The 56922-nt window shown below is 72.2% G+C and carries 50 protein-coding genes, 1 tRNA gene and 1 pseudogene (1 of these 52 running past the window's edge); 15 read left to right on the top strand and 37 right to left on the bottom strand.

The annotated features are described in order from the left end of the window. The 19 genes and pseudogenes from ACGFZP_RS17920 to arc form a co-directional block, all read right to left on the bottom strand. Window positions 1-495, bottom strand: partial view of an NAD(P)/FAD-dependent oxidoreductase gene (locus tag ACGFZP_RS17920; RefSeq protein ID WP_392933662.1) — the start only. The gene continues 921 nt to the left of window position 1, outside the view; the window shows 495 of its 1416 coding nt (coding positions 1-495); its start codon is at window positions 493-495; its stop codon lies off the left edge, out of view. Next, window positions 476-790 (bottom strand): (2Fe-2S)-binding protein, encoded by a 315-nt coding sequence (locus tag ACGFZP_RS17915; RefSeq protein WP_392933659.1) that lies wholly within the window; start codon window positions 788-790, stop codon window positions 476-478. The genes ACGFZP_RS17920 and ACGFZP_RS17915 overlap by 20 nt, the downstream gene beginning before the upstream one ends. A gap of 198 nt (window positions 791-988) precedes the next feature. Beyond that, window positions 989-2149 (bottom strand): NAD(P)/FAD-dependent oxidoreductase, encoded by a 1161-nt coding sequence (locus ACGFZP_RS17910; protein ID WP_392933656.1) that lies wholly within the window; start codon window positions 2147-2149, stop codon window positions 989-991. Window positions 2150-2278: 129 nt separating this feature from the next. Next, window positions 2279-3169 carry a twin-arginine translocase subunit TatC gene (gene tatC / locus ACGFZP_RS17905; protein ID WP_392934646.1) on the bottom strand — a complete coding sequence of 297 codons (891 nt, stop codon included), beginning with the start codon at window positions 3167-3169 and terminating at the stop codon, window positions 2279-2281. A gap of 161 nt (window positions 3170-3330) precedes the next feature. Further along, window positions 3331-3651 (bottom strand): Sec-independent protein translocase subunit TatA, encoded by a 321-nt coding sequence (tatA, locus tag ACGFZP_RS17900; protein ID WP_392933653.1) that lies wholly within the window; start codon window positions 3649-3651, stop codon window positions 3331-3333. A 211-nt stretch (window positions 3652-3862) separates the two neighbouring features. After that, a complete protein-coding gene (locus tag ACGFZP_RS17895) occupies window positions 3863-4039 on the bottom strand; it encodes a hypothetical protein (RefSeq protein ID WP_387949486.1) in 177 nt (58 codons plus the stop codon). A gap of 36 nt (window positions 4040-4075) precedes the next feature. Beyond that, window positions 4076-4459 carry a hypothetical protein gene (locus tag ACGFZP_RS17890; RefSeq protein ID WP_392933650.1) on the bottom strand — a complete coding sequence of 128 codons (384 nt, stop codon included), beginning with the start codon at window positions 4457-4459 and terminating at the stop codon, window positions 4076-4078. Between the two features lie 3 nt (window positions 4460-4462). Then, window positions 4463-5419: a helix-turn-helix transcriptional regulator gene (locus ACGFZP_RS17885; protein ID WP_392933647.1), complete on the bottom strand. Its 957-nt coding sequence runs from the start codon at window positions 5417-5419 to the stop codon at window positions 4463-4465. Beyond that, window positions 5416-6429 (bottom strand): helix-turn-helix transcriptional regulator, encoded by a 1014-nt coding sequence (locus ACGFZP_RS17880; RefSeq protein WP_392933644.1) that lies wholly within the window; start codon window positions 6427-6429, stop codon window positions 5416-5418. The genes ACGFZP_RS17885 and ACGFZP_RS17880 overlap by 4 nt, the downstream gene beginning before the upstream one ends. Before the next feature lie 178 nt (window positions 6430-6607). Continuing rightward, window positions 6608-6982, bottom strand: a complete 375-nt coding sequence (locus ACGFZP_RS17875; protein ID WP_392933641.1) for an FKBP-type peptidyl-prolyl cis-trans isomerase — start codon at window positions 6980-6982, stop codon at window positions 6608-6610. Between the two features lie 162 nt (window positions 6983-7144). Beyond that, the gene (locus ACGFZP_RS17870; protein WP_392933638.1) at window positions 7145-8458 is read right to left on the bottom strand and encodes an FKBP-type peptidyl-prolyl cis-trans isomerase; all 1314 of its coding nucleotides are present in this window, start codon (window positions 8456-8458) and stop codon (window positions 7145-7147) included. 314 nt (window positions 8459-8772) lie between these two features. Next, entirely contained in the window at window positions 8773-9759 is a 987-nt protein-coding gene (locus tag ACGFZP_RS17865; RefSeq protein ID WP_392933636.1) for an FKBP-type peptidyl-prolyl cis-trans isomerase, read from the bottom strand. Between the two features lie 128 nt (window positions 9760-9887). After that, window positions 9888-11249, bottom strand: coding sequence for a Pup--protein ligase (pafA, locus tag ACGFZP_RS17860; RefSeq protein WP_392933633.1), 1362 nt, complete (start codon window positions 11247-11249; stop codon window positions 9888-9890). A 269-nt stretch (window positions 11250-11518) separates the two neighbouring features. Beyond that, window positions 11519-12283: a proteasome subunit alpha gene (gene prcA / locus ACGFZP_RS17855; protein WP_392933631.1), complete on the bottom strand. Its 765-nt coding sequence runs from the start codon at window positions 12281-12283 to the stop codon at window positions 11519-11521. Window positions 12284-12314: 31 nt separating this feature from the next. After that, window positions 12315-13112: a proteasome subunit beta gene (gene prcB, locus ACGFZP_RS17850; RefSeq protein WP_392934644.1), complete on the bottom strand. Its 798-nt coding sequence runs from the start codon at window positions 13110-13112 to the stop codon at window positions 12315-12317. Continuing rightward, window positions 13109-13186: pseudogene (locus ACGFZP_RS17845) on the bottom strand (recombination endonuclease VII); the annotation flags it as partial. The gene prcB and the pseudogene ACGFZP_RS17845, both read right to left, overlap by 4 nt. A 134-nt stretch (window positions 13187-13320) precedes the next feature. After that, window positions 13321-13539: a ubiquitin-like protein Pup gene (locus ACGFZP_RS17840; protein WP_387949497.1), complete on the bottom strand. Its 219-nt coding sequence runs from the start codon at window positions 13537-13539 to the stop codon at window positions 13321-13323. Between the two features lie 174 nt (window positions 13540-13713). After that, complete coding sequence (dop, locus tag ACGFZP_RS17835; protein WP_392933627.1) at window positions 13714-15225, bottom strand: depupylase/deamidase Dop; 1512 nt, start codon at window positions 15223-15225, stop codon at window positions 13714-13716. 254 nt (window positions 15226-15479) lie between these two features. Further along, window positions 15480-17246, bottom strand: a complete 1767-nt coding sequence (gene arc, locus ACGFZP_RS17830; RefSeq protein WP_392933624.1) for a proteasome ATPase — start codon at window positions 17244-17246, stop codon at window positions 15480-15482. A 284-nt stretch (window positions 17247-17530) separates the two neighbouring features. Between arc and ACGFZP_RS17825 the strand changes: the two genes are divergently transcribed. Continuing rightward, on the top strand, window positions 17531-17833 hold the full coding sequence (locus ACGFZP_RS17825; RefSeq protein WP_392933621.1) for a ferredoxin: 303 nt from the start codon (window positions 17531-17533) through the stop codon (window positions 17831-17833). Window positions 17834-17990: 157 nt separating this feature from the next. On the opposite strand, the gene ACGFZP_RS17820 is transcribed toward ACGFZP_RS17825, so the two are convergent. From ACGFZP_RS17820 to ACGFZP_RS17810, 3 genes are all read right to left on the bottom strand, one after another. After that, the gene (locus ACGFZP_RS17820) at window positions 17991-18575 is read right to left on the bottom strand and encodes a hypothetical protein (RefSeq protein ID WP_392933620.1); all 585 of its coding nucleotides are present in this window, start codon (window positions 18573-18575) and stop codon (window positions 17991-17993) included. Window positions 18576-18739: 164 nt separating this feature from the next. Beyond that, complete coding sequence (locus tag ACGFZP_RS17815) at window positions 18740-19699, bottom strand: tRNA (adenine-N1)-methyltransferase (RefSeq protein WP_392933617.1); 960 nt, start codon at window positions 19697-19699, stop codon at window positions 18740-18742. Between the two features lie 99 nt (window positions 19700-19798). Continuing rightward, a complete protein-coding gene (locus ACGFZP_RS17810) occupies window positions 19799-21025 on the bottom strand; it encodes a site-2 protease family protein (RefSeq protein WP_392933615.1) in 1227 nt (408 codons plus the stop codon). A 175-nt stretch (window positions 21026-21200) separates the two neighbouring features. Here ACGFZP_RS17810 and ACGFZP_RS17805 point away from each other — a divergent pair, with 175 nt between their 5' ends. Next, the gene (locus ACGFZP_RS17805; protein WP_392933612.1) at window positions 21201-22109 is read left to right on the top strand and encodes a RecB family exonuclease; all 909 of its coding nucleotides are present in this window, start codon (window positions 21201-21203) and stop codon (window positions 22107-22109) included. Then, window positions 22110-22781 carry a response regulator gene (locus ACGFZP_RS17800; protein WP_392933609.1) on the top strand — a complete coding sequence of 224 codons (672 nt, stop codon included), beginning with the start codon at window positions 22110-22112 and terminating at the stop codon, window positions 22779-22781. It begins immediately after the preceding gene. A 138-nt stretch (window positions 22782-22919) separates the two neighbouring features. Here the strand turns inward: ACGFZP_RS17800 and ACGFZP_RS17795 are convergent, their stop codons facing one another. The 3 genes from ACGFZP_RS17795 to metH all read right to left on the bottom strand — a co-directional run bounded on the left by ACGFZP_RS17795 (window position 22920) and on the right by metH (window position 29249). Further along, complete coding sequence (locus ACGFZP_RS17795; RefSeq protein ID WP_392933607.1) at window positions 22920-24533, bottom strand: ABC transporter substrate-binding protein; 1614 nt, start codon at window positions 24531-24533, stop codon at window positions 22920-22922. Between the two features lie 358 nt (window positions 24534-24891). Then, window positions 24892-25596 carry an HAD family hydrolase gene (locus ACGFZP_RS17790; protein ID WP_392933604.1) on the bottom strand — a complete coding sequence of 235 codons (705 nt, stop codon included), beginning with the start codon at window positions 25594-25596 and terminating at the stop codon, window positions 24892-24894. A 146-nt stretch (window positions 25597-25742) separates the two neighbouring features. Beyond that, complete coding sequence (gene metH / locus ACGFZP_RS17785) at window positions 25743-29249, bottom strand: methionine synthase (protein ID WP_392933601.1); 3507 nt, start codon at window positions 29247-29249, stop codon at window positions 25743-25745. A gap of 255 nt (window positions 29250-29504) precedes the next feature. Between metH and ACGFZP_RS17780 the strand changes: the two genes are divergently transcribed. Further along, window positions 29505-30482: a hypothetical protein gene (locus tag ACGFZP_RS17780; protein ID WP_392933599.1), complete on the top strand. Its 978-nt coding sequence runs from the start codon at window positions 29505-29507 to the stop codon at window positions 30480-30482. Window positions 30483-30515: 33 nt separating this feature from the next. Here ACGFZP_RS17780 and ACGFZP_RS17775 read toward each other — a convergent pair whose 3' ends face one another. Continuing rightward, a complete protein-coding gene (locus tag ACGFZP_RS17775; protein ID WP_392933597.1) occupies window positions 30516-31028 on the bottom strand; it encodes an SRPBCC domain-containing protein in 513 nt (170 codons plus the stop codon). A 161-nt stretch (window positions 31029-31189) separates the two neighbouring features. Here ACGFZP_RS17775 and ACGFZP_RS17770 point away from each other — a divergent pair, with 161 nt between their 5' ends. After that, window positions 31190-32017, top strand: a complete 828-nt coding sequence (locus ACGFZP_RS17770; protein ID WP_392933595.1) for an SGNH/GDSL hydrolase family protein — start codon at window positions 31190-31192, stop codon at window positions 32015-32017. 283 nt (window positions 32018-32300) lie between these two features. Beyond that, window positions 32301-33251, top strand: a complete 951-nt coding sequence (locus ACGFZP_RS17765) for a PAC2 family protein (RefSeq protein ID WP_392933593.1) — start codon at window positions 32301-32303, stop codon at window positions 33249-33251. Window positions 33252-33418: 167 nt separating this feature from the next. Here ACGFZP_RS17765 and mshC read toward each other — a convergent pair whose 3' ends face one another. From mshC to ACGFZP_RS17735, 6 genes are all read right to left on the bottom strand, one after another. Further along, a complete protein-coding gene (mshC, locus tag ACGFZP_RS17760) occupies window positions 33419-34648 on the bottom strand; it encodes a cysteine--1-D-myo-inosityl 2-amino-2-deoxy-alpha-D-glucopyranoside ligase (RefSeq protein WP_392933591.1) in 1230 nt (409 codons plus the stop codon). Between the two features lie 219 nt (window positions 34649-34867). Beyond that, window positions 34868-35749: a carbohydrate-binding protein gene (locus ACGFZP_RS17755; RefSeq protein WP_392933588.1), complete on the bottom strand. Its 882-nt coding sequence runs from the start codon at window positions 35747-35749 to the stop codon at window positions 34868-34870. A gap of 130 nt (window positions 35750-35879) precedes the next feature. Then, on the bottom strand, window positions 35880-36788 hold the full coding sequence (locus tag ACGFZP_RS17750) for a helix-turn-helix domain-containing protein (protein WP_392933586.1): 909 nt from the start codon (window positions 36786-36788) through the stop codon (window positions 35880-35882). Window positions 36789-36969: 181 nt separating this feature from the next. Further along, on the bottom strand, window positions 36970-37842 hold the full coding sequence (locus ACGFZP_RS17745) for an SCO1664 family protein (protein WP_392933583.1): 873 nt from the start codon (window positions 37840-37842) through the stop codon (window positions 36970-36972). Beyond that, window positions 37812-38384: a DUF3090 family protein gene (locus tag ACGFZP_RS17740; protein ID WP_392933581.1), complete on the bottom strand. Its 573-nt coding sequence runs from the start codon at window positions 38382-38384 to the stop codon at window positions 37812-37814. The genes ACGFZP_RS17745 and ACGFZP_RS17740 overlap by 31 nt, the downstream gene beginning before the upstream one ends. Window positions 38385-38711: 327 nt before the next feature. Continuing rightward, window positions 38712-39410, bottom strand: coding sequence for a histidine phosphatase family protein (locus tag ACGFZP_RS17735; protein ID WP_392933579.1), 699 nt, complete (start codon window positions 39408-39410; stop codon window positions 38712-38714). Between the two features lie 180 nt (window positions 39411-39590). On the opposite strand from ACGFZP_RS17735, the gene ACGFZP_RS17730 reads away from it, so the two are divergent. After that, the gene (locus tag ACGFZP_RS17730; protein ID WP_392933576.1) at window positions 39591-40583 is read left to right on the top strand and encodes a magnesium and cobalt transport protein CorA; all 993 of its coding nucleotides are present in this window, start codon (window positions 39591-39593) and stop codon (window positions 40581-40583) included. Window positions 40584-40630: 47 nt separating this feature from the next. Here ACGFZP_RS17730 and ACGFZP_RS17725 read toward each other — a convergent pair whose 3' ends face one another. Next, window positions 40631-41677: an LLM class F420-dependent oxidoreductase gene (locus ACGFZP_RS17725; protein WP_392933574.1), complete on the bottom strand. Its 1047-nt coding sequence runs from the start codon at window positions 41675-41677 to the stop codon at window positions 40631-40633. A 292-nt stretch (window positions 41678-41969) separates the two neighbouring features. On the opposite strand from ACGFZP_RS17725, the gene ACGFZP_RS17720 reads away from it, so the two are divergent. From ACGFZP_RS17720 to ACGFZP_RS17705, 4 genes are all read left to right on the top strand, one after another. Continuing rightward, the gene (locus ACGFZP_RS17720) at window positions 41970-42950 is read left to right on the top strand and encodes an aldo/keto reductase (protein WP_392933572.1); all 981 of its coding nucleotides are present in this window, start codon (window positions 41970-41972) and stop codon (window positions 42948-42950) included. 120 nt (window positions 42951-43070) lie between these two features. Next, entirely contained in the window at window positions 43071-45257 is a 2187-nt protein-coding gene (locus ACGFZP_RS17715; protein ID WP_392933569.1) for a helix-hairpin-helix domain-containing protein, read from the top strand. 267 nt (window positions 45258-45524) lie between these two features. Further along, complete coding sequence (locus ACGFZP_RS17710; protein ID WP_392933566.1) at window positions 45525-46307, top strand: SDR family NAD(P)-dependent oxidoreductase; 783 nt, start codon at window positions 45525-45527, stop codon at window positions 46305-46307. A gap of 65 nt (window positions 46308-46372) precedes the next feature. Beyond that, window positions 46373-46981, top strand: coding sequence for an ester cyclase (locus ACGFZP_RS17705; protein WP_392933563.1), 609 nt, complete (start codon window positions 46373-46375; stop codon window positions 46979-46981). Window positions 46982-47138: 157 nt separating this feature from the next. Here the strand turns inward: ACGFZP_RS17705 and ACGFZP_RS17700 are convergent, their stop codons facing one another. After that, window positions 47139-47744 (bottom strand): hypothetical protein, encoded by a 606-nt coding sequence (locus tag ACGFZP_RS17700; RefSeq protein WP_392933560.1) that lies wholly within the window; start codon window positions 47742-47744, stop codon window positions 47139-47141. Window positions 47745-48075: 331 nt separating this feature from the next. Between ACGFZP_RS17700 and ACGFZP_RS17695 the strand changes: the two genes are divergently transcribed. Then, entirely contained in the window at window positions 48076-48285 is a 210-nt protein-coding gene (locus ACGFZP_RS17695; protein WP_392933558.1) for a DUF5703 family protein, read from the top strand. A gap of 302 nt (window positions 48286-48587) precedes the next feature. Here ACGFZP_RS17695 and ACGFZP_RS17690 read toward each other — a convergent pair whose 3' ends face one another. From ACGFZP_RS17690 to ACGFZP_RS17680, 3 genes are all read right to left on the bottom strand, one after another. Continuing rightward, window positions 48588-49484 carry a chaplin family protein gene (locus tag ACGFZP_RS17690; protein WP_392933556.1) on the bottom strand — a complete coding sequence of 299 codons (897 nt, stop codon included), beginning with the start codon at window positions 49482-49484 and terminating at the stop codon, window positions 48588-48590. Window positions 49485-49783: 299 nt separating this feature from the next. Further along, a complete protein-coding gene (locus ACGFZP_RS17685; protein WP_387949580.1) occupies window positions 49784-50026 on the bottom strand; it encodes a chaplin in 243 nt (80 codons plus the stop codon). Window positions 50027-50308: 282 nt separating this feature from the next. Continuing rightward, on the bottom strand, window positions 50309-51634 hold the full coding sequence (locus ACGFZP_RS17680) for a M20/M25/M40 family metallo-hydrolase (RefSeq protein ID WP_392933554.1): 1326 nt from the start codon (window positions 51632-51634) through the stop codon (window positions 50309-50311). Between the two features lie 247 nt (window positions 51635-51881). Between ACGFZP_RS17680 and ACGFZP_RS17675 the strand changes: the two genes are divergently transcribed. The 3 genes from ACGFZP_RS17675 to ACGFZP_RS17665 all read left to right on the top strand — a co-directional run bounded on the left by ACGFZP_RS17675 (window position 51882) and on the right by ACGFZP_RS17665 (window position 56795). Then, window positions 51882-51966, top strand: a tRNA-Leu gene (locus tag ACGFZP_RS17675). A 251-nt stretch (window positions 51967-52217) separates the two neighbouring features. Continuing rightward, on the top strand, window positions 52218-53756 hold the full coding sequence (locus ACGFZP_RS17670; protein WP_392933552.1) for an ATP-binding protein: 1539 nt from the start codon (window positions 52218-52220) through the stop codon (window positions 53754-53756). 108 nt (window positions 53757-53864) lie between these two features. Next, on the top strand, window positions 53865-56795 hold the full coding sequence (locus tag ACGFZP_RS17665) for a Z1 domain-containing protein (RefSeq protein ID WP_392934641.1): 2931 nt from the start codon (window positions 53865-53867) through the stop codon (window positions 56793-56795). Window positions 56796-56922 lie beyond the last annotated feature (127 nt).

Here is a 56922-nt window from a genome sequence, read left to right as displayed (position 1 = left end):
CGCCTTGAGCATCGCCTGCGCTCCGCCGGCGGTGACCACGCCGGGCAGCGTCCAGCCGGGGAACGGCAGCTGCCGCTCGTAGGCCCCGGTGGCCAGCAGGACGGCGCGGGCCCGGACGGTGGCCCGCTCCTCGGCCTGCGCGCCGAGCGTGACGTGCACCGCCCAGGCGTCGGCCGCCTCGCCGGTGCGCTCCAGCGCCCAGACCTGGTGTCCGCCCAGGAAGTCGACCAGGCCGATCTCCTGGTGTGCGGCGAGCCGGTCGGCCAGGTCGGTGTAGACGGACCAGCCGTGGTGCAGCCGGTCCGGCCGGGCGGCGCCGAGACCGGGCGCGGGGTGGCGGTAGTACTGGCCGCCGGTGCGCGGGCCCGCGTCGAGCAGGGCGCAGCGCAGCCCGAGGTCGGCGGCGGTGACGGCGGCGGCGAGGCCGGCCGGGCCGGCTCCGATCACCGCGAGGTCGTACCCGGGGTGGCGGGCGTCAGACGGCGAGGTCGGCACGGCCGTTGCCCTCCTGGGTGGTGACGGTGGTGCCGGGCTCGGCGGGGATCAGACAGGTCCGCTGGTTGGGGCGGCCGTCGACGACCGCCAGGCAGTCGAAGCAGGCGCCGATTCCGCAGAACGCCCCGCGCGGCCTGCCGCCGACCCGGGTGGTGCGCCAGGCCAGCACGCCGTCCGCCCACAGGGCGGCGGCGATCGACTGCCCGGGCAGTGCGGTCACCGGTCGCCCGTCGAACTCGATGGTGTGGGCGGTGCCGGGTACCGCCCTGACCAGGGCGGCGGGGGTTCGGCGCATCGGCGGCGTCTCCGTTCCGATCGGGAGGCTGAGCGGGTGCTGAGCGAGGTGCTGGGCAACGGTGCCGAGCAGGACAGGGGGCGGGGCATGGGGCAGGCCGTGAGCCGGGAGCCGGTCCCGGATCGGCCGTCGGTGCACTTTGCAAAGTGGCAATCCACTTTGCAAAGTCATCAGGCTCTTTGCAAAGTGCACCGACGGTCAAGCATCGACCGGAAACCGGTCCGCCCTGAAGGGCGTGAGGTCCAGCGAGGGCGCCTTCCCGACCAGCTGCTCGCTGATCAGCAGCCCGGTGGCCGGGGCCAGCCCGATGCCCGCGCCCTCGTGGCCGCAGGCGTGGTAGAGCCCGGGCACCCGCGGGTCGGCGCCGATCGCGGGCAGGTGGTCGGGCAGGTACGGCCGGAAGCCCCGGTAGGCGCGCAGCACGTTCACGTCCGCCAGGACGGGGAACAGCGCGGCGGCCTGCGCCGCGAGCCGGTTCAGCACCTCCACCGAGAGCGTCCGGTCGAAGCCGACCCGCTCCCGGCTGGCGCCGATCAGCACCGGTCCGCCGGGCGTTCCCTCGACGACCGCCGAGGTCTGCAGCGCCGCCGACCCGCTGGCGACGTCCGCGACGTAGTCGGCGGCGTAGACCTTGCGCCGGACGATCCGCGGCAGCGGCTCGGTCACCAGGACGAACCCGCGCCGGGGCAGCACCGGCAGGTGCACCCCGGCCAGGGCGGCCAGCTCGCCGCCCCAGGTGCCGGCCGCGTTGACCACGGCGGGCGCGTCCAGCCTGCGCCGGTCGGTGTCGACGCCGAGCACGGCGCCGTCCGGCCCGGTCCGCACCGCCCCGACCGTCTCGCCGGTGTACAGCAGCGCACCGTCGCGGCGGGCGGCGCGCAGCAGGTGGGCGGCGGCCAGGGCGGGCTGGACCTGGGCGTCCTGCGGGTAGAGGAAGCCGCCGGCCAGGCCGGATGCGAGGTGCGGTTCGAGCTCCTGCAGCCGTTCGCCGGGGATCTCCTCGGCGACGACGCCGACCGCGGCCTGCTCGGCGGCGAAGGCGCGCAGGGCGTCCTGCCGGGCCGGGGTCGCCGCGACCACCAGGCCGCCCTTCGGCTCGTACTCGACGTGTTCGCCGAGGCTCTCGGCGAGCTCGGTCCAGAGCCCGGTACTGAACAGCGCGAGGTCCAGCTCGGGGCCGGGCTCCTTGTCCGAGACCAGGAGGTTGCCCTCACCGGCCCCGGTGGTGCCGCCGGCGACCGGGCCGCGGTCGACGACGGCGACGGAGAGTCCGGCGCGGGCGGCGTAGTAGGCGCAGGCGGCACCGACCACGCCGGCACCGACCACGACGACATCCAGGGAGGTCTTGGACTTGGGCACGTCAGTAATATGTCACATGCCATCCCGCCTGCCAAGACCACCCCGCCAAACGGCCAAACCGGCGCAAAGAAGCCCCGGCCAGCCGACACTCGGCGGACCGGGGCTCCTGGCCGGACGATCACCGGACGATCAGGTGATGTCGTCCATCTGCTCGTGACGGGCGGCCGGCACGGGTGCGCTCGCCACCGGCGCGGTGGAGGCCTCCACCGCCTCGGCCCCGGAGACCGGCTGGACGCTGAGGTCCAGCTGCGAGGCCTCCTCGTCGTCCAGCGCGAGGTCCGGATTGCGCCTGGCCTTGCGCTTGTCGTTCACGATGGCGATCCCGACCGCGACGAAGTACAGCGCCCAGATCGGCGCGGCGAGCACCAGCATGCTGACCGGATCGGCGCTCGGCGTCGCGAAGGCGGCGAACACGGTGATGGCCATCACGATGCCGCGCCACCAGCCGAGCAGCCGCCTGCCGGTGACCATGCCGACGATGTTCAGCATCACCAGGAGCAGCGGGAACTCGAAGGCGAGGCCGAAGACCAGCACCATCCGGGTGGCGATGTCGAGGTAGTCCTCGGGCGGCAGGATCGGCGTGGTGTTGTTCGGCGTGAACGAGATCAGCACGTCCACCGTGGTCGGCAGCACCAGGATGGCGCAGCTCACGCCGGCCAGGAACAGCGGCGCCCCGCAGGCCATGAAGATGACCGTGTACTTCTTCTCGTGCTTGTGCAGGCCGGGCGCGATGAAGGCCCACACCTGGTAGAGCCAGATCGGCACGGCCGCGACCACACCGGCCGTCAGCGACACCTTGAGCATCCAGGTGAAACCGGCGGTCAGACCGATGTTGGAGACCTGGGCGCACTTGCCGTGGAACTGGGAGGAGGTCTCCGGCGTGCAGTGCGGCAGGGGCTTCAGCAGGAAGTCCTCGATCTGCTTGTGGTAGATCGCCGCAACGATCGTGACGATCACGATCGCCAGGACCGACTTGACCACGCGGTTCCGCAGTTCCCGCAGGTGGTCGGCGAGCGCCATCCGCCCGTCAGGATCCTTGGGCGCCTTCGACGCCTTGGAGAGCTTGCTCAACCCCGGTCCTCAACTCGTGCGTCGAGGCCCGCCGGTCGGCGGGCCTCCATGGTCACGTGCGGCGCGTCCCGTACGTGGATCGCCCGCCTCACCTGCGGCGGGCGTGCCGCTCACCGCGGCTGTCCGCCGTCCGGGGCGGGGTGCGCGGACTGCCCGGAGGCCGGCTCGGCCACCGGCCGGGCCGTCGCGGACGCGCCGGGGGCGGCCTGGATGGTCCTGGCCGCCCCGGACTCGGCGCCCACCGCGGACGCGGGCGGCTGAGCCGGCGCGTCGGCGTCCTGCGCGCCGTCGGAGCGCATCGCCTTGGTCTCGCTCTTCAGGATCCGCAGCGACTGGCCGAGCGAGCGCGCCAGGTCGGGCAGCCGCTTGGCGCCGAAAAGCAGAATGGCAAGGACCACGACCACCAGGATCGCGGTCGGCGAGATCCGCATGCTCGACCACCTTCAGTCATGGCGGCACCGACAGGCCGCTCGCTGCGGGGATGGTAACCGCTGCGGGTGACACCTGGACGACGGCCGCCCGAACGGGACAGCGGCCCCCGTCGCACCTCAGGAGCCTGCTGAGAGGGTAACCCGACGCCCCCCGCGCGCATCAGCCCCCGTACCGCTCACGACCGGGCCGTGGTACGGCTCACCCGGCGCCTCAGCGCCCGGGCACCGCCGCCGCGAGGTCGCCGGCCGCCTCGGCCAGCGCCCGGGAGGCGGCGTCCACTCCCTTGGCCAGGGCCCGTACGTCCAGCCAGAGCCGGACCGCGAGGACCCCGAGGACCAGCAGCCCGGCGGTGGCGAGCAGTACGGCGGCGACGAGCATCCAGGACATGGGCACCACCCTATCCGCCGGGCCCGGTGGCCCTGCTCAGCCCTCGGCCGGGACGAGTCCCCCGCCCGGGAACAGTCCCCCGGCCTGGACGACGCTCCCGCCCTGGACAGTGCCCTGGCCCGCGCCCCTGGCCTGGCCGCCGCCCGACTGCGGGCCGCCCGCGGCCGGCCCGGGTCCGCCCGCCGTCGCGGCGCCCTCCACCGGGACGAGCCGCATGGTGCGCACCCCGGCGCCGGTCAGCGCCGCGACGATCTTCTCCCCGGCGGCCTTGCGCACCGCCGCCCCGCAGAGCGGGCAGCCGAAGCTGTAGTGGGCCTGGTCCGGAGTCCGACCGAAGGTCAGGCGGAACTCCTCCGTCGGCAGCTCCACCTTCTCGCGGCACTCCGAGCAGTACACCTTGAATCTGGTACCCGGCTCCACGGCTCAGTCCCGTCCGTCCCCGTACCCGGCCAGCGCCTCCAGCGCCGCCGACCGCGCCTGCTCGACGAGCTCGGGCGGGGAGACGATCCGGCCGTCCCGGCCCAGCCGCAGCGCCAGCGGGCGCAGCTGGGAGGGGTCGGCGCTGCGCAGGGTGATCCGCAGGCCGCCGTCGGGCAGTTCCTCGGCGCGGTCGTGGGTGTAGTACTCGGCGACCCAGCGGCCGCCGGAGGTCACCTCGACGACCACCTCGGGGTCGTCGGCGGACGGGTTGACCAGTCCGCCGGAGAGGTCGCGGGGCTCCCGGCGCGGCGGGTCGGCGGGGGCGTCGAGCACCTTGATCTCGGCGACCCGGTCGAGCCGGAACATCCGGTGGTCCTCGGAGGTCCGGCACCAGGCCTCGAGGTAGGTGTGGCCCTCGGTGAGCAGTCGGATCGGGTCGACCTCGCGCTCGGTCATCCCGCCGCGCCCGTGCGAGTAGTAGCGCAGCCAGAGCCGGCGGCCCTCGCTGAGCGCGCGGTCGATGTCGGCGAAGACGTGGCTCTCGGCCTCGAAGGTGACGCCGACCCGGGCGCTGCCCTCGGCGCTGTCCCCGGCGGCGTTCTCGATCTTGGCGACGGCCCGGGTGAGCGCCTCGCGGTCGCCCGCCCGCAGTCCGGGCAGGCCGGCCACCGCGCGGGCGGCGACCAGCAGCGCGGTCGCCTCGTCGGCGGCCAGCCGCAGCGGCTGGGCGACATCGTCGACGTTGTGCCACCAGATCCGCTCGCCGTCGGTGTCGATGTCGAGCAGGTCGCCGCCGCGGAAGCTGGTGCCGCACATGGGCAGCACGTTGAGGTCGCCGATCAGCTCGCGTTCGGTGATGCCGAAGGCGCGGGCCACCTCGGCCACCTCGGCGCCCGGCCGCTCGCGCAGGTAGGTGACCAGCGAGAGCATCCGGCGGGTCTGGTCGATGGCGTTGCTCATGCCTGTGCTCCCTCTCCAACGGCGGTGACCGGCTCCACGGCGGTGACCGGTTCCACGGCGGCCACCGCGCGCAGCCGCTCGATCACGTCGGCGCGCAGCTCCTCCGGTCCGAGGACCAGGACGTCCGGTCCGAACTCGGCGAGGTCGGCGCCCAGCCCGTTGCCGTACGGGATCTCCAGCTCGTCCCAGGCCTCGTCGATCCGGCGGGTGCTGAGCGCCTTGGTGCGCAGCGGGAACCCGGCGCCGCGGCGGACCTTGACGGCGGCGGTCGCGGTGGCGCCCTCGCCCGCGAACTTGGCGACGGTGGCGCGGACGTCCACGTGCTCGGGTACGGCGCCGAGGAAGGCGCCGGTGCGGGCGCGGACCTTGGCGGTGATCCGGCTGAGCCGGAACACCCGGGCGTCGCCGCGGTCGCGGTCCCAGCCGGCCAGGTACCAGTGGCCGCGCCAGCACTCCAGGGCCCAGGGCTCGACGCTGCGCTGCTCGGCGGTGGCGGCGCCGGCCTTGCGGTACTCGAAGGTGACCGGGCGGCGGTCGCGGGCGGCGGTGAGCAGCGGTTCGAAGGCGGCCTCGCGGGCGGGGATGCGCGGCTCCAGGGCGGTGCGGCCCTCGGTCTCGGTGAAGGGGACGCCGGCCGCGCGCAGCTTCTGCAGGGCTCCGCTGGCGGCGCCGGACATCTTGGCCTGCTGCCAGACGCGGGCGGCCAGGGTGAGGGCCGCGGCCTCCTCGGCGTCGAGGGCGATCTCCGGCAGGCGGTTGCGGTCGGCGCGGGCGAGGTAGCCGAGTTCGCCGTCGAGGGCGTTCTCGTCGACGTCGATCACCAGACCGAGTTCGCGCAGGTCGTCCTTGTCCCGCTCGAACATCCGGTTGAAGGCGTCCTCGCTGCTGTTCTGCCAGGCCTCGCGGTACGCCTCGATGGATTCCCGCAGCTCCTTCTTGGAGAGCGGCCGTCTGGTGTTCATCAGGCACAGGGCGAGATTCATCAGCCGCTCTGCCTTGGCGATCGCCATCGCTGACCCTTCCGGTGTGCCGCGCCGCGCGCGGGGTGCGCCCGCCGGGCAATTGTCGACCCGGCGGGACCGACCGTACCGGTAGCGGTACGCAGTGCAAAAGCCGCGTCCGGAAATGCCGCGGGCCGCACCCCGGAGGAGGGGTGCGGCCCGGTGGAGCGGCCGGTGTCGGACGGTGTCAGACGCCGAGCAGGTCGACCACGAAGATCAGGGTCGAGCCGGCCGGGATGAGCGGGCTCGGCGACTGGTTGCCGTAGGCCAGGTGGGGCGGGATGGTCAGCTCGCGGCGGCCGCCGACCTTCATGCCGGCGACGCCCTGGTCCCAGCCCTTGATGACGCGACCGCCGCCGAGCGGGAACTTGAAGCTGCTGCCGCGGTTCCAGCTGGCGTCGAACTCCTCGCCGGTCGCGAAGGTGACACCGACATAGTGCACCTCGACGACCTGGCCGGGCTTGGCCTCCTCGCCGGTGCCGACCTCGATGTCGCGGATCTTCAGCTCGACCGGCGGCTCACCGATCGGGAAGTCGATCTCCGGCTTCGTCTTGTTGCTCACTACTGCCTCTTCTCGCGGTTGGTTCCATTCATGACCAAGCGGCGGGCGCCCGCACCCCGGTCCGTTTCCCGGACCACGGTACGGGCGCCCGCCGCCCGTCCGGGCCCGGCCACGCGGCCGGGCCCGAAGGTCACACGCACACCATTGTCACCCGAAAGTGGATCAGCCGACGCCCGCATCCAGGATGTCGACCACGAACACCAGGGTGGAGTTGGCCGGGATGTCGCCCTGCGCCTGGTCCTTGTAGCCGAGCGAGGCGGGGATCACCAGCTCGACCCGGCTGCCCACGGTCTGGCCCTCCAGGCCCTGGTCCCAGCCGGCGATGACCTGGCCGCCGCCGAGCGGGAAGGAGAACGCCTGGCCCTTGCTCAGCGAGGAGTCGAAGACCTTGCCGTCCTTGAACAGCGCGCCGGTGTACTGGACGACGATCTTCTCGCCCTTCTCCACCTTGGGACCGGTGCCCTTGATCAGGACGTGGGACTTCAGCTCGGTCGGGTCGGCGGCGCCGGCGATCGGGGTGATGTCGGCCGGCTTCTTGCCGTTGTCCTTGACCTGCGGGAAGTCCGCGGGCGGCGGGGTGACGGTGCCGCTGACCACGGCGTCCGGGGCGTTGCTGTTGCGGATGTCGATGACGAACACCAGGTTGTCCTTGGCGCCGATCGACATGCTCGGGTTGCCCTGCGAGCCGAACGCGGCGGCCGGCGGGGCCACCACGAGCAGCCGGCTGCCGGCCTTCTTGCCGAGCACGGCCTGGTCCAGCGCCGGGATCAGCGCGTCCATGCCGGCCTGGAAGATCTGCTGCTTGCCCTTGTCGTCGTACGAGCTGGGGATGTCCTTGCCGGTCGTCCAGTCCTTGGCGGTGTAGTCGACCGAGGTCCAGGAGTTCTTCTCGACCTTGGCGCCGGTGCCCTCGGAGAGGACCTTCACCACGAAGCTGCCGTCGGACTGCTCGGCGGGCACCTCGATGCCGGCCTTGGTGCCGAACGCACCGGTGATCGTCGGCATCACCTTGGCGCTGTCCTTGATCGGCGGCACCGGGTCGGCGGTCGGCGTGGCCGGGGCGCTCTTGGCGGCGTCCGGCTTGGCGGCGGTGTCGGCCTTGTCGCCGCCGTCGCGGTTGACCACGTACAGCGTGATGCCGCTGCCGACCAGCAGCACGGCGAGCACGGTGCCGAGGATCACGCCGAGTCGGCCGACCCCGGGCGGGTTCTCGTCGTAGCCGGCCTCGGAGCTGTCCTGGCGGCGCACGTTCGACGCGAAGATCTGCGGGGTGTCCTCGGTCTTCGTCCCACCGGCCGGCCGCGGGGCCTGGCCGGGCTGGGCCCAGCCCGCCTGCTGCTTCAGGATCGACGGCGGTACGACGATCGACTCGCCGTCACCCGGAAGCGGACCGCCGGGCCGCGAGTCTGCCGGGTCCCCGGCGGAGTTTCCGTTCGCGGTGCCGGCCCCGCCCGGGCTCGACGCTTTCTCAGACATGACTCCCCATCCATCTCGCCACGAGGTCTTCGAGGTCTACGGCCGGCGTCGTGATCGCCGGGGTGCGGTCGCACTGCCGCCCGGACCCCGCACATCGGCGGCGCCTACCACAGTGCGAGGGCAGTATGACAGGTCAGGATGAGGGCGGACGCTTCCTTGTGCGAGCGCCCGCCCAAGCGTACGGAATCCACCCCGTCGCTTCCTAGGGCGCATCGGAACAATTCCCGCCAGGTGCATGGCGAGAACCGCCGGACCGCCCCGGACACGGCCGGACGGGGCCTGAGCTGCCTGGCCCTGTCCGGACAGGATCCGCGCTACACCGCCTCAAGGATGTCGATCACGAACACCAGGGTCGAGTTCGGCGGCACCGAGCCCTGGGCGCTGTCCTTGTAACCGAGGGCCGGCGGCACCACCAGCTCGACCCTGCTGCCCACGGTCTGCCCGACCAGGCCCTTGTCCCAGCCCTCGATCACGCTGCCGGTGCCGATCTGCAGCGCCTGTGCACCGCCGTGGCTCCAGGACGAGTCGAACTGCTGGCCATTGCTCCAGAGCACCCCGGTGTACTGCACCACCAGGGTCTGCCCGCTCTTGACCTGCTTGCCCTCGCCCTTGATCAGCACCGCCTGCTGGAGCTCGGTGGGCGCGGGCTGGCCGGGCGGAATGGTGATCGTCACCGCGGCCTTGCCGTTGTCCTTCACCTGCGGCAGCGTCGCCGGCGGCTGCGTCATCGCACCCGAGAGCGTGGAGTCCTGCGGCAGGCTCTCCATGATGTCCAGCACGAACACCACGGTGTCCCCGCCGGACACCCCGAGCTGACCGCTGCCCTGGTTACCGAACGCGGCGGCCGGCGGCGCCACCACCAGCAGCCGGCTGCCGACCTTCTTGCCGAGCACGCTCTGGTCGAAGGCGGGCACCAGCTGCCCGCTGCCGGCCTGGTACAGCTGCGGTTTGCCGCCCTCGTCGTAGGAGCTCGGCAGGTCCTTGCCGGTCGTCCAGTCCTTCGCCGTGTAGTTGACCGTCACCCAGTCGCCCTTGTTGACCGTGGAGCGGTCGCCCTCGCTGACGGTGTTCACCACGAACTGGCCGCTGGGCTGGCCCTCGGGGAGGGTGATGGTGGCCTTGCTTCCGAACCCGCCACCGGACAGCGTCGGCATCGGCGAGGCCTCGCTCACCGGCGACGGCACGGTGGGGGCCGCGCTGGACGCCGTGGGCGAGGCCGGGCTGGCCGCCTTGGTGGAGCTGCTGCAGGCGACCGCCAGCAGCAGCGGCAGGGTGAGAAGCAAACCGGCGGTGCGACGCACGGTGTTCCTAACTGTCGGTCAAAGTCGGTCTCCGGACTCGACGGACAGCGTATGCCCAGGCGGTGTCCGGCCCCGGTAGACAACGCCGGGGCCGGACACCGCAAAGATCACATCGGGGCCGGGGCCGCTCACATCCCCGCGATCAGCTTCTCCACCCGCTCGTCCACCGAGCGGAACGGGTCCTTGCAGAGCACCGTCCGCTGTGCCTGGTCGTTCAGCTTCAGGTGCACCCAGTCCACCGTGAAGTCCCGGCGCTGCTCCTGCGCCCGGCGGATGAAGTCCCCGCGCAGCCGGGCCCGGGTGGTCTGCGGCGGGATCGACTTGGCCTCGAAGGTCTTGAGGTCCGTGGAGACCCGCTTCGCCTGGCCCTTGCCCTGGAGCAGGTAGAACAGCCCGCGCCGGCGGTGGATGTCGTGGTACGCGAGGTCGATCTGGGCCACCCGCGGGTTGGACATGCTCATCTCGTGCTTGGCCCGGTAGCGCTCGATGAGCTTGTACTTCATGATCCAGTCGATCTCGGTGGCCACCGAGTCGAGGTTCTCGGTGCGGACGGCCTCCAGGGTGCGGCCCCAGAGCTCCAGCACCGTGGCGATGGTGCCGGTGTTGATGCCCTTGCGGTCCGCGAACTCCAGCGCCTTGGTGAAGTACTCCTCCTGGATGTCCAGGGCGGAGGCCTCCCGGCCGTTGGCGAGCCGCACCTGGTGGGTGCCGGTGAGGTCGTGGCTGACCTCGCGGATCGCCCGGATCGGGTTCTCCAGGGTGAGGTCGCGCATCACCACGCCAGCCTCGATCAGCCGCAGCACCAGGTCGGTGGCGCCGACCTTGAGCAGGGTGGTGGTCTCGGACATGTTGGAGTCGCCGACGATCACGTGCAGCCGGCGGTACCGCTCGGCGTCGGCGTGCGGCTCGTCACGGGTGTTGATGATCGGGCGGGAGCGGGTGGTCGCGGAGCTGACCCCCTCCCAGATGTGCTCGGCCCGCTGGCTGACGCAGTACACCGCGCCCCTCGGGGTCTGCAGCACCTTGCCGGCCCCGCAGATCAGCTGCCTGGTCACCAGGAAGGGGATCAGCACGTCCGCCAGCCGGGAGAACTCGCCGTGCCGGGCCACCAGGTAGTTCTCGTGGCAGCCGTAGGAGTTGCCGGCCGAGTCGGTGTTGTTCTTGAACAGGTAGACGTCGCCCGCGATGCCCTCCTCGTGCAGCCGCCGCTCGGCGTCCACCAGGAGCCCTTCGAGGATGCGCTCGCCCGCCTTGTCGTGCGTCACCAGCTCCACGACGTCGTCGCACTCGGGGGTGGCGTACTCGGGGTGGGAGCCGACGTCGAGGTAGAGCCGGGCGCCGTTGCGCAGGAAGACGTTGCTGCTGCGGCCCCAGGAGACAACGCGGCGGAAGAGGTACCGGGCCACCTCGTCCGGCGACAGCCGTCGCTGCCCCCGGAATGTGCAGGTGACTCCGTACTCGTTCTCGAGCCCGAAAATTCGGCGGTCCATGGCACCTTCTTTCGAAGGAATCACCGGTTGTGGCCGGTGAGCGGATCGGGATCCTGAACTCTGCGGCGCCAGGCCGCAGCAGGCCTTGAAGGCTGATCCCCTGCTTCGGCAGCGGGCAGGGCTTGTCCGGGGCCGGCCGTCAGGCGGGCTCGAAGTCCCGCGGTCTCGACCGTCGGTGAGGAGTCACGAGGCATCCGTTCTCTGAGAGGGCCTCCGGGGTGGTCCCGTACGACGGCGGACAGCCGCCGTACGGGACCGCTCCCGTCCTGCTAGTCCGAGTCCGCCGACGGGGCGGCCGCCGGCTTCTCCTCGTCGTCCGTCTCGGCGGACTCGTCCCCGTCGAGCAGCCGGGCGAGCTGGCCGCCCAGGATGCGCTTGAACTTGCGCTGCTGGAAGCGCTGGCGGTCGAGCACCGCCACCTCCAGCTGCTCGGGGGTCAGGGTGCGCGGGCTGCCGCCGTTGGGATCCCGGGCGAGGGAGTCCACGGCGACCTTGACCGCCTCGGTGAGGGACAGCCCGCTGCGGTGGCGCTGGCCCAGGTAGTTGCCGATCGAGTCGGCGTTGCCGCCGACCACCACGTAGCTCTTCTCGTCGACGACCGAGCCGTCCGGGGTGAGCCGGTAGATCTGGTCCTCGTCCGGGGTGCGGCCGACCTCGGCCACGATCAGCTCGACCTCGTACGGCTTCTCGCCGACCGAGGAGAAGATGGTGCCGAGCGTCTGGGCGTAGACGTTGGCCAGGCCCCGCGCGGTGACATCGGCCCGGTCGTAGGAGTAGCCGCGCAGGTCGGCGTAGCGGACGCCGCCGATGCGCAGGTTCTCGAACTCGTTGTAGCGGCCGACCGCCGCGAAGGCGATCTTGTCGTAGATCTCGGAGACCTTGTGCAGCGCCCGGGAGGTGTTCTCCGCGACGAAGACGATGCCCTCGGTGTAGGTGAGCACGACCACGCTGCGACCGCGCGCGATGCCCTTGCGGGCGTATTCCGCGCGGTCCGCCATGGCCTGCTGGGGCGAGACGTAGAACGGTGTCGACACCGGCGGTCGTCCCTTCCTTGGTAGGTGATGGCTAGAGCAGCGGAGCCTGCGGGCCGTTGGGGTGGATCAGGCGCTCGTCGGTGATCGAGACGGCGATCTCGGAGACCTCGGCCTCGGTGAGCCGGCGGAAGCCGTCCTCGGTGATCAGCGAGACGATCGGGAAGATCTTGCGGGCGAGGTCCGGACCGCCGGTCGCGGAGTCGTCGTCGGCCGCGTCGTAGAGGGCCTGGACGACCAGGGTGGCGGCCTGCCGGGCCGTCAGGTCCTTGTGGTAGAGCTTCTTCAGCGAGCCCCGGGCGAAGACCGAGCCGGAGCCGGTGGCGGCGAACCCGCGCTCCTCGGAGCGGCCGCCGGTGACGTCGTAGTTGAAGATCCGGCCGCGGCCGAGGTCGAGGTCGTAGCCGGCGAACAGCGGGACGACCGCGAGGCCCTGCATCGCCATGCCGAGGTTCCCGCGGATCATGGTGGTCAGGCGGTTGGCCTTGCCCTCCAGGGAGAGCACGGTGCCCTCGATCTTCTCGTAGTGCTCCAGCTCCAGCTGGAACAGCCGGACCATCTCGACCGCGAGGCCTGCGGTGCCGGCGATGCCGACCGCGCTGTACTCGTCGGCCGGGAAGACCTTCTCGATGTCCCGCTGGGCGATCACGTTGCCCATGGTGGCCCGGCGGTCACCGGCGATGACCACGCCCTTGTCGAACACCGCGGCGACGATCGTCGTCCCGTGCGGGGCCTCGATGGCCACCCCCTCGGGCAGGCCGCGGCGGCCCGGGATCAGCTCCGGCTGGTGGTCCGCCAGGAACTCGAGGAACGACGAGGATCCCGGGGTCAGGAAGGCAGCCGGTAGACGCCCGGTGCCACGAGTGTTGGCTTCCACACGATTCCTTCCAGGTAGCTTGAAGCGCGCGCTGCCCGCACCCTACCCGCCCGGCGATCACTATCCACCCGTGGCTGGGGCCGGACCCGGGCGGACGAACGGCCTTCGCCGCCCGCCCGCCGTGACGGTCGCAACCGAGAATTCCCTGAATGCCCGGACGGGGTTACTGGCCGCCCTTTTGCACGAACTGCCGCACGAAATCCTCGGCATTGGACTCGAGGACCTCGTCGATTTCGTCCAGAACCGCGTCGACGTCGTCGCTGAGCTTTTCCTGGCGTTCCTTGAGGTCGTCGGAATTCTGCGCTTCCGCGGTCTGCTCCTCGACCTCCTCGGAGGAGCGGTTCGCCCGCTGCTGGCCGCCGTCGGTGTCCTTGCTCGCCATTTCCCTCACCCCGCTCGATTCGTCTGGCACGGTTTGGTCGCTGCTTGCTGCACCGACCCTATACACAAGGTGCGACAACCGCTCCCGGTTTGCCGGTGGCGCTTCCTGTCCAACACCCGCTGCCACCCCGGATGATTCCCATTCGACGGCCGTTCACCCGTGGTGATCGAAAAGTTACCCGCCGGAGAGGACCCGGAGCAGGTCCTCGGCCGTGCGACAGCGGTCCAGCAGTTCCTTGACGTGGTTGCGGGTCCCCCGCAGCGGCTCCAGCGTGGGCACCCGCTGCAGCGAGTCCCGGCCGGGCAGGTCGAAGATCACCGAGTCCCAGGAGGCCGCCGCGACGTGCTCCGCGTACTGCTCGAGGCAGCGGCCGCGGAAGTACGCCCTGGTGTCCTCCGGGGGCTTGGAGACGGCCCGCTCGACCTCCGCCTCGGTGAGCAGCCGCTCGAACCTGCCGCGGGCCACCAGGCGGTTGTAGAGGCCCTTCTCGGGGCGTACGTCGCTGTACTGGAGGTCCACCAGGTGCAGCCGCGAGTTGTCCCACTCCACGGCGTCCCGGCTGCGGTAGCCCTCCAGGATCTCCCGCTTGGCGACCCAGTCCAGCTGCCGCGAGAGCGACATCGGGTCGCGCTCCAGGCGCCCCAGCACGTCCTCCCAGCGGGCCAGCACGTCGATGGTCTGCTCGTCCGCGTCGGTCCCGAAGCGGTCCTCGACGTACTTGCGGGCCAGTTCGAAGTACTCCAGCTGAAGCTGGACCGCGGTGAGCTTGCGCCCGTTGCGCAGGGTGATCAGATGCTTGAGGGTCGGGTCGTGGGAGACCCGGTGCAGGGTGCGCACCGGCTGGTCGACGGCGAGGTCCGAGGCGATGAAGGAGTCCTCGATCATCGACAGCACCAGGGCGGTGGTGCCCAGCTTGAGGTAGGTGGAGATCTCCGAGAGGTTGGCGTCCCCGATGATCACGTGCAGCCGGCGGTACTTCTCGGCGTCGGCGTGCGGTTCGTCCCGGGTGTTGATGATCGGCCGCTTGAGGGTGGTCTCCAGACCCACCTCGACCTCGAAGTAGTCGGCGCGCTGGCTGATCTGGAAGCCGTGGGCGGAGCCGTCCTGGCCGATGCCGACCCGGCCGGCGCCGGTGACCACCTGGCGGGAGACGAAGAACGGGGTGAGGTGGCGGACGATGTCGGCGAACGGCGTCGCCCGCTTCATCAGGTAGTTCTCGTGGGTGCCGTAGGAGGCGCCCTTGTTGTCGGTGTTGTTCTTGTAGAGGTGGATGGTCTGCCCGTTGGGCAGTTCCAGGGCGCGCTGGGCGGCGGCCGCCATGATCCGCTCGCCGGCCTTGTCCCAGAGCACGGCGTCGCGCGGGTTGGTCACCTCGGGCGAGCTGTACTCGGGGTGCGCGTGGTCCACGTAGAAACGCGCGCCGTTGGTGAGGATGACATTGGCGAGGCCGATGTCCTCGTCGGTCAACTGGCTGGCGTCCGCGACGTCGCGCGCGAGGTCGAAGCCCCGGGCGTCGCGCAGTGGATTCTCCTCCTCGAAGTCCCAGCGGGCCCGCCGTGCCCGGTGCATCGCCGCCGCGTACGCGTTGACGATCTGGGACGAGGTGAGCATGGCGTTGGCGTTGGGGTGCCCGGGCACGGAGATCCCGTACTCGGTCTCGATGCCCATCACGCGCCGTACGGTCATGCGGCCCTCCTTGCCCGGTGTGCCGCCCCCCACGGGCGGGACACGCTGACGTACCGCTGAACAACACCGACGCCGGCGAGGTGCCGCGAGCGGTGGGTCGAGCCTAGAACGCCGCACCGACGGGCGGCCCCCGAGACGCGCCGTCCGGCTGCGGGGCCGCGAGGCGCCACAGCCGGACGGGGTGCGTGCTGCTCCGGGGACCGCTGGCGGCCCGGGGTACTGCGGGTAGTGCTCCTGCGGGGTACTGCGCGCGCTTACAGGTACTGCCCCGTGTTGGCGACGGTGTCGATCGAGCGGCCGGACTCGGCGCCCTGCTTCCCGGTGACCAGCGTGCGGATGAAGACGATCCGCTCGCCCTTCTTGCCGGAGATCCGGGCCCAGTCGTCCGGGTTGGTGGTGTTCGGCAGGTCCTCGTTCTCCTTGAACTCGTCCACGCAGGCGGCGAGCAGGTGGGAGACGCGCAGACCGCGCTGACCGTGGTCGAGGAAGTCCTTGATGGCCATCTTCTTCGCCCGGTCGACGATGTTCTGGATCATCGCACCGGAGTTGAAGTCCTTGAAGTACAGGACCTCCTTGTCACCGTTGGCGTAGGTGACCTCCAGGAAGCGGTTCTCCTCGGTCTCGGTGTACATCCGCTCGACGACGGCCTGGATCATCGCGTCCACCGTCGCCTCGACGGAGCTGCCGTGCTCCTTGAGGTCGTCCGGGTGGAAGGGCAGGCTGCCCTTGAGGTACTTGGAGAAGATGTCCTTCGCGGCCTCGGCGTCCGGACGCTCGATCTTGATCTTGACGTCCAGCCGGCCGGGCCGCAGGATCGCCGGGTCGATCATGTCCTCGCGGTTCGAGGCGCCGATGACGATGACGTTCTCCAGGCCCTCCACACCGTCGATCTCGGCCAGCAGCTGCGGGACGATGGTGTTCTCCACGTCCGAGCTGACACCCGAGCCGCGGGTGCGGAACAGCGACTCCATCTCGTCGAAGAAGACGATGACGGGCGTGCCCTCGCTGGCCTTCTCCCGAGCCCGTTGGAAGACCAGGCGGATCTGCCGCTCGGTCTCGCCGACGTACTTGTTGAGCAGCTCGGGGCCCTTGATGTTGAGGAAGTAGCTCTTGCCCTGCGGGCGGCCGGTGACCTCGGCGACCTTCTTGGCCAGCGAGTTCGCCACCGCCTTGGCGATCAGCGTCTTGCCGCAGCCGGGCGGGCCGTAGAGCAGCACGCCCTTGGGCGGGCGCAGCTCGTACTCCTTGAAGAGGTCGGCGTGCAGGTACGGCAGCTCGACCGCGTCCCGGATCAGCTCGATCTGGTTGGCCAGACCACCGATCTGGCGGTAGTCGATGTCCGGGACCTCCTCGAGGACCAGCTCCTCGACCTCGGACTTCGGCACCACCTCGTACACGTAGCCGGAGCGGGGTTCGAGCAGCAGGGCGTCCCCCGCCCGGATGGTGATCTCGCGGAGCGGTTCGGCGAGCCGGACCACCCGCTCCTCGTCGGTGTGCCCGACGACCAGGGCGCGTTCGCCGTCCTCGAGGATCTCCTTGAGGGTGACGATGTCGCCGATGCTCTCGAAGGCCATCGCGTCCACGATGTTGAGGGCCTCGTTGAGCATCACCTCCTGGCCGCGCCGCAGCTCGTCGAGGTCGACGTTGGGGCTGACGTTCACGCGGAGCTTGCGCCCGCCGGTGAAGATGTCGGCGGTGCCGTCCTCGTTCTGGCTGAGGAAGGTGCCGAATCCGGCCGGGGGCTGTGCCAGCCGGTCCACTTCCTCCTTGAGGGCCACGATCTGGTCGCGGGCCTCTCGCAGGGTGGAGGCGAGCCGTTCGTTCTGGGCGGTCACGCCGGCCAGGTTGGTCTGGAGCTCGACGATCCGCTCTTCGAGGATTCTCGAATTGCGCGGCGAGTCGGCGAGCTTGCGGCGCAACACGGCGATTTCCTGCTCAAGGTACGAGACCTGAGCGGTCTCGTCGGAACCACGAGCGGGCCTGCCGGTGCTGCGGTTGTAGTCGTCATCGTGGGCTGCCACGGTCCTCACCTCCTCCGGGGAGCTGGACGCTTCCAGACCCTACCTGGGACCAGGGGTCCGTAAACCCCTAGATCAAGAAAGATGGAACGGGCGTGTCCGATCTTCGCCCTCGCGTGCTTCCCCTCTGCTAAGGGGATACCCAGCGCGCACCGCCCAAAGCCGACCAGATGTATCGTCGAGCGAGTCGATATCCGATCGCGACCGAGGCCTTCGGTCCGATCGTTGTACGAATGGCGGGAATGCCCTCAATCAGGGGCGACCCGGGACAGAAACGGCAGGGGACCATGTCGGTGAGCGGTGAGGCGACGGCGAGCGAGCCGCTGGAGGTGTGGATCGACCAGGATCTGTGCACCGGTGACGGCATCTGCGTGCAGTACGCGCCCGAGGTCTTCGAGCTCGACATCGACGGCCTGGCGTATGTGAAGGGCCCGGACGACGAGTTGCGCCAGGAGCCCGGCCAGAGCGCCCCGGTGCCGCTGACGCTGCTTCAGGACGTGGTGGACTCCGCGAAGGAGTGCCCCGGCGACTGCATCCACGTGCGCCGGACCACCGACCTCGTCGAGGTCTACGGCCCGGACGCGGACTGACCCACGCCGCGGGCTCGCGGGCGGGTATCACTCCCGCCCCGAGCCGAAGGGGCGCGCCGGTGCCGAAAGTGACGAGCGACAAGCGAGGGACGAGCGCCGGAGCGAGGAGCGTCGGCACCGGGTCCGAGCGCCCCGGAGGCGAGCGGGCGAGTAGCAGTCAGGACTGCGCGAGCGGAGCGGCGGTCTGGGACCGGTCCCAGCCGCCGCCCTTGCGCGTCCAGGTGAGGTCCAGTGAGATGTCCGGGCTGAAGCGCGGCACGTCGTCGCTGGAATACCCCTGCCCGTGGCCGGTGATGACGCCGTCGCTGCGCAGCCCGAGCCGGCTGACGGTGAGGTTCTCGCGCTCGGAGAGCAGGGTGGCCAGTACCGCGGGGCGGCCGCCGGGGCCGGGGCCGAGCAGGTAGACGGCGTCGGGCGGGGTCCCGTTCTCGGCCGCGCAGTGCGCGGCGGCGATGGTGCCGGGCCGTCCGTCGCCGAGGTCGGCGGCGAAGCTGACCGATATCTTCACCGGGAACGGCCCGCAGTCCAGCGGGAGTTCCGCCTTCGCCGGGTCGGGCGCGGCGGCGGCAGGTATCGCCTTCGCGGTGGGGCGGATCGGGCCGGGGGTGCCGGTGGCCGAGTTCGCGGCGAGCGCGGTGGCCACCACGGCGGCGCAGCCGGCGGTCGCGAGGGCCCAGTGCCAGGGGGCGGAACGGGCGTGTGCGGGGCCGTTGCGGCCCTGCGGTGTCTGCTGCTCAGCCATCGTCCCGACCGCGCTCTCCACCAGGCGTTCCCCTCCTGTGGGCTGTGTGAGCGAGCATCGTCCCACACCTCGGCGACGGCGAAATGCGCCGGGGTGCGGAGGTAGCACGAAGGGGTGGCACGGTGGGCGGAAGCCCCTCGTGCCACCCCCTGTCGGGCGTACGGTCAGCCGAGGTCGGTCTGCTCGTCGCCGGAGGTGCGGGCGGCGGCCCGGGCCGCGGCGCGCTCCTGGAGGCTGGGCTCGGCCGTCGCGTTGTCGTAGTCCTCGCCGTACGCGCCCTTGGCGGGGCGGCGGCGGCGCAGCGGCGGCTCGACGCCGTCGGCGAGCCGGCGGGCGGTGAGCAGGAAGCCGGTGTGGCCGATCATCCGGTGGTCCGGGCGGACGGCCAGGCCCTCCAGGTGCCAGGTGCGGACCATGGTCTCCCAGGCCTGCGGCTCGGTGTAGGTGCCGTGCTCGCGCAGTGCCTCGACGGTCTTGGACATCTGCGTGGTGGTGGCCACGTAGCAGCAGATGAGGCCGCCGGGGACGAGCGCCTTGGAGGCGACGTCCAGGCACTCCCAGGGGGCCAGCATGTCGAGGATGACGCGGTCGACGTCGCCCTCGACCAGGTTGTCCTGGAGGTCGCCGACGGTGAGCTTCCACGCCGGGTGCGGCCCGCCGAAGTAGCGCTCGACGTTGCTCTTGGCGATGTCGGCGAAGTCCTGGCGGCGCTCGTAGGAGGCGAGCATGCCGGTGTCGCCGACGGCGCGCAGCAGGTAGGTGGAGAGCGCGCCGGAGCCGACGCCGGCCTCGACCACGCGGGCGCCGGCGAAGATGTCGGCCATGGCGAGGATCTGCCCGGCGTCCTTCGGGTAGATCACGGCGGCGCCGCGCGGCATGGACAGGACGTAGTCGGGGAGCAGGGGGCGCAGCGCGAGGTACGGGACGTTACCCGTGGTGCGCACGACCGTGCCCTCGGGGGCGCCGATCAGCTCGTCGTGGGGGAACGCACCCTTGTGGGTGTGGAACTGGTTCCCGGCCTGGAGCGTGAACGTGTAGTGGCGGCCCTTCGGGTCGGTCAGCTGGACCTGGTCCCCGACCTGGAAGGGCCCGCGTCGGCGGGTGGCACCGGTCGGTTCGGACATGCGGACAATCCTAAGGGAAGCAGCCGCTCCGCCCGACCACAGTGATCACCGGCCGGTCGCGGCCGCGCCGATCGCCGACCGGGGGCACGGGCCGGGGGGTCAGCGCCCGGTGACGGCCGCGGTCAGGCGCTGCTCGATGTCGGTGAGCGCGGCGACGCCGTAGAGCCGGCCGTCCTCCTCGACGACCAGGTACTCGCCGGCCGGGGTGGCGCGGACGGCGCGCAGCAGGTCCTCGCCGGTGAGCTCGGCGGACAGCCGCAGGCCGGGTTCGAGGTCGCGGGCGAGCGCGCCGACGGCGACCCAGGGGCGGCGGTGCTCGGGTACCGCCCGGACGGCGGACTCGCGGACCAGGCCGACCGGTTCGCCGCGGCCGTCGACGACCACCAGGGCGCCGGCGCCGCCTTCGCGGGCGCGCCGCAGCGCCTCGCCGAGGGGGGTGTCGGCGGTGACCTCGACGGCCCGGCGGGCGAGCTCGCGCAGCCGCAGGCCGGGCAGGGCCTCCTTGAGGCGGGCGTTACGCAGGCTGCCGCCGGCGCCGTTCCAGATGATCGCGGCGAGGACGGCGGCGAGGACGGCGTCGACCAGGGTGTCGGTGGTGCTGCGCTCGACGCCGCGGGCGGCGCTGAGCAGCGGCAGGCCGATCAGGACGGCGACGGCCAGGGCGCGGCCGACCCAGGCGGCGGCGACGGTGCCGCTCATCGGTCTGCCGGTGACGGCCCAGACGACGGCGCGCAGCATCCGGCCGCCGTCCAGCGGCAGGCCGGGCAGCAGGTTGAAGGCGGCGACGACGAGGTTGGAGACCATCAGGCCGGTGAGCAGGACCCCGGGCACGGTGGAGAGCTCGACGGCCTGGACGGCGAGGTAGAAGGCGCCGCCGAGGGCCAGGGAGAGCAGCGGGCCGACGAAGGCCAGCCAGAACTCGCGCCAGGGGGTCTCGGCCTCGTTCTCGATCTCGGAGACGCCGCCGAAGAACTGCAGCTGGATCCGGCGCACGCCGAGCCGGTAGCGCAGGGCGACCAGGGTGTGGGCGAGTTCGTGGACGAGGACGGAGCCGTAGAAGGCGACGGCGAAGGAGAAGGCGACCAGGTAGCGGGTGCCGCCGAGCTCGGGCAGCACGCGGTCGAGCTGGCCGCCGAAGACCCAGGTGATCAGGGCGGCGATGACGAACCAGGAGGGGGTGACGTAGATCGGCACGCCGAAGGGGCGGCCCATCAGGATGCCGCCGCGCCGCTCGGGCTCCTCGGGCGGCGGCGGGGGCCCGGGGCGGGCGCCGTGGTCGTCGTGCGGTGGCTGGTCGGAGGTCTGCCGACCCCTGCTGTCGCTCACCGTGATCCCTTTCAGGTCGAGTCCCCCGTCGTGCACCGCGCGTCGGTGCGCCCACGCTACGTGATCTGGGCCGCAACGCTCCGCGCGCCCCTCCTGGTGGCTTCATACCCACTGGGCGGGCGTTGTGGCAGCACCGTGGCAGCGGGATGACAGCGCAGGGCAATAGGGTCGGGGTATGCAGCAGACCGACCACAGCAGTGCCGCCGCGGCTCCGGCGCGCCCGGCGTCGCCTCCGAGCGGCCTGTCCCCGTCGCGTGCGGGGGATTTCCTGACCTGCCCGCTGCTGTACCGGTTGCGGGTGATCGACCGGCTGCCGGAGCCGCCGAGCCAGGCGGCGACCCGCGGCACCCTGGTGCACGCGGTGCTGGAGCGGCTGTTCGACAGCCCGGCGGCGGACCGGACGCCGGACCGGGCGCTGGGCCTGCTGCGCCCGCAGTGGGAGCGGCTGCTGGGCGAGCGCCCGGAGCTGGTCTCGCTGTTCCCGGACGATCCGGACGGCGGGGCGCTGACGCGCTGGCTGGCGGACGCCGAGAAGCTGGTCGAGCGGTGGTTCCGGTTGGAGGACCCGACCCGGCTGCACCCGGTGGAGCGGGAGCTGTACGTGGAGACGGCCCTGGAGTCGGGGCTGCTGCTGCGCGGGTACATCGACCGGGTGGACGTCGCGCCGACCGGTGAGGTCCGGCTGGTGGACTACAAGACCGGCCGGGCGCCCTCGCGGGACTTCGAGGGCAAGGCGATGTTCCAGATGAAGTTCTACGCCCTGGTGGTGTGGCGCTGGAAGGGCGTGATCCCGAAGCGGCTGCAGCTGGTCTACCTGGGCGGCGGAGGGGACGTGGTCAGCTACGACCCGGACGAGGCGGATCTGCTGGCGGTGGAGCGCAAACTCCAGGCGCTGTGGGAGCGGATCTCGCTCGCGGTGGCCACCGGGGACTTCCCCGCCACCCGCAACCGGCTCTGCGACTGGTGCGACCACCAGGCCAGCTGCCCGGAGTTCGGCGGCACTCCGCCGCCGTACCCGTTGCCGCTGGCCCGAACGTCTGACGAAGACGATCCCACGGGGGATCCGATGAGCAAGGAGTCCTAGGTGACGATCCGAGTGCTGCTGGTCGACGACCAGCCGCTGCTGCGCACCGGTTTCCGGATGATCCTGGAGGCCGAGTCCGACCTGGTGGTGGTCGGCGAGGCCGGCGACGGTCAGCAGGCGCTGGACCAGGTCCGGGCGCTGCAGCCCGATGTGGTGCTGATGGACATCCGGATGCCCAGGATGGACGGCGTGGAGGCGACCCGCCGGATCGCCGGCCCGGGGCGGGACGGCCCGGCCAAGGTGCTGGTGCTGACCACCTTCGACCTGGACGAGTACGTGGTGGAGGCGCTGCGCGCGGGCGCCAGCGGCTTCCTCCTGAAGGACGTGCCGGCCGAGGAGCTGGTGCAGGCGATCCGGGTGGTGGCGGACGGCGCGGCGATGCTGGCGCCGAGCATCACCCGGCGGCTGCTGGACATGTACGCCACCAAGCTGCCCTCGGGCGAGGAGGCGCCGCCGCAGGCGCTGAACTCGCTGACGGAGCGTGAGTTGGAGGTGTTGAAGCTGGTGGCGCGCGGGCTGTCGAACGCGGAGATCGCGGCGGAGCTGTTCGTCAGCGAGACGACGGTGAAGACGCACGTCGGCCATGTGCTGACCAAGCTCCAGCTGCGCGACCGGGTGCAGGCGGCGGTGTACGCGTACGAGAGCGGGCTGGTGCGTCCCGGCGCGCTCTGAGCCCGTGCGGTGCCGGCCGGGCCCGGTCCGGATGTGACGGTGGCCCGTCCGTTCCCCTTGCACCCTGGGGGATCGGACGGGCCACCGTGCTGAGGGTGGCCCGGTGCACTGAACCGCTCAGTGCACCGGGCTGCCTGCCTACTTGCCGACCCGGCTGATCTCCCAGAAGCGGAAGACGCCGGTGGTGTCGACGGTCGACTCCACACCGGTGATGTTGGAGCGGGAGACGAAGAAGGCCTTGTTCTGGAACAGCGGGATCAGCGGCGCGTTCTCGGCGACGATGGTCTGGATCTGGTTGAAGGTCGCGGCGGCGGCGCCTCGGTCGGCCTGCTTGAGGCTTTCCGGCACGAGCTTCTGGCTGATCCGGGGGTCGTCCCAGCCGTGGTGGTACGAGCCGCCTTCGACGATCAGCGGCGCCACGTAGTTGTCGGCGTCGGGGTAGTCGGCGAACCAGCCGATGATGTACGCCTGGTACTTGCCGTCGATCCAGCCCTTCTTGAAGGTGTCCCAGTCGGCCTCCTGCTGGACCGTCACCTGGAACAGGCCGCCGGCCTCCAGCTGCTTCTTCAGGGCGTCGGACTCGGCGCCCTCGGCGCGCGAGCGGGACCAGGTGAGGTTCAGCTTGACCGGCAGCGGGACCTTGGCGGCGGTCAGGATCGCCTTGGCCTTGTTGACGTCCTGGTCGCCGTACTTGTCGAAGAAGGCGGTGTTGTGGCCGATGACGCCGGCCGGGACCATCGAGTACAGCGGCTGGACGGTGCGCGCGAAGACGTCGCGGGCGAGCGCCTTGCGGTCGATCAGCTGGGCCGCGGCCTGCCGGACGGCGACGTTGCCGCCGGTCGCGTCCTTGGTGTTGAAGACCAGGGAGCGGGTGTCGTTGCTGTCGCCCTCGACGACCTGCAGGTCGGTCTTGCCGCCCTGCTGGTCGGAGCGGATCTGGGCGGCGGTGTTGGGCTCCAGGCTGTTGTCGGTGAGGTCGATGTCGCCCTTGTCGAGCGCGGCCTTCAGTTCGGCGGCCTTGTCGAAGTAGCGGAGCGTGAACTTCTTGTTCCGCAGCTTGGCGTCGCCGGTGTACTTGTCGTTGGGCGTCAGGACGACCTTGCCCGGGATCTTGGCACCGCTGCCGGCCGTGATGGTGTCGACCGAGTCGATCTTGTACGGGCCGGAGCCGACCAGCTGGTCGTTGGCCAGCAGCTTGTCGGCGGGGAAGACCTGGTGGTCGACGATGGCACCGGCCGGGCCGGCCAGCTTGGCGGGGAGCACCGCGTCGGGCTGCGAGAGGTGGAAGACCACCTCGGTGTCGCCCTTGGCCTCGACGGTCTTGATCGAGTCGAGCAGGCCGGAGGGGCCGTTCTCGTCCTTGATCTTCTTGCTGCGCTCGATGGAGTACACCACGTCGGCGGCGGTCAGCGGATGGCCGTTGGAGAACTTCAGGCCGGCGCGCAGCGTGCAGTGGTAGGTCATGGCGTCGCCGCCGGTGAACTCGCACGACTGCGCGGCGTCCGGGCTCGGCGAGCTGGAGGCCGCGGGGAAGGTCAGCAGCGACTGGAAGGTGTTGCGCAGCAGCAGCCAGGAGCCGGCGTCGTAGGCGCCGGCCGGGTCCAGCACGCTGGTGAGCGAGGTGGTGCCCATGGTGATCGTCTTGTCGCCGTCCCCCTTGACGGCGTCCGTGACCGAGCCGCAGCCGGCCACGGAGACGGCGACCAGGCCGGCACAGCCGAGCACTGCCAGTCGTTCAGCTGAGTTCTTCACGCGTCGCGTCCTTCTGGGTGCGGTCCGGCCGGGGGCCGGTCGGCCCGCGGTGGGGTCCGCCTCCGGGGTTTGCGGAGGGCGCGCGCGGGCCGGGCCGTGCGACCGCGGGCAGGACGGGGTTGACCGTCAGCGTCGGCGGCAGGGCTCGGGGGGTGGGGAACGAACTGGAGTAGCGTGCCATATCGAACACGCGGTACCGGTACGCGTACAGGTGACAGTTGGGACACGAGGGGACGGATCCGCGACGGCGATCCGACGAGTTGTCAGGCAATGCCCGTTTTCTCCCGGGACGACCCCGGAATGCGACTGGTTCCGACCGCTTACCGGCGAGTAGGACACCACCGCAATGAGACGATAATCACACGCGCGAGGCGACCAGCGAGCGCAGCAGTTCAAGATCGACCTGCTCCAGCGAGGACAGCACCAGCCGTCCGGGGGCCGGCTCGATCGCCGCCACCGAGGGCACCGCGATCACCGGGCAGCCGGCCGCCTCGGCCGAGCGCACCCCGGTCGGCGCGTCCTCCACCACCACGCAGCGGGACGGCTCGGCGCCGAGCCGGCGCACCGCCTCCAGGTACGGGTCCGGGTGCGGCTTGGTCCGCGGCACCTCGTCCCCCGCGACCGAGAACGCGAAGTGCCGGGAGCCCAGCGAGTCCAGCACGATGTCGATCACGTGCCGGTGCGAGGCCGACACCAGGGCGGCCGGGATCCCGTGCGCGGCAAGGGTGTTGAGCAGCCGCTCGGCGCCCGGCATGAGCGGCACGCCGCCCGCCAGCAGGTCCACGAAGCGCTGGTTGATCAGCACCGTCAGATCGGCCGGCGCGAGGTCCACCCCGGTGGCGCCGATCAGGTAGTCGATCACCCGGCTCATCGGGCCGCCGACCAGGTGGACCCGGTCGTTCTCGTCCAGCGCGTAGCCCAGCTCGGCGAAGAGCGAGGCCTCGGCCTGCCACCAGAAGTCCTCGGTGTCCACCAGCGTCCCGTCCATGTCCAGCAGCACCGCCTGGAGGCCCCGACCGTCGCCCTGGTCGAGGGTGCGTGTGGCGGTGGAGATGGTGGTCATGGAGGGCGTCCTTCCGTCCGTGCCCCGGGCCGCAGGGCCCTGGGGATGGCACAGGCCGGCCCGCTGGTGAGCGGACCGGCCCGTTCAGGATGATCCAGGATACGCCCCGACCGCCCGAAAAGGGCGAACGGTACGCGACGCGGGGGCTACCGCGCGTTGAAGTACTTGGCCTCCGGGTGGTGGATCACGATCGCGTCGGTGGACTGCTCGGGGTGCAGCTGGAACTCCTCGGAGAGCACCACGCCGATCCGCTCCGGCCGCAGCAGCTCGGCGATCTTCGCGCGGTCCTCCAGCTCCGGGCAGGCCCCGTAGCCGAGCGAGAACCGGGCGCCCCGGTACTTCAGCGCGAACATGTCCTTGACGTCCTGCGGGTCCTCGCCGGAGAAGCCCAGCTCGAAGCGGACCCGGGCGTGCCAGAACTCGGCCAGCGCCTCGGCCAGCTGCACCGAGAGGCCGTGCAGCTCCAGGTAGTCGCGGTAGGAGTTGTTGGCGAACAGCTCGTTGGCCGCCTCGGAGATCCGGTTGCCCATGGTGACCACCTGCAGGCCCACCACGTCCTTGACGCCCGTCTCCTCCGGGCGGAAGAAGTCCGCCAGGCAGAGCCGGCGCCCGCGCCGCTGGCGCGGGAAGGTGAACCGGGTGCGCTCGGAGCCGTCCTCGTTGTAGACGACCAGGTCGTCGCCCTTGGAGTTCGCCGGGTAGTAGCCGTAGACCACGGCCGCCTCCAGCCAGCCCTCGGTCTGCAGCCGGTCCAGCCACATCCGCAGCCGCGGCCGGCCCTCCGTCTCCACCAGCTCCTCGTACGAGGGCCCGTCGCCGGTGCGCGCCGCCTTGAGGCCCCACTGGCCCTTGAAGAGCGCGTCCTCGTCCAGCCAGGAGGCGTAGTCCGCGAACGGCACGCCCTTGACGATCCGGTCGCCCCAGAACGGCGGGGCCGGCACCGTGTTGTCCACCGAGACGTCGGAGCGGATCTGGCCGAGGTTGACCTCCTCCGGCTCCTCGACCTCCACCCGGGCGTGCCGGCGCTGCTTGAGCTCCGGGAGGCTGGCGCCGGGCACCCCGCGCTTGACCGCGATCAGGGCGTCCATCAGCCGCAGGCCCTCGAAGGCGTCCCGGGCGTAGCGGACCTCGCCCTCGTAGATCTCGTGCAGGTCCTGCTCGACGTAGGCCCGGGTGAGGGCCGCGCCGCCGAGGATCACCGGGTAGTCGGCCGCCAGCTTGCGCTGGTTCAGCTCCTCCAGGTTCTCCTTCATGATCACGGTGGACTTCACCAGCAGGCCGGACATCCCGATCACGTCCGCGCGGTGCTCCTGCGCGGCGTCCAGGATCGCCGAGACCGGCTGCTTGATGCCCAGGTTGACCACGGTGTAGCCGTTGTTGGACAGGATGATGTCGACCAGGTTCTTGCCGATGTCGTGGACGTCGCCCTTGACGGTGGCCAGCACGATGGTGCCCTTGCCCTCGTCGTCGGACTTCTCCATGTGCGGCTCCAGGTGGGCCACCGCGGTCTTCATCACCTCGGCGGACTGCAGTACGAACGGCAGCTGCATCTGGCCGGAGCCGAACAGCTCGCCGACCACCTTCATGCCGGCCAGCAGCGTGCTGTTGACGATCTCCAGCGCGGGGCGCTCGGTCAGCGCCTCGTCCAGGTCGGCCTCCAGGCCGTTGCGCTCGCCGTCGATGATCCGGCGCTGCAGGCGCTCCTCCAGCGGCAGCGCCGCCAGCTCCTCCGCCTTGGAGGCCCGCATCGAGGTCGAGGAGACGCCCTCGAACAGCTGGAGCAGCTTCTGCAGCGGGTCGTAGCCCTCGGCCCGGCGGTCGTAGACCAGGTCGAGTGCGACGTCGCGCTGGTCCTCGGGGATCCGGGCCATCGGCAGGATCTTGGAGGCGTGCACGATCGCCGAGTCCAGGCCCGCCTCCACGCACTCGTTCAGGAAGACCGAGTTGATCACCATGCGGGCGGCCGGGCTGAGGCCGAAGGAGATGTTGGACAGGCCCAGGGTGGTCTGCACGTCCGGGTGGCGGCGCTTGAGCTCGCGGATCGCCTCGATGGTCTCGATGCCGTCGCGGCGGGACTCCTCCTGCCCGGTGCCCAGCGTGAAGGCCAGGCAGTCGACCAGGATCGAGCCCTCGTCGATGCCGTACTCGGTGGTGAGCTGTGCGATCAGCCGCTCGGCGATCTCCACCTTCTTGTCGGCGGTGCGGGCCTGGCCGTCCTCGTCGATGGTCAGCGCGATCAGGCCGGCGCCGTGCTCGCGGGCCAGCGAGGCGATCCGCCCGAAGCGGGTGTCCGGGCCGTCGCCGTCCTCGTAGTTCACCGAGTTCAGCAGCGCGCGGCCGCCGAGCGACTCCAGGCCCGCGCGCAGCACGTCCGGCTCGGTGGAGTCCAGCACGATCGGCAGCGTGGAGGCGGTGGCCAGCCGGCCCGCGATCTCCTTCATGTCGGCGACGCCGTCGCGGCCGACGTAGTCGACGCAGAGGTCCAGCAGGTGGGAGCCGTCCCGGATCTGGTCGCGGGCGATCTCCACACAGGCCTGCCAGTCCCCCGCCAGCATCGAGTCGCGGAACTTCTTCGAGCCGTTGGCGTTGGTGCGCTCGCCGATCGCCAGGTACGAGGTGTCCTGACGGAACGGCACCGCCTGGTAGAGCGAGGCCGCCGACGGGTCCGGCTGCGGGGTGCGGACCACGACCGGACGGCCCTGGACGCGCTCGACCACCTGGCGCAGGTGCTCGGGGGTGGTGCCGCAGCAGCCGCCGACCAGCGAGAGGCCGTACTCGCGGGTGAAGGTGTCGTGCGCCTCGGCCAGCTCCTCCGGGGACAGCGGGTAGTGCGCGCCGTCCTTGCCCAGCACCGGCAGACCGGCGTTCGGCATGCAGGACAGGCCGATCCTCGCGTTCTTGGCCAGGTAGCGCAGGTGCTCGCTCATCTCGGCCGGGCCGGTGGCGCAGTTCAGGCCGATGTAGTCGATGCCCAGCGGCTCCAGGGCGGTCAGCGCGGCGCCGATCTCCGAGCCCAGCAGCATGGTGCCGGTGGTCTCCACGGTCACCTGCACCAGCACCGGCAGGTCGAGGCCGGCCTCGGCGAGCGCGCGCTTCGAGCCGAGGATGGCCGCCTTGGTCTGCAGCAGGTCCTGGCTGGTCTCCACCAGCAGCGCGTCCGCGCCGCCCGCGATCAGGCCGGCCGCGTTCAGCTGGAAGCCGTCGCGCAGCACCTCGTACGGCGCGTGGCCGAGGGTGGGCAGCTTGGTGCCGGGGCCGATCGAGCCGAGCACCCAGCGGGTCCGGCCGTCGGCGGCGTGCGCGTCGGCGACCTCGCGGGCGATCCGGGCGCCGGCCTCGGACAGCTCGAAGATCCGCTCGGCGATGTCGTACTCGCCGAGGGCGGAGAAGTTGGCGCCGAAGGTGTTGGTCTCCACGCAGTCCACGCCCACACCGAAGTAGGCCTCGTGGACGGAGCGGACGATGTCGGGCCGGGTCACGTTCAGGACCTCGTTGCAGCCCTCCAGGTTCTGGAAGTCCTCCAAGCTCGGATCCTGGGCTTGGAGCATGGTGCCCATCGCCCCGTCGGCCACCACCACGCGGGTGGCCAGTGCCTCGCGCAACGCGTTCGCGCGGATCTGCTGGATGGTGGACGGGTCGGCTGCAGTGGCCATGGGGCTTCTCCCTGGGTGCGACGGCTGTCGGCTTTGCGACCCCGCTGACTCGGGGCCGCACGTGGCCAGGGTATCCGGCCGACGGCGTGAGCCGTTGGAGCATTTCGTATCCTGAGCGCTCGGCCGCAAAGGGGGAGCAACACGATGGCCAGGTTCAGGACACACGCCCGTCGGATTCCAAGGGCTCTGGGGGCGCCGTTCAGGGCGCTTCGCGTGCGGTGGCGGGGGTGGTCGCGGTGGCGCCGGGCGCTGGTCGTGGCCGCGGTGCTGTCGGCCGTCCTGGTCGTACCGCCCGGCACGGCGGCCCTGGCGCTGCGCCTGCAGTACGTGGGCGAACCCTCTCCCGAGGCCCGGACGAGGGGCCGGGACGCGGTCTGGCTCGGCCACGCCTGGGTCGACGGCCGAAAGGGTGACGCCGACATCACCGCCCTCGCCGCGCGGCTCGCCGGCACCGGCATCCACGACCTGTACGTGCACACCGGCCCGCTGGAACACGACGGCTCGCTGCCCGAGACCGTCCACCCGCGGGCCCGCTGGTTCACCGACGCCGTGCACCGGGCGCTGCCCGGCATCCGGGTGCAGAGCTGGCTCGGCGACGAGGTGAAGCCGGAGAAGGACGCCCTGGACCTGGAGGACGCGGCCACCCGGGACCGGGTCACCGCCTCCGCGCGGTCCGTCCTGGACCTCGGCTTCGACGGCGTGCACTTCGACATGGAACCGATCCGCCCGGGCTCGGCCGGCTGGCTGGCCCTGCTGGACCAGGTGCGCGAGGTGACGTCCGCGCGCGGCGCACCGCTCTCGGTGGCCGCCCCGCAGATCGACCCGCTGCCCGGGCTGCACTCGGCGGGCATCCTGCTCACCGACCACGGCAAGTGGTGGGACCAGGCCTACTTCGCCGAGACCGCCCGCCGGGTCGACCAGATCGCGGTGATGACGTACGACTCCAGCATGCCGACGGCCTCGCTGTACGGCGGGTACAACGCCCTGCAGACCGAGCTGGCGCTGGAGGCCACCCCGAAGAACGTGGACCTGCTGATGGGCCTGCCGTTCTACTGGGAGGACAAGTGGGGGCACTGGGGCGCGGCCGAGACGGTGGACGCCGCCATCCGGGGCATCCGGCTCGGCCTGGGCCGCCAGGACCTCCAGCGGCGGAACTTCGGCGTCGGGCTGTACGTGGACTTCGCCGCCACCGAGGAGAACTGGGCCGACTACCGGAGCGGCTGGGTGCGCTGACCCCGGCCCGCCCGGGTCCCGTCCGGACAGGGCCTAGGCGAGCCGGTGGGCCAGCGCGCCCAGGTAGCGGTGGACGGAGCTGTCCTCGCCCAGCACGTAGTGCGAGACCGCGCGGTACACCGGGCGGTAGACCTCGCCGCGCTCGGTGACCGTCAGGGTGCAGCCCTGGCCCGCCGGGGTGAGGGTGTACGTCCAGGTGCCGCCGTAGGGCAGGTCCTGGTCCGCGATGCCGGTCACCAGCCGGTGCGGCGCCTCGCTCTCCACCACCTCGTACGTGGTGTGCCCGTGCCGGTCGTACTCGCGCCAGCGGATCCGCCCGCCGGCCGCGGGCAGCCGCTCCACCTGGGACAGGCCCGGGCGCCACGCCGGGTACAGGTCGATGTCGGTCAGCACCTCCCAGACCGCGCCGGGCGGCTGCGCCAGGTCGAGCCCGCCCTCGGTGACGTGCTCCACCGGCAGCCGGCGGCCCGCCGCCGCCGCGGCCAGCGCCGCCCCGGCGCCGAACGCCACCACCGCACCCGCGCCGATCCACAGCCATCTGCTCATCCGCCGGCTCCTCACACCCGCCGTCCGGCCCCGTCTCCTATCATCGCGCCGCCCCGCCACGCGGGCACGGCGGCAACTCTGCGTGCCCACTCCGATACGATCCGTGCCCGATGGGCCGAGGCGGACCGCGCCCGGCCGCCGGAACCCCCCGGAGTACCGCCGTGCAGCGCCACCGCCTCCTGGCCGCCCTGGCCGCCACCCCCCTGCTCGCCCTCACCGCCGCCGGCCCCGCCCGGGCGGTGGACACCTCCGCCCTGGACGCCCCGCCGCGGTACGCCGCCCTCGGCGACTCCTACGCCGCCGGGACCGGGGCCGGCGCCTACGAGCAGGACGGCGGCGACTGCCACCGCAGCGCCAACGCCTACCCGGCGCTCTGGGCGGCCGACCACGGCGCCACCGCCTTCCTGGCCGCCGCGTGCAGCGGCGCCACCACCGCCGACGTGCGGCGCGACCAGCTGCCCCGGGTGGCGGCGGACACCGGGCTGGTGACCCTCACCGCCGGCGGCAACGACCTCGGCTTCGCGCAGGCCGCCGGCGACTGCCTCCAGCCGCTGACCACCGAGAGCCGCTGCGACCGCACCCTGGACGAGGCCGAGCGGCGGCTGCGCGAGGAGCTCCCGGACCGGCTGGCTGAGCTCTACGACGGCGTCCGGACCGCCGCCCCGGCCGCCCGGGTCGTCGTCACCGGCTACCCGCACCTGCTGCGGACCGGCACCACCTGCCTGATCGGCACCGACCCGCGCCGGCAGCGGTTCAACGCGCTCACCGACGAGCTGGACGAGCTCATCCGCCGTCAGGCCGGGACGTTCGGCTTCGGGTTCGCCGACGTCCGGACGGCGTTCGAGGGCCACGAGGTGTGCGCGCCGGCGGGCCGGGAGTGGATCACCGGCATCGTGCTCCCCCGGCTCTGGGAGTCCTTCCACCCCACCGCCGACGGCCAGTCCCTCGGCTACCTCCCGGCCGTCACCGCGGCCGCCGGCCCGCGCTAGCTCCGTACCGGGACGGGCCCGGGTGCGGCCCGGTGGCCCTGCCCCGGCGGGCGCCGGGGGCGGGCCGCGGATAACCGCTGGATCCCGGCGCCCCGCTCCCCCAGACTGTCCCGGTGCCCGGCCGAGGTGCGCATCAAAGCCCGTAGGCTGGGCAGGTAGGGACCATGGAGCGAGGCGTTCCATGGGTGACGAGAGGTTCGACAGTCGGCAGCCGTCCCGGCGAAGCCCCGGCAGCCCGCCCGGGGCCTGGCACGGACGACCGCCGACCGGAGGGAGACGCTGGGTGATCGAGCTGGAAGATGTTCCCGAGTTGATCGACCCGGTGATGGTCTGCGCCTTCGAGGGCTGGAACGATGCCGGCGACGCCGCCTCCGCGGCCGTGGCGCATCTGGACGACACCTGGAGCGGCAAGGTGTTCGCCGCCCTGGACGCGGAGGACTACTACGACTTCCAGGTCAACCGGCCGACGGTCTGGCTGGACGGCGGCATCCGCCGGATCACCTGGCCGACCACCCGGCTCTCGGTGATCCGGGTCACGGAGCCCAAGCCCCGGGACGTCGTGCTGGTGCGCGGCATCGAGCCCAGCATGCGCTGGCGCTCGTTCTGCAACGAGCTGCTCGGCTTCGCGCACGAGCTGGGCATCGAGCTGGTGGTGATCCTGGGCGCACTGCTCGGCGACACCCCGCACAGCCGCCCGGTGCCGGTCAGCGGGGTCACCTCCGACCCCGACCTGGCCCAGCGGCTGGATCTGGAGGAGAGCCGCTACGAGGGCCCGACCGGGATCGTCGGCGTGCTCCAGGAGGCCTGCACGCACGCCGGGGTGCCGGCCGTGACGCTGTGGGCGGCGGTGCCGCACTACGTCGCGCAGCCGCCGAACCCCAAGGCCACCCTGGCGCTGATCAACAAGCTGGAGGACCTGCTGGACCTGCGCATCCCGCCGGGCGAGCTGGGCGAGGACGCCCGGGCCTGGCAGCTGGGCGTGGACCAGCTCGCCGCCGAGGACAGCGAGGTGGCCGAGTACGTCCAGCAGCTGGAGGAGGCGCAGGACACCGCCGAGCTGCCGGAGGCCTCGGGCGACGCGATCGCCCGGGAGTTCGAGCGCTACCTGCGCCGCCGGGAGAACGTCGGCCCGACCGGCGAGAAGCCGGTCGCCGGGCACGCCACGGCGGAGCGGCCCAGCGAGCCCGAGGCGCCCGGCGCCCGGGAGGCCCAGGAGGGCGACGGGGAGGACTGATCGCCGGCCGGCCGCCGGGTGACCGGGCGGGCCGGCCCCGGCGGCCGGACGCGCCGAAGGGGTGCCGGGAGACGTCTCCCGGCACCCCTTCGGCGTGCTGCCCCTCATGGGCTCGGGCCGGTCCGGTGTGAGTTCTCCGGTCCGGCCCGAGCCCTGGGGTGCGACTCCTAGAGTGCGACGCCGAGCAGCGCGTCCACGGTGCGCGAGACCAGGCCCGGCGCGCCGATGTCCGTGCCGCCCTCGGACTCCTGCCGGGCGGCCCAGCGGTCGACCGCGGCCAGCGCGGCGGGTGCGTCCAGGTCGTGGGCGAGCGCCTCGCGGACCTCGGCGAGCAGCCCCTCGGCCGACGGGCCGTCCGGACGGGACACCGCGGCACGCCAGCGGGCGAGGCGCTCCAGGGCCTCGTCCAGGGTGCCCTTGGTCCACTCCCAGTCCTCGCGGTAGTGGTGCGAGAGCAGCGCGAGGCGGATCGCGGCCGGGTCGACGCCCTCGCGGCGGAGCGCGGAGACGAACACCAGGTTGCCGCGCGACTTGGACATCTTGTGCCCGTCCAGGCCGACCATGCCGGCGTGCACGTAGGCCTTGGCGTACGGGCGGTGGCCGGTGGCGACCTGGGCGTGGGCGGCGCCCATCTCGTGGTGCGGGAAGGAGAGGTCGCTTCCGCCGCCCTGGATGTCGAAGGACATGCCGAGGAACTTCAGGGCGATCGCCACGCACTCGATGTGCCAGCCGGGGCGGCCGTGGCCGAGCTCGGTGTCCCAGGCGGGCTCGCCGGGGCGGGCCGCGAGCCAGAGCAGGGCGTCCAGCGGGTGGCGCTTGCCCGGGCGGTCCGGGTCGCCGCCGCGCTCGGCGAAGACCGGCCGCATGGCCTCGGTCGTGAGGCCGGAGACCTCGCCGAAGTGCGGGTCCGACTCGACGGAGAAGTAGATGTCGCCGTCGACGCGGTACGCGGCGCCGCTCGCCAGCAGCTTCTGGACCAGCGGGACGATCCACGGGATCGACTCGACGGCGCCGATGTAGTGGGCCGGCGGGAGCAGCCGCAGGGCGGTCATGTCCTCGCGGAACAGCGCCGTCTCGCGCTCGGCGAGCGCCGTCCAGTCCTGGCCGGTGGCGACGGCGCGCTCCAGCAGCGGGTCGTCCACGTCGGTGACGTTCTGGACGTAGAGGACGTCGTGGCCGGCGTCCTTCCACACCCGCTGCACCAGGTCGAACGCGTTGTAGGTGGCGGCGTGGCCCATGTGGGTCGCGTCATAGGGGGTGATGCCGCAGACGTAGATCCGGGCGGTGCCGTCCTGCGGCACGACCTCCCGGATACAACCCGCTGCGGTGTCGTGGATACGAAGGGGGAGCCCCTGACCAGGCAGGGCGGGAACCTCGGAGGCGGGCCAGGCATGCATGGGACTGACCTTAACCTTGCGAACATTTGAAAGCCTAACCAGTGCACAAGATCGACTGGATTCGTTGTCCGAGCGGTTCCGTACTGATAAGGACCAGCCATTGACGGCTTTCGGACGGCTTTCGGGGAATAAGTCGACGGTGCGTCGGATGCCGGGATGAGCGCCCGGCCGGCCCTGCCGCCGGCCGGGCGCCCGGCCCTCGGGAGTCGCGCGGAGCCGCTAGACGCGCTGCCAGAGGGCCGGCACGTTCGGCGGCTCCCAGCCGGTGATGGCGGTGTGCGCCTGGAGGCACCGGTAGGAGGCGCCGGCGTAGGTGACCCGGTCGCCCGCGTTGTAGGGCGTGCCCGCGGTCCAGCTGCCGCCGGGCGGGGTGGTCGGCGGCGTGGTGGGCGGGGTGGTGGGTGTGGTGGGGCTCGGGCTGGTGGGCGGCGTGGTGGGGGTCTGCGGGACGTTCAGGACGAAGTCGTAGGTGCCCTCCTTCGCCGAGCCGACCTGACGGACGTTCATCAGCAGCCGCGCGTCGTAGATGGTGTCGGTGCTGTTGCGCGGCTCCCCGGGGAAGTACAGCTGGGTGGTGAGGACCGGGCGGCCCGGGGCCTGGACCTTCACGTGGATGTGCCGGGTGCGGCCCGGGTAGAGGCCGGGGACGATCGTGGAGAGGGTGAAGGCACCCTGCGCGTTGGTGAACTGGTGGCCGCGGAAGGTGAAGCCGACGTTGTCGTAGGCGCCGTTGACGTCGGCCTGCCAGAAGTCCAGCAGGACGTTGGCGATCGGCAGGCAGGCCCGGCCGAAGACGTAGCCGCTGACGGTGAGCCGGGTGCCGGGGGTGTTCGCCGTCACCAGGGAGGTGCGCAGCGGGGAGTTCGGCTTGAAGTAGGGGCCCTCGGTCTGCTCGATGGTCGGATCGTCGTCGTCGTGGCAGGCGGGGGTCAGGCCGGGCGCCTCGCCGGTGCCGACCCGGTCGCGGGCGAGGGCCACGCCGCCGCCGATCAGCAGCGGGGCGGTGCCGAGGACGGCGGCGGCCTTCAGGACGGTCTTGCGGGTGATCCGGCGGTCGATCAGGCCCTCCGGCCCGGTCGCGGGCTCTTCGGGTGCGGGCATGCGCCGACTCCTTCGCTGAGAAAGACGTGGGGGGATGCGGGGGTCGGCCCTTGTCATGGTGGGGGCATGACAAGGGCCGGGCCAGCGGCCGCCCTCCGCAGCGGGCGGCCACCGGCGGCCAGTAGGAAACCTACGGGCCGTCCGGAGCCGCCGCGATGGACCCGATCCGGGGATCGTGGTGATTTCCTCCGACCCGGGCGCGGAACTCCCCCGGCGTCATGCCGGTCTCCCGCCGGAAGAAGCGGCAGAAGTACGCCGGGTCGTCGAAGCCGGCCTCCCGGGCGATCTGGCGGACCGTCAGTTCGGTGCAGGCGAGCAGCCGTTTGGCCTCCAGGGTCTGCTGCTGGCGGATCAGCCGGCCGGGGGTGCGGCCGGTGGACTGCTTGACCAGGGTGTGCAGATAGCCGGGCGAGACCCCCAACTCCTGGGCGCAGGAGCCCACCGAGCGCCGCACCCCGCCCGGTTCGGCGACCAACCTGGTGAAGGCGGCGGCCAGTTCGGCCGGACGGCCGGGCGCGGCGGCGCCCTCCTCGGGGGCCCGGGCGCGCAGCGCGCGGACGATCAGAACGTGCAGGAGGGCCTGGAGCACGCCCCGGTAGCCGGGCGGGCGGGACCGGAACTCGTGCTCCATGTCCGCCAGCAGCGCGATGATCGGGGCGGCCTGCTCACCGAGCCGCAGTCCGGGCCGGGCGGCCAGGGTGCGCAGCGCGGCGAGGTCCCGGGGGCTGGAGAGCAGGAAGTCCTCGTTGAACAGGACGACATGCCCGGCCAGGTCGTCCGCGTCGTCCCAGTAGTGCACCTGGCCGGGGGTGATGACGCACAACTGGGGCGGCTGCAGCGGCCGGTGGACCAGGTCCACGACGTGGGCGCCGCGGCCGCCGGTGACCAGGACGATCTCGTAGAAGGAGTGCCGGTGGGGGAAGCCGGCCCGGGAGAGCGGGCCGATGGTGTCGAAGGTGCCGGTCGCGAACGGCAGCAGGTGCGGCAGCGGGACCTGTAAGCGGTGCAGCGGCAGGTCCAGTGCGCGGGCGGCGTTCACGGCGCGGTCCGGGAAGGGATGGCCGGAGCCGGGGCGGGGGTGGTCCGGGCCCGGTCCGGGGTCGTCCGTCGCTCGTTCATCGGAGCAGTGTGCGACCGGTTCACCGCACCGGTCCAGACCAATACACGCCCCAACCCGGGAGCGGCCCCCGGACCGGGGCCCCGGCCATGCCCTGCGGAGGCTAGATGGGCGGCCAGGGGATGGCGGGCCACTCCTCGGACGGCAGCGGGTGGCGGCCGGTGCGGCGCAGCTCGGCGATCCGGGCGCGGGCGGCGGCGAGTTCGGCCGCGGTGAGGTGCGGGGCGAGCCGTTCGCCGAGCGCGCCGTCCAGCTGCCCGGCCAGGTCGGCCAGCACCTCCACCGCCTCGTCGGGCAGCGGCTCCCCGGCCCAGCCCCAGAGCAGGGTCCGCAGCTTGCCCTCGGTGTTGAAGGTGACCCCGTGGTCGATGCCGTAGATCCGGCCGTCGGCGGCGGCGATCAGGTGGCCGCCCTTGCGGTCGGCGTTGTTGAGGACGGCGTCCAGGACGGCGAGCCGGCGCAGTCGCCGGTCGTCCGGGTGGACCAGCAGCGCGGTGCGCCCGTCGCCGACGTCGGCGCGGACGATCGGCAGCCAGCCGGCCTCCGGGCCGGCCGGGTCCTGGAGGGCGAGCAGCGGGTCCGCCCCGGGGTCGGGCTCGACCCAGAGCTGCACCATGCCGGGCCCGTGCGGGCCGTCGCGCAGCACGGTGGGCGGGATCAGCGCCCAGCCGGTGGCGGCGGCGAGTTCGTAGGCGGCGACCTCGCGGCCGGCCAGCGTGCCGTCGGGGAAGTCCCAGAGCGGGCGTTCGCCGGCCACCGGCTTGTAGACGGCCTGCGCGGACCGTCCGTCCGCGCTGACGCTGCAGTACAGCGCGGCGTTGGAGGCGTCGGCGAGCCGCCCGTGGACGGTGAGTTCGCCCTCGCGCAGCAGGCTCAGCGCGGTCGGCACGTCGGCGGCCAGGGCGGCGCCGGCCACCGGGTCGGCCTGGGGCGGGGTGTCGGTGTTCAGCGCCGGTACCCGTTCGCGCGCGGGCACAGGTGGCCCTCCGGGTCGAGCGGCAGGTTGCAGAAGGGGCAGGGCTTGCGGCCGGCCGCGACCAGGTCCAGCGCCCGCTTGGCGAACACCCGGGCCATCGCACCGGAGAGCCGGACCCGGAGCATGTCGGGGCCGTTCTCGTCGTCCTCGAAGACGGCCTCGGCGGCCTCCTCGCCCTCTTCCTCCTCCTCGACCACCGCCTGGGCCTCGACCACCAGGCAGGCGTCGACGCTGTCCCAGGCCAGTGCCATGGTGCCGACCCGGAACTCCTGTTCCAGCGGCAGGTCGAGCGGGGCGGTGTCGAGCAGGTCGACCGGGGCGGCGGCGGGGATCGCGGCGTCGCCGCCGCTGCGCCGCAGGGCCTCGTCGAGGACCTCCTCTATCCGCTCGGCCAACGCGGCGACCTGGGTCTTCTCCAGCAGCACGCTGGTGATCCGGCCCCGGGCGCTGGCCTGCAGGTAGAACGCCCGGGCGCCGGGCTGGCCGACGGTACCGGCCACGAACCGTTCGGGCTGGTCGTAGAAGAAGACCTGACGGGGCACGCTCTCGCTCCGGATCGTTTCGATCGTTCCGACGTCTTCCGACGTCGTGGCTGGACTGGACGTGACGGGCTGGGCCCCTGCGCGGGCTCGTTAGTCACCCTACGACTTCCGGGCCGGGCCCGGGGCGCCGCGCCCGTTACGGGCGGGTGACCTGCCCCGGGCGGGTCGATGCACGGCCCGGGGGCCGGGTGGTCGGGCGAGCGACCGGGGCGGTGGGCGCGGGGCCGTTGACGCGGGGCCGTTGACGCGGGCCGACGGACGCAGGGCGGTTGACGCGAGGAGGTCGACGCAGGCCGGTTGACGCGGGGGCCGGCCGGGGTGACCGGCTCAGGCCGTGCCGGTGGCGCCGCCGACCACCGCGTCGCCCGCCGGGGCGCCCCCGCCGCCGGGCCTGGGGGCCAGCGAGGCGAGGTCTCCGGTGTCGCCCATTCTCAGCACGAAGGGCCGCTGGGGGGTGTAGCGGATCGCAGTGACCGAGCAGGGATCGACGTTGATCCGCTGGAAGTGGTCCAGGTGCAGGCCGAGCGCGTCGGCCACCACCGCCTTGATCACATCGCCGTGCGAGCAGGCGATCCAGACCGCGTCCTCGCCGTGGTCGGCGGCGATCTTCTCGTTCCACTCGCGCACCGCGCTCACCGTGCGGTGGCTCAGCTCGCGCAGCGACTCCCCGCCGGGGAAGACGGCCGCCGCCGCGTGGTCCTGGACGGTGCGCCAGAGCGGCTCCCCGGCCAGCTCGGCGAGCGGGCGGCCGGTCCACTCGCCGTAGTGGCACTCGCCGAGGCGGTCGTCCTGGGCGGGGCCGCCCAGCTCGGGCCGGGCGGCGAGCAGCGGTTCCAGGGTCTGCCGACAGCGCTCCAGCGGGCTGCTGACTGCCTGCGCCAGCGGGATCCCGGCGAGCCGGCCGGCCAGCGCCTCGGCCTGGGCTCGCCCGGTGTCGTCGAGGTCCACCCCGGGTGTCCAACCGGCCAGGATTCCGGCGGTGTTCGCGGTGGAGCGGCCGTGGCGGACGAGCAGCAGGGTGGGCATGGGGCCTAGCGTACGACAACGCCCGCGGGCGGGTGCGTCCGGCGGTCAGGGCCGACGATGCGGCCGGTCGCGGGCCCCCGGGGGTCCGCCGGGGACGCGCTGCGGGCCCGCCGGGGGTGGCGGCCTGCGGGTGTGCGCTTCCGGTGGAGATGGCGCCGTCGCCCGTCGCGAGCGGCCACAATGGCCCGCATGATCGTGCATTGCGCCCTCTACCGTGCCGGCCGCCGCATCGAGGGGCCCGAGGACTACTCGGACGCCCTGGCCGCCGCGCGGGCGGCCGGCGACGGCAGCTTCGTCTGGATAGGCCTGTTCGAGCCCACGGCCGAGGAACTGGACCTGGTCAGCACGGAGTTCTCGCTGCACCCGCTGGCCGTCGAGGACGCCGTCGGCGCCCACCAGCGGCCCAAGGTGGAGGCGTACCAGGACTCGCTGTTCGTCGCGCTCAAGACCGTGGGCTACCACCCCGGCGGGCACGCGGTGACCACCGGCGAGGTGATGATCTTCCTCGGCGACTGCTACGTCATGACGGTCCGCCACGGCGCCGACAGCCCGCTCGGCGAGCTGCGGGCGGAGCTGGAGCAGCAGCCGGACGTCCTGCGGTACGGGCCGAGCGCGGTGCTGCACTCGGTCTGCGACACCGTGGTGGACGGCTACCTCGACGTGGCCACCGCCCTCCAGGCGGACCTGGACGAGCTGGAGGCCGACGTCTTCGCCCCCGGACGGGTCGGCCGGGACACCGCGGGCCGGATCTACGGCTACAAGCGCCAGCTGGTCGCGGTCCGCCGGGCCACCGGCCCGCTGGTCGAGCCGATGCTGCGCCTGGAGCGCGGCGGCGTGCCGTTCGTCCGCCCCGAGGCGCTGCCCTACCTGCGGGACGTCGCCGACCACCTGGCCCGGGCCAACGACCAGGTGGAGGGCATGGACCGGCTGCTGTCCGACATCCTCAGCGCCAACCTGGCGCAGGTCAGCGTGCAGCAGAACAACGACATGCGGAAGATCTCGGCGTGGGCGGCGCTGGCCGCCGTCCCGACGATGATCGCGGGCGTGTACGGCATGAACTTCGAGCACATGCCCGAACTGCACCAGCCCTGGGGCTACCCGGCCGCGGTGGGGCTGATGGTGCTGGTCTGCGCCGTCCTCCACCGGGTGTTCAAGCGGCACGGCTGGCTGTAGCCGCCGCATCGGGGGCCCGAGGATCTTCCTCGGGCCCCCCGATGTGCTCAGGCCAGCCCGGCGCGCTCCAGGGCCTCGACGCCGGTGCGCAGCGCCTGCACCCGCTCCTCCAGGCTGAATCCGGCCGGGGCCAGGGTCAGCGTGGTGACACCGGCCTCGGCGTAGGCCTGCATCCGGTCGGCGATCCGGGCGGTGTCGCCGATCAGCGAGGTGGCGTCGATCAGCTCGTGCGGGACGGCGGCCGCGGCGCCCGCGTAGTCCTTGGCGAGGTACTTCTCCTGGATCTCGTCCGCCGCCTGCTCGTAGCCCATCCGCCGGGTGAGCTGGTTGTAGAAGTTCTTGTCCTTGCTGCCCATGCCGCCGATGTAGAGCGCGGCGTAGGAGCGCTGGGCGTCGGCGCCGGCCTTGATGTCCTCGCCGACCGCGATGGTGACGGTCGGGCAGAGGTCGAAGCCCTCCAGGGTCTGCCCGGCCTTGGCGCGGCCGGCCCGCAGCGGGTCGGTCGAGAGCGCGGCGTGCTCGGGGGCGAAGAAGATGCCGAGCCAGCCGTCGGCGATCTCGCCGGTCTGCTCCAGGTTCTTCGGGCCGATCGCCGCGATGTACAGCGGGATGTGCTCGCGCACCGGGTGCACGGTGAGCTTGATCGGCTTGCCGGGCCCGCCGGGCAGCGGCAGCGTCCAGTTGGCGCCCTCGTGGACGAGGCGCTCGCGGGACATCGCCTTGCGGATGATCTCCACGTACTCGCGGGTGCGGGCGAGCGGCTTGTCGAACTTCACGCCGTACCAGCCCTCGGAGACCTGCGGGCCGGAGACGCCGAGGCCGAGCCGGAACCGCCCGCCGGAGAGGGTGTCCAGGGTGGCGGCCGTCATCGCGGTCATCGCCGGGGTGCGGGCCGGGATCTGGAAGATCGCCGAACCGACGTCGATCCGCTCGGTCCTGGCGGCGACGAACGACAGCACGGTGGCCGCGTCCGAGCCGTACGCCTCGGCCGCCCAGCAGACCGAGTAGCCCAGCCGGTCGGCCTCCTGGGCCACCGCGATGTTGTCGGCGTCCATGCCGAGTCCCCAGTAGCCGAGGTTGATGCCGAGTCGCATGTGCCCTGCCTTCCAGTCCGGTTGATCGTGAGGGTAACCGCGCGCCCGGCGGTCATGCTACTGGCCGGTAGCGGTGTGCCGGGTCACATTCCGGCGAGCCGGGCGCGCGACGGCCGCCCTGCGGGTCTGCGCAGCTGTCCGGATCCCGGCCGCTACGCTCAGCCGACGTGGGGGAGCCTCTTTCCACCTGCGCGTTTGCCGGGTTCACCGGCGTTGCCGACCTCCGGGCGCCACCGGTGTCACGGACGGTACCGGCGCTGTCGACGTAATCGGCCACTGGAGGGCCCGCCCGATGGAAAAGCGTCACCTCGGCCGTACCGGGCTGCAGGTCTCCCGACTCGGCCTCGGCACCATGACCTGGGGCCGTGACACCGACGAGCACGAGGCGGCCGAGCTGCTCAAGGAGTTCGTCGACGCCGGCGGCAACCTGGTCGACACCGCCGACGTCTACGCGGACGGCGGCGCCGAGTACCTGATCTCCCGGCTCACCGACAATCTGATCCCCCGCTCCGAACTCGTCATCGCCACCAAGGCGGGCAGCGTTCCGGACTCCGGCCGGCGCTTCGACGGCTCGCGCGGCCACCTGCTCGCCGCCCTGGACGCCTCGCTGCGCCGGCTCGGCACCGACTACGTCGACCTGTGGCAGGTGCACGCCTTCGACCCGACGACGCCCGTCGAGGAGACCCTGAGCGCCCTGGACATCGCCGTCGCCTCCGGGCGCGCCCGCTACGTCGGCGTCTGCGACTACAGCGGCTGGCAGCTCGCCAAGGCCGCCACCTGGCAGCGCGCCCACCACGGGCGGGTGCCGCTGGCCGGCGTGCAGCTGGAGTACTCGCTGCTCCAGCGCGGCATCGAGCGCGAGGCGCTGCCCGCCGCGCAGGACGCCGGGGTCGGGCTGCTCGCCGCCTCGCCGCTCGGGCGGGGCGTGCTCACCGGCAAGTACCGGCACGGCGTCCCGCAGGACTCGCGCGGCGCCTCGCCCTACCTCTCCGGCTTCGTCCAGCCCTACCTCGGGGAGCGCTCGCGGCGGATCGTGGACGCCGTCGCCACCGCGGCCGACGGGCTGGCCAGCAGCCCGCTCGCGGTGGCGCTCGCCTGGGTGCGGGACCGGCCCGGTGTCGCCGCCGCGCTGGTCGGGGCGCGGACGCCGGCGCAGCTGCAGGCGGCGCTGTCAGTGGAGGCGCTTACGCTTCCGGGTGAGATCCGCGGTGCGCTCGACGACATCTCGTCGCCGGTGCACCGGTACCCGGACCAGGGGTGGAGCGAGCTCTAGGGCCGGACAGGCCCGCAGGGCTCGGGCCACCCGGTGACGAACGACGTTTGACCGCACCAGCCGCGTGCTCGCGCCCGCGGTACCGGTGCCCGGCTGTGGAGTGACCTTTTGGAGCGGACGATGGGCAACACGGAGAACGACGCTCCGGGCGGCACGGCGGACGGGGCGGCGGCGGACGGCGTGGTGGACGGCGGCGTGACCGACGAGGGTGCGCCGGAGGTCGGTGCGCCCCAGGACGGTACGCCTCAGGACGGCGGGACCGGCGGGGCCGACAAGGCGGCGGCCATCGCGGCGCTGGCGGAGGCCGTCCGCGCGGTCGGGAAGCAGTCCGGCGAGGGCGCGGGTACGTCCGCCGCACCCGCCTCCTCCGGCGAGACCGCCCCCGCCGGCGCCCGGCCGGTCCGCGCCGGGACGGACGAGCAGCGGGCGCAGGCCCTGCGCGACACCGCCGAGGTGCTGGCCGCCGGCGGTGCGCCCACCGACCTCGCGCCCGCCGCCGTGGCCGAGTTCGGCGACGGCGCCGCCGAACAGCTGCGCTCCGACCCCTGGGCGGTCCTCTCGCTGCCCGGCGTCCACCCCGAGCACGCGGACGGCTTCGCCCGCGGGCTGCTCGGCCCCGCCGCCGGCCCGGGCGACCCGCGCCGGGCCCAGGCGCTGGTGCCGTGGGTGCTGGAGCAGGCCGCGCTGCGCGGGCACTCCGCCGTGGAGATCGGCGAGGTCGCGGCCGGGCTCGACCGCCTCGGTCTGCCGGACTCCGCGGCCGCCCTGCAGGCGGCGATGGTCGACGGCCGGGCGATGCCCTTCCAGGAGGAGCTGACCGGCGCCGAGGCGAAGGCCGGGTCCGACGACGAGGACGACGAGCCCCCGACCCGGACGCTGCTCGCACTGGAGCGGCTGGCGCTGGCGGAGGAGAGCCTGGCGGACGGCCTGGTCCGGCTGATGTCCACCTTCCAGGCGGGCGAGGACCCGGAGGACGTCGAGGACTCCGGGTCGGGTAGCGCCGATACCGCCGGTGACTCCGGCGACGCCGGTGGCGGGGACGGCCAGGAGGCCGGCGAGCCCAGCGTGGCCGGCGAGGCCGAGGCCGTCCCCGTCGCCCCCGGCCCGACCGCGTGGGAGGCCGCCGCGGCGGCCGCGCCCTCCTCCTCCGCGGCCGCCCTGATCCGGGCGGTCGCCGACAGCGCGCTGGTCACCCACACCGGCGGTGAGGCCGCCCGGGCCGAGCCCGCCGCACTGCTGCGGGCCGCCGCCGGCCTCGGGCTGCGCACCTGGGCCGCCACCTGGACCGACCAGGGCCGGGACGCCTTCGCCGCGCTGGCCGCCGAGGCCGCCGACGCCGACGCGCCGGCCGTCCAGGTCGCCACGCTCACCGGCCTGCTGACCGGCTCCGCCGGCCCCGGCCGCTCCCCCGACGGGACGCTGGCGCTCGACCTGCTGGTCGTCCTGGACGCCCCGCTGCTCGACGTCGAGCTGGCCGCGACCCTCCTGGAGTCGCTCGCCGACGGCACCCGCCTGGTCCTCAGCGGCGACCCGGGCCAGCTCTGGTCGGCCGGTCCCGGGCGGTTCTTCGCCGACCTGCTGGCCGCCAAGGTCTGCCCGCCGGTGGCCTCCCGCACCCCGGACTTCGGTCCGATCGGCGAGCTGGTCTCCGGCGTCGGCATCGGCGAGCTCCAGCCGGTCGAGGCACCGGACAAGGAGGTGGTCATCCTGACCGCCAAGGACGCCGGCGAGGCCGTCCACCGCGCCATCCAGCTGCTCACCGACTCCATCCCGCGCGCGCTCGGCATCCCCGCCGAGCAGGTGGTCCTGCTCACCCCCGGCCACGGCGGCGGCGCCGGCACCCGGGCGCTCAACTCCGCCGCGAAGGCCCGGCTCAACCCGGGCCCCGGCCGCTTCGGCGGCTTCGACCCGGGTGACCGGGTGGTCGACTCCCCCGCGCCCGGCGTCACCCGCCCCGCCCGGGTGGTCGACGGCGATGCCACCGGCCTGCACCTGGAGTACGCCGACGGCTCCCGCCGTACCGTCCCGCCCGCCGAGGCCGCCCGCCTGCGGCACGGCTGGGCGCTGACCGTCCACCAGGCGGTCGGCCGCCGCTGGCCCGGCACGGTCGTCGTCCTGCCGGAGGACGCGGGCACCGCGCTCACCCGGCAGTGGGTCTACACCGCGTTCGGCCGCGGCGAGCGCCACCTCTCGGTGGTCCACGCGGCCGGTCCGGCCCTGCTCCAGGCCGTCACCGAGCGGCCGGCCCAGCCCCGCACCACCCGCCTGCGCGCCATCCTCGCGGAGAACGCCGTCCAGGCGTACTGACCCCGCACCGGCGCCACGCCGACGGGCGGTCCCCCGACTCCGGGGGGCCGCCCGTTTCGCATGCCCGGAGGTCCCCTGCCGGTGCGCCCTGCGCCCTGCACCGGAAGTCGGGCCCGTCGACTTCCCACTCCGGCGCTCCAGGGCGCCCGGGCATCGCCGTGCCATAAACAACCTTCATGCAACTGGTAGAAACCATGCCTTGGACGAATACCCGCAGTTCAGCGGAGGGTGGAGGCACACCCCCCAGCGAACCGAGGAGTACGTCCGATGGATCTTCAGCTCACCGACAAGGTGGTGGTCGTCACCGGAGCCTCCGCCGGTATCGGCGAGGCCGCCGTGCGCCTGCTGGCCGCCGAAGGCGCCACCGTGGTCGGGGTGGCCCGCCGGCCCGACGGCGTCGAGGAACTCGGTGCGCGGGTAAGGGCGGTGGCCGCCGACGTCACCGAACCGGGTGCGGCCGACCGGATCGTCGAGCAGGTGCTGGCCGAACACGGCCGGCTCGACGCCCTGGTCAACAACGTCGGCGGGCTGGACGCCCGGGCCGGCTTCCTGGAGGTCACCGACGAGCAGTGGCTGGCCGGCTTCGACCTCAACTTCCACTCCGCGGTGCGGATGAGCCGGGCCGCGCTGCCCGCCCTGCTGCGCAACGGCGGCGCGCTGGTGCACGTCGCCAGCGAGGCGGCCCGGCTGCCGGACAGCCCACTGGTGGACTACGCGGCGGCCAAGACCGCGCTGCTCTCGCTGTCCAAGTCGCTCGCGGCCGAGTTCGGCCCGCGGGGCGTCCGCTCCACCGTGGTCTCGCCCGGCCCGACCCGGACCAGGCTCTGGGATGCGCCGGGCGGGTTCGCCGAACAGCTCGCCGACTCCTTCGGCCTGCCGGTCGAGGCGGCGATCGACCACTTCGTCCACGAGGTCCGGCGCCTGCCGAGCGCCCGCCTCGGCACGCCCGAGGACGTCGCCCGGGTGATCGCCTACCTGGTCTCGCCGCTCGCCGGCCAGGTGACCGGCGCCGAGTGGGCCGTCGACGGCGGCGCACTGCGCCAGCTCTGACCGCCGCCGGCCCCCGCCACCGGGCCTGCTACCGACCCCGCCACCCGAGAGAAACGTCCGAAACCATGCGCACAGCTACCCGCCTTCGCATCGCCGCCGCCGGATTCGCCGGCCTGACCGCCGCCGCGGTCGCGCTGGGCACCGCCACCTCCGCCGACGCCCGCCCCCCGGCCGGCGTCCGGGCCTGGAGTCTGGTGGACCGCTCGCCCGGGATCGTCCAGCCGCTCGCCCTCACCGTCGACGGCTCGCTCGGCAGCCGCCGGGCCGCCCAGGAGATCCGGCTCGCCCAGCAGCTCTACACCTTCTGGAACACCGGGGAGCAGCGCCACCTCGACGCCGCCGTGGACCACGGCTTTCGCGACAACACGCTCCCCGCCGGTCGCCCCCAGGGCCCGGCCGGGCCCGCCTTCGCCTCCCGGGCCTTCCGGGCCGCCGTGCCGGACCTGACCTGCGAGCTGTCCGACCTGTTGATCACCGGCGACCGGATCACCGCCCGGCTGGTCTTCCGCGGCCACTTCACCGGCGTCTTCGACGGCGTGGCGGGGCGCGGCCAGCGCGTCGAGTTCAACGCGATCGACATCCAGCACGTCGGCGCGACGCGGATCACCGAGGACTGGCACATCGAGGACAACCAGACCCTGCTCACCCAACTCGGCGTCCTGACGGCCCACTGAGCCGCCCCGGGCCGCACACACGGGCGGCGCACAGGTCGGGGCGGTACCGGGACGAGTGCCCCGGTACCGCCCCTGGCGGCGCAGCGAACGGTGCAGGAGGGTGGCGCGGGAGAGCCGTGCAGGAGGACCGTGGACGGTGGGCGGTGGAGCCGGAGGGTCAGTCGTCCGGGTCCTCGTCGTCGTAGACCTCGCTGACGTCGAACCGGCAGATCAGCAGCTGCGGGTCGGCGCGCTCGAAGGGCTCGGGCAGCCACTCCCCCGGCTCGGTCGGCTCGGCGGCCGCGACCCAGAGCGTCGAGTCGCCCTCCTCCAGGCCGAACTCCTCACTGCGGGCGGCGATCTCGTCCGGCTCGTACTCGCCGAACAGCACGCCGATCGCGGCGTTGACCCCGGCCGTCCCGGCCCCGCCGGGGGTCAGCGACTCCTCCAGCCGTTCGGCCTGGGCGCGCAGCCGCTTCGGGTCGACCACGTGGTAGTCGCGCCGGATCAGCACACTGATCGCCTCCGGCTGCTCGGGGCCGAGGTACCCGCCCGGGCCCTCGTCGCCCGGGACCTCGAAGGGGGTCACCTCGTCGTAGGCCTCGTAGAGGAGTTGGTCGTAGGCGATGGCCGCCGTGGCCAGCTGCTCGTAGGCGGTGAACACGGCGGGATCGTCCGCTGCGTTGGGGCTTGACACCGCTTCCAGGTGACGATCGATGGCGGCCTTGACCGCCTCGGCGGCGGCGCGTACCTCGGCAAGGGTTGGCTGCGCGGCATCAGACATGGTGCAGACGCTATCTCCCCTCGGTGCCGGTACGCACAGCGGTTGTCACCTACACCCGCGATTTCACCGCAACTTCCCCCCTGATGTCCGATCCGCGTGGTTCTGTGACCGCGCACGCCCCAGGCGTGGTGTGCGGAAACGGCACGGTTGGGCCGTTCGAGTGCCGCTTCGCAGGCGGCGATCGGGGTATCCCGTCAGCAGCGGAAACGGAGCTGATGCACTGTCAGGGGTGCGGTCCGCCGGGCCGGCCGGAGCACGACCGAAAATACCCGGGCCGGTTGTCGGAGGCAGGCCGTACGCTTGCGTGCAGGTGTCCCTCAGGAGGAGCGTTTTGACCCCACCGAAGTCGGTCCGACAGCCGGAGTACGAGTACCAGTCGCTGCGCATGCCGCGCGGTACCACCCGCAACGCGGCGCGCCAACTGCTCACCGAGCACGCCGAGTACGGGCACTGGGAGTTGGACAGACTGCGACTGTTCCCGGACGGCAGCCGGACGGTGCTACTGCGGCGGCGGATCATCCGGCAGGTCCGGAGCTGGTGAGGAGCCCGGCTCCCTGAGGCGTCCGGCCGAGGCCTGCCGCTGCGACCGCACGACGGGCGCGCGCTGAGCTCAGCTGCTGGACCGGTCTGCCGGACTCGCCTTCCCGGCCCGCTCCTGGCCCCGTTCTTGGCCCCGTTCTTGGCCCCGTTCTTGGCTCGAATACGCCCGCGGCCGCCGGAGGAACCGGTCGGCCGCGGGCGCATGGCGTGGCCCGCCGTTGCGGGCCGCAGGGTCGATCGGACGGTGGGCGCGGCGGCTGCTCAGGCCGTCCGCCTATCCCATCCGTCCGCCCACTCCTCCGCTCAGCGGGCGCCGGCGCGGGCGCGGCGGTAGAGGACGCCGCCGCCGAGCAGCAGCGCCAGGCCGGCCGCACCCATCAGTTCGGTGCTGCCGGCGCCGGTCGAGGCCAGCTGGCTGCCGGTGGCGGCCTGACCGTGTGCGGCGGTGTCGTTCGCCTGCCGGGCGGCGGCCGGCACGGCCTGACCGCTCTGCCCGCCCTGGCCGGCCTGACCGCCGCCCGCCGACGGTGCGGCCGGCGTGCTCGCGGACGGCGTGGCGGCCGTGCCGGTACCCGTGGGCGCTCCGGGGATGGTGGTGGACGGGTTGCCGGTCCGCGGGTTGCCGGGCGTGGTCTCCCCGCCGGTCTGCGGGGGCGTGGACGGCTGGCTCGTCCCGGGCGGCGGCGGGTTGTGGGAGCCGTGGCCCTCCGGGCAGTCGTCGTCCGGCTTGGCAGGCGGGGCGGCCACCGGGGCGCCCTCGTTGCCGCAGGCGTTGCCGAACGCCGGGTTGCCGACGCCGGCCACGTCGACCGAGTTGCCGCAGGCGTTGACCGGGATGTGCACCGGCGCCTGGACGCTGTTGCCGGAGACGACCCCGGGCGACCCGGCGGCCGTGCCGGAGGCCGACGAACCCGAGGCCGACGAACCCGAGGCGGGGTGGCCGGAACGGCCGTGCCCGTCGGCGTTGGCGCAGCGGTTGCCGAACGCCGGGTTCAACGCGCCGATCACGTCGGCGGTGTTGCCGCACGCGTTGATCGGCACGTCGACCGGCACCTGCACCGAGTTGCCGGAGGCCACGCCGGGCGAGCCGACCGCACCCCCCTGCGCTTCGGCGCCCGCGTAGGCGTAGCCGGCGGTCGAGGCCAGCACGCTGCCGGTGGCCACGGCCGTGAGGATCCCCTTCTTGGCTACATTCCTCATATTTTCCCCTGACGTATCGAGACGACGTTACGACCTGCCGAAAGTCGGAATTTCCGAATAACGGGCGAGGTATTCGACTGCACACGGGACAACGAGGCCGGTCGGGAGAGGTTGAGCCGACCAAACCCGCTTCACCTGATCGAGCTACAGCCCGAACGCACGAACACCCCGGGGTCCATGAGCCCCCGGGGGCGGCCACCAGACCCCGGACACACAAGCGCCCCCGGGGCGGCGCGTCCGCCACCCGGGGGCACAGTGAGTCGATCCGATGATCAGCCGATCAAGCGGTCAACCTGCGCTTAGAAGTTGGCGCAGTGGTTGCCGAACGCCGGGTTCAGCACGCCGATCACGCTGATGGTGTTGCCGCAGACGTTCACGGGGATGTGGACCGGGATCTGGACCTGGTTGCCCGAAACGACGCCCGGGGAGCCGGCGGCCACGCCGTTGGCGGCGGCGCCGCCGTGGGCGGACGCGACACCGGCCGCGGCGAGCACCAGGCCACCGGTGGCAGCGGCAACAGCGGCGATCTTCTTGACCTTCATCATTCCTCCTGTATGGACAACGCAACCCGTTCGGCGGGCTGCATAGGAGTGAACGAGGGTGTGGCAAACGGGGTACGGAGGGCTTTCCCCATTCACCCGCAACGGTGATTCGTCGCACACACGGTCGACCCGGAATTCCCAGAGGAATCGTTTCTCTTGATCTCCTTCGGACTGCCCCAAATCATTAGCTCGGACAATGCTGACGGCTGCCCCGCGGGCCTGCGCGGACGGCCCGCCCCCGGCACCCGGGGACGGGCCGTCGGCGCACTGCACCCGCCGCGCTCAGCAGGCGTCGAGGAACCGGTCCAGCACCCGGACGCCGAACTTCAGCCCGTCCACCGGCACCCGCTCGTCCACGCCGTGGAACATCCCGGCGAAGTCCAGCTCCGGCGGCAGCTGCAGCGGCGCGAAGCCGAAGCAGCGGATGCCGAGGTCCTGGAACGACTTGGCGTCCGTCCCGCCCGAGAGGCAGTACGGCACCGCGCGCGCGATCGGGTCCTCCGCCTGCAGCGCGGTCTGCATCGCCTCCACCAGCGCCCCGTCGAAGCTGGTCTCGATCGCCTTGTCCGAGTGCAGGCTCTCCCGCTTCACGCGCGGGCCGAGCACGCTGTCCAGCTCGGCCAGGAACTCCTCCTCGAATCCGGGCAGGAAGCGCCCGTCCACGTGCGCCGTCGCCTGCCCGGGGATCACGTTCACCTTGTAGCCGGCCCCGAGCATGGTCGGCTGGGCGGTGTTGCGCAGCGTGGTGCCGATCATCTTGGCGATGCCGCCGAGCACCCGCAGCGTCTCGTCCATGTTCTCCGGGTCGAGCTTGACCCCGAGCGCGTCGGAGAGCTCGTCCAGGAAGGCCCGGACGGTCTTGGTGATCCGCAGCGGGAACTTGTGCCGCCCCAGCCGCGCCACCGCCTCGCACAGCTCGGTGATGGCGTTGTCGTCGTTCTCCATCGACCCGTGCCCGGCCCGGCCCTCGACCGTGAGCCGCATCCAGTGCATGCCCTTCTCGGCCGTCTCGACCAGGTACAGCCGGACCTGGTCGTTCACCGTGAACGAGAAGCCGCCGACCTCGCCGATGCCCTCGGTCACACCCTCGAAGAGGTCCGGGTGCTTGTCCACCAGGAACCGCGCGCCGTACGTGCCGCCCGCCTCCTCGTCCGCGACGAAGGCCAGCACCAGGTCCCGCGGGGGCTTGCGCCCGGTGCGCAGCCGGTCGCGGACCACCGCCAGGGTCATCGCGTCCATGTCCTTCATGTCGACCGCACCGCGCCCCCAGACGCAGCCGTCCGCGATCTCCCCGGCGAAGGGGTCGTACGTCCAGTCCGCGGCGTTGGCCGGCACCACGTCGGTGTGGCCGTGGATCAGCAGGCCCGGACGGGAGCGGTCCTCCCCCTCGATCCGGACCACCGTCGACGCCCGGCCCTTGGCCGACTCGAAGATCTGCGGCTCCAGACCGAACTCGGCGAGCTGCTCCGCCACGTACTCGGCGGCCTTCCGCTCACCCGGGCCGGAGCCGTCGCCGTAGTTGCTGGTGTCGATCCGGATCAGATCCCGGCAGATCTCCGCGACCTCCGACTCAGCCGTCACCTTCGGCTCGCTCCGCTGCTCGCTCACGGGTCACTCCTCGTCTCTGGCCCGCACGGACGCACCAGCGCGCCACCCCCGGGACCTGCACCCAGGTCGTACGAGCACGTCCGCCCATCCTCCCCCAGCCCCCCACCCGGATCCACCCCCACGAAACACGGCGACACGCCGCCGCAACCCCCACTCCACCTCCCCGACCCGTTTTGGGAGCACAACCCGATCTTTGCTACAGTTACATCTGTCAGCGCGGCCGACGAGGCCGCAAGGACAACACCCGGTCCGGGTGGCGGAATGGCAGACGCGCTAGCTTGAGGTGCTAGTGCCCTTTATCGGGCGTGGGGGTTCAAGTCCCCCCTCGGACACAGTGCAGTGCGGGTCAGGAGAAATCCTGACCCGCACTTTTGTTTTCGCTGGTCCGGACGGTACGGGCCGCCACTGTGGACCGGATGCGCACTCGGCGCAGCGGCAGGCCCGTGCTGAGCGGGAAGCCCTCCGCCGCCCCACTGCGCCAGCGCCGCACAACACCGCGGTCACCCATTTGCACTCCATATGATGAGCGGCGTCTTCGCCTCTTCACACTGCGCGCACGCCGTGTTCATGACCAAGGAGCTCTATGGCCGCGACAGCCCTCGGAACCTCAAGCGGGGACGGCTGGGAGTTCGACATCCCGACCAACGGCAGCAAGAGCCTGCCGCCGTCCCCCCGCTATGTCGATGCGTTGGCCAGCCAGGGGTACTCCTTCGAGGCAGCGGTCGCCGACTTGATCGACAACTCCATCGACGCCGGAGCCGAGCGGGTGGCCGTGGTCTTCCTCCGGGACGGCGACCGCCTCTCAAGCCTCCTCGTCATTGACGACGGCACGGGCATGGACGACGGCGGGCTCGACACTGCCATGACCGTTGCCGGGCAGGAGCGGTACTCCGCCGCCGCGCTGGGCATGTACGGAACCGGCCTCAAGGCGGCCTCCATGTCGTGTGCGGACTCGCTCACCGTGATCAGCCGGACAAAGCGGTCGAAGGCAGCCGGGCGCCGCTGGCTGACCGAGAACGCCAAGAACGGCTTCCACTGCGACATCGTCAGTCCCGAGTACAGCCAGCGGCTGATCGACCGGTACGACGGGATCATCGGCTGGCAGGGGACCATCGTCCGCTGGGACGGTGTCCGGGACTTCGACACCATCGAAGAGGGCCATACCGACCAGTACCTCAACCGGGCCATCGACCGCCTTGAGGGATACCTCGGGCTCTATCTGCACCGGTTCCTCGGCCGCGGCACCCTCGACATCGACATCGTCATCGAGGAGGCAACGACCCGCGAGGAGCACGACCACCGGCCGGTCGAGCCCATCGACCCCTTCGGATACCGCGTCCCCGGCAAGGCCGGCTACCCCCGCGAGTTCACCGCCCCCATCGAAGGCATCGGAGATGTACCGCTGACGGCGCACATCTGGCCGCCCAAGCAGCAGAGCGTCGGCTACAAGGGGATCGGCCCCCTCCAGGAGCGGCAGGGCTTCTACTTCTACCGCAACGACCGGCTGGTCCAGGCCGGAGGGTGGAACAGCTACCGCAGCGCAGAGGGGCACCTCAGCCTCGCCCGCGTCCAGATCGACCTTCCTCGCACCGCCAACAGCGTCTTCTCGCTGACTGTCAAGAAGGCCGGGGTCACGGTCAATTCAGCCTTCTCCCGCGGCCTGGAGAAGGCGACAGACGCCAACGGCACCGCGTTCTCCGGCTATCTGCAGGAGGCTGAAGCCGTCTACCGGGAAGCCGCACGCCGCAGTGAGCCGAAGCGCAAGGACGCGATCCCGCCTGGCCGGGGCATCGACCCCAGGCTGAAGCGCGTCCTGGTTGAGGAGCTTCCCCAGGTCGCCGGCGCGGACCCGATCGGATTCCTCTGGGAGCAGCTTCCTGCCGACGTGCTCTTCGAGATCGACCGCAGCCGCCGCGTGATCCGGCTCAACAAGACGTACCGCCAGGCCGTTCTGGGAAACCGGCGAGGAGCGTTCAACGATGCACCGCTTCTCAAGAGCACGCTCTACCTGGCGTTCAACGAGATCTTCCAGAAGGAGCGGCTGCGGTCCGTGCTCCAGGACGAGATAGATCTCTGGAACACCGTACTCATCGCAGCTCTGCGCTCCGAAGCAGAGCGCTGACCGCCAGCCGGTACGCCGACCGAACCGAACACAGGAATCAGGAGGGCAGGAACAGTGCTTTCCGCGACCGACCAGGTGCTGCAGCTGCACACGGGGGCTCTCGCCGCCATGGGCATCCGCCCGCGCCGTCTCGACAAGATCGTATTCGCCCTGGCCGAGGAGGACGACCTCGCCCTGGCCCACACCGGGCAGTTCCGCGACCGCCTCATAGCGGCTGCACCCGACGACCCGCTGCTGGTGCTGTGGGAGAAATACCTGTCGGAGTGGGACTTCCAGGAGTCCCCGGACTGGAGCGGGGCGGGCGCCCGTACCGGCGAGCGCCGCGCTGACGCATACGGCCGCCTCGGGCTCGATGCCGACGTCTGCAAGTCGCTGACGGCAGCGGTGCCGGTCCCCACTGAACCGGGTGCCACGGTGATCAGCACCGAGCACGAGGCGTGGTTCAACCGGGATACAGCGGCTGCCCGCTCCTTCTACTGGGAGCACTACGCCGAGCACCTCCGGGCCAAGGGCTGGAAGGGCGAGGCGATTGCAGCCCTCGACGAATCCAGCCAGCAGGTTGTCGAGCGGCTCTCGGATCCGACGCGCACAACCGCCTATTCGGCCCGCGGCCTGGTTGTCGGCTACGTGCAGTCCGGTAAGACCGCCAACTTCACCGGTGTCGCCGCCAAGGCCATCGACTCCGGATACCGGCTGGTCATCGTGCTCGGAGGGACTCTCAACCTGCTCCGGCGGCAGACCCAGCGGCGCCTCGACATGGAGCTCGTGGGCCAGGAGAACATCCTGCGCGGCGCCGACCCCCAGGACCCGGGCGCCCTGGTCGGTATCGACTACCAGGAGGACGCCGACTGGCCCGGCCTCTTCGTCTCACACCGCGGAAGGCCCTCCCAGCGGGGGCTGCCCGACATCGAGCGCCTGACCACCCGGGACAAGGACTACCGGAGTCTCGCCCAGGGCATCCGCGCGCTGGAGTTCGAGAAGCACGACCGCCGCCGCCCGCTGCACGATCCAGAGAACCTGTACCGCGCGGCCGCGCGGCTGATGGTCGTCAAGAAGAACAAGTCAGTCCTGACCAGCCTCGTCAAGGACCTCAAGCAGATCGGACCGATCCTCAACGAGATCCCTGCGCTGATCATCGATGACGAGTCGGACCAGGCATCCGTCAACACCACCGATCCGAAGAAGTGGGAGAGCGGCAAGCCCGAGCGCAAGGCCATCAACGGGCTGATATCCCAGTTGCTCAGCCTGCTGCCGCGCGCCCAGTACATCGGCTACACGGCGACGCCGTTCGCCAACGTGTTCATCGACCCCAGCGACGCCGAGGACATCTTCCCCCGGGACTTCCTCATCTCCCTTCCCCGCCCGCAGGGGTACATGGGTGCACAGGACTTCCACGACTTCGACCCGGTGGCCCCTGTCGCGCAGCAGTCCTACGCCGACTCCCACCAGCGGGCGCATGTACGCGGCATCTACGCAGACGACGACCGCCTCCAGGAGGCCATGGACACCTTCCTGCTCACCGGCGCCATGAAGCTCTACCGGGCTGACCGCAACGTCCCGGACGAGCCCTTCCGCCACCACACCATGCTGGTGCACGAGTCAGTGAAGACGGACGACCACGGCGCACTGGCCCTTCGTATCAACTCGATGTGGCACCAAGCCGAGTACACCGGCCCCGGCGGCCACGCGCGCCTCGCCAAGCTGTTCGACCAGGACATCCGCCCTGTCTCCGAGGCACGGGCCGGACACCTGCCGGTACCCGCTGACTATGCCGAGTTGAAGCCCTACGTCAGCGCGGCACGGCAGCTGGTAGCCAGGGGCGGGAACCCGGTCGTCGTGGTGAACGGCGACAGCGACAGGTACTTCGAGCAGATCGACCTCGACTTCGAGGGCCAGCCCCACATCTGGAAGATCCTCGTCGGCGGCACCAAGCTCTCCCGCGGCTTCACCGTCGAGGGGCTGACCGTGACCTACTACCGCCGCACGGCAAGCCAGGCCGACACCCTGATGCAGATGGGACGCTGGTTCGGCTTCCGCAACGGCTACCGGGACCTCGTCCGCCTGTTCATCGGCAGGGCGGAGCAGATCGGGAAGAAGACCGTCGACCTCTACGAGGCCTTCGAGGCGGTGTGCCGCGACGAGGAGGACTTCCGCTCCCAGCTGCGCCGCTACGCCGAGCCCGTCGACGGCCGCGCCCAGGTCACGCCCGCGCAGATCCCGCCACTGGTGTCCCAGCACCTCTCCTGGGTGAAGCCGTCGAGCCGGACCAAGATGTTCAACGCGGAACTCGTCGAGGTGCGCTCCCCTGGCGAATGGGTCGAGCCGAGTGCGTATCCCAAGGCCGCCTCCGAACTCCGCCGCAACTGCGAACTGTGGCTTCCGGTACTGAATCGGCTGGAGCCGGCCGCCGACCCCTTCCTCCATGTCTCCGAGAGCTCGGGCAGGCAGACGCGGTTCACGGCCAGGACCGCTGTCCTCCCGCACTCCGAGCTGCTCGTCCTCTTCGAGCAGCTCGTCTGGGGCCGCCCGGATCTCATGGCACCCCACTTGGAATACCTGAGGGACCCCGGCCCATCGGGCTGCGGCACCGACGACTGGCTCGTCATCGCGCCGCAGACCACCGGCCCGGGGTCGGTGCAGGCCAGCATCCTGGGGAGCCCCCCGCTCACCCTGGTGCAGCGCAGCAGGGGTCCGCGCGGCACGTTCAACCGCATCTCCGGCATGGCACACCGGCAGTCCCCGGAGCGCATTGCCGGCCGCCGTGCCGCCGATGCGGCAGATTCCGCCGCTGCCCGGTTCGCCCGGCCGCGCCGCGGCGTCGTCCTGCTCTATCCCGTCATCGAGCTCGATCCCGGCGCCGCAGCCAGCCTTTCGAACGGGCACGCCGACCCCCACAAGACCGTGATGGCCTGCGGCTTCATGGCTGCGACGGACCCTGCCGCGCCCCGTCGGCCACTGATCCGCTTCCGCACCATCGACTCCTCCCAGAGCAGCGCGGTGGTGGTTCCCGTGCAGGGAACGGATCGCCAGCCGCGCTAGGCACGACTGCCGAGGGGGGTGGGGGGGGGCGGGGGGGGGGGGCCCCCCCCCCCCCCCCCCCCCCCCCCGCCCCCCCCCCCCCCCCCCCGCCCCCCCCCCCCCCCCCCCCCCCCCCCCCCCCCCCCAC

The sequence above is a fragment of the Kitasatospora sp. NPDC048239 genome (assembly GCF_043202015.1).
Taxonomy (GTDB): Bacteria; Actinomycetota; Actinomycetes; order Streptomycetales; family Streptomycetaceae; genus Kitasatospora.
The sequence above is the reverse complement of the archived record's forward strand: the minus strand, read 5'-3'. Positions and strand labels throughout refer to the sequence as shown.

Excerpts from the sequence above, each read along its gene's own strand:
- ACGFZP_RS17915 (WP_392933659.1), bottom strand. The coding sequence starts at position 790 with ATGCGCCGAACCCCCGCCGCCCTGGTCAGGGCGGTACCCGGCACCGCC.
- tatC (WP_392934646.1), bottom strand. The coding sequence starts at position 3,169 with ATGGCGCTCGCCGACCACCTGCGGGAACTGCGGAACCGCGTGGTCAAG.
- tatA (WP_392933653.1), bottom strand. The coding sequence starts at position 3,651 with ATGCGGATCTCGCCGACCGCGATCCTGGTGGTCGTGGTCCTTGCCATT.
- ACGFZP_RS17895 (WP_387949486.1), bottom strand. The coding sequence starts at position 4,039 with ATGTCCTGGATGCTCGTCGCCGCCGTACTGCTCGCCACCGCCGGGCTG.
- ACGFZP_RS17885 (WP_392933647.1), bottom strand. The coding sequence starts at position 5,419 with ATGAGCAACGCCATCGACCAGACCCGCCGGATGCTCTCGCTGGTCACC.
- ACGFZP_RS17880 (WP_392933644.1), bottom strand. The coding sequence starts at position 6,429 with ATGGCGATCGCCAAGGCAGAGCGGCTGATGAATCTCGCCCTGTGCCTG.
- ACGFZP_RS17870 (WP_392933638.1), bottom strand. The coding sequence starts at position 8,458 with ATGTCTGAGAAAGCGTCGAGCCCGGGCGGGGCCGGCACCGCGAACGGA.
- pafA (WP_392933633.1), bottom strand. The coding sequence starts at position 11,249 with ATGGACCGCCGAATTTTCGGGCTCGAGAACGAGTACGGAGTCACCTGC.
- ACGFZP_RS17840 (WP_387949497.1), bottom strand. The coding sequence starts at position 13,539 with ATGGCGAGCAAGGACACCGACGGCGGCCAGCAGCGGGCGAACCGCTCC.
- dop (WP_392933627.1), bottom strand. The coding sequence starts at position 15,225 with ATGACCGTACGGCGCGTGATGGGCATCGAGACCGAGTACGGGATCTCC.
- ACGFZP_RS17825 (WP_392933621.1), top strand. The coding sequence starts at position 17,531 with ATGTCGGTGAGCGGTGAGGCGACGGCGAGCGAGCCGCTGGAGGTGTGG.
- ACGFZP_RS17820 (WP_392933620.1), bottom strand. The coding sequence starts at position 18,575 with ATGGCTGAGCAGCAGACACCGCAGGGCCGCAACGGCCCCGCACACGCC.
- ACGFZP_RS17815 (WP_392933617.1), bottom strand. The coding sequence starts at position 19,699 with ATGTCCGAACCGACCGGTGCCACCCGCCGACGCGGGCCCTTCCAGGTC.
- ACGFZP_RS17805 (WP_392933612.1), top strand. The coding sequence starts at position 21,201 with ATGCAGCAGACCGACCACAGCAGTGCCGCCGCGGCTCCGGCGCGCCCG.
- ACGFZP_RS17790 (WP_392933604.1), bottom strand. The coding sequence starts at position 25,596 with ATGACCACCATCTCCACCGCCACACGCACCCTCGACCAGGGCGACGGT.
- metH (WP_392933601.1), bottom strand. The coding sequence starts at position 29,249 with ATGGCCACTGCAGCCGACCCGTCCACCATCCAGCAGATCCGCGCGAAC.
- ACGFZP_RS17775 (WP_392933597.1), bottom strand. The coding sequence starts at position 31,028 with ATGAGCAGATGGCTGTGGATCGGCGCGGGTGCGGTGGTGGCGTTCGGC.
- mshC (WP_392933591.1), bottom strand. The coding sequence starts at position 34,648 with ATGCATGCCTGGCCCGCCTCCGAGGTTCCCGCCCTGCCTGGTCAGGGG.
- ACGFZP_RS17755 (WP_392933588.1), bottom strand. The coding sequence starts at position 35,749 with ATGCCCGCACCCGAAGAGCCCGCGACCGGGCCGGAGGGCCTGATCGAC.
- ACGFZP_RS17735 (WP_392933579.1), bottom strand. The coding sequence starts at position 39,410 with ATGCCCACCCTGCTGCTCGTCCGCCACGGCCGCTCCACCGCGAACACC.
- ACGFZP_RS17730 (WP_392933576.1), top strand. The coding sequence starts at position 39,591 with ATGGCCCGCATGATCGTGCATTGCGCCCTCTACCGTGCCGGCCGCCGC.
- ACGFZP_RS17725 (WP_392933574.1), bottom strand. The coding sequence starts at position 41,677 with ATGCGACTCGGCATCAACCTCGGCTACTGGGGACTCGGCATGGACGCC.
- ACGFZP_RS17720 (WP_392933572.1), top strand. The coding sequence starts at position 41,970 with ATGGAAAAGCGTCACCTCGGCCGTACCGGGCTGCAGGTCTCCCGACTC.
- ACGFZP_RS17715 (WP_392933569.1), top strand. The coding sequence starts at position 43,071 with ATGGGCAACACGGAGAACGACGCTCCGGGCGGCACGGCGGACGGGGCG.
- ACGFZP_RS17710 (WP_392933566.1), top strand. The coding sequence starts at position 45,525 with ATGGATCTTCAGCTCACCGACAAGGTGGTGGTCGTCACCGGAGCCTCC.
- ACGFZP_RS17705 (WP_392933563.1), top strand. The coding sequence starts at position 46,373 with ATGCGCACAGCTACCCGCCTTCGCATCGCCGCCGCCGGATTCGCCGGC.
- ACGFZP_RS17700 (WP_392933560.1), bottom strand. The coding sequence starts at position 47,744 with ATGTCTGATGCCGCGCAGCCAACCCTTGCCGAGGTACGCGCCGCCGCC.
- ACGFZP_RS17690 (WP_392933556.1), bottom strand. The coding sequence starts at position 49,484 with ATGAGGAATGTAGCCAAGAAGGGGATCCTCACGGCCGTGGCCACCGGC.
- ACGFZP_RS17685 (WP_387949580.1), bottom strand. The coding sequence starts at position 50,026 with ATGAAGGTCAAGAAGATCGCCGCTGTTGCCGCTGCCACCGGTGGCCTG.
- ACGFZP_RS17670 (WP_392933552.1), top strand. The coding sequence starts at position 52,218 with ATGGCCGCGACAGCCCTCGGAACCTCAAGCGGGGACGGCTGGGAGTTC.
- ACGFZP_RS17665 (WP_392934641.1), top strand. The coding sequence starts at position 53,865 with ATGGGCATCCGCCCGCGCCGTCTCGACAAGATCGTATTCGCCCTGGCC.